A 57,671-nucleotide genomic window follows, 5' to 3' on the forward strand; every position below is an offset into this window, starting at 1 on the left:
CGAAATCAGGGTTGGCCGGCCCGATCCGCCGCGCCATTTCCTTGACTTTGGCAAGTCTCTCGCGCAGCGGGACGCTGCCGCGGTTGCGCTCGATCTCATGGCGCAAGGCGGTTCTGACGGCCTCGGTCTTGCTGCGCGCGTTGGTAATGTGCTGCAGCTCGACGGCCATGGCGTCGACGTCGGGATCGCGAATGAAGAGCGGCATTTTGTATATCCTCATGAGTGATATATGTATATCACACCGGAGATATACTCGCCAGCGAATTCGCGAGCGGCGGTTTTGATAAGGAGGGGAGGGAGGAATGCAGCTCGCGAAAATCCGTCGGGAGGTTCGGTTCTGGTGCTCAGTCCTTGGAATTGCTCGGCGTCTGAAACACGTCGCTCCGGCCATGTCACTGTCAACGCCCACATGCCCAAGGCGTATCGACGCTACGTGCGCCGACGCATGCGCATCCCAACATCCGCGGCGACCGATTGATGTCGATAGACCGCCCACGCGCCCGACGAGGCCAGCGCCAGCTGCATCGATTGCGTCAGGTTCATAACGGCCATAATCCCGGCCCAGCGAACTCTCTCGTTAGGGCAGCTCGGGGAGTGCTAGCTGGATACTCTTGGGAACATCCCGAGCGCATGATCCGGCGGCGAGGATAAACAATCTGAACCACGCGCTGCCTCCACATGATGGCGCCGGCGAACTCAACGAAGCCGTGCTGCCATTCGTGGTGAACTGGATAACACGGCCTATCTTCTCGCTCGAAAATTCGGCGGCCTCGACAATCATTGCCGGGGTTACCTCGACGGATCCCTTCGCCGTCTATCCGCGTCTCATCGGCTGTCGCGCTGATCCGGATTGACAGCCACCCGCAACTAAAAGGGCCGTTTGATGACACCTAGGCCTCCCCAGCAGTATTAGTTCACAAAGCAGGTCGGCACCCCTGCGATCCGCTGGATCCGGTCAGCGTGTGCTTCGGGTTCGGGGTGCAAGATCAGGCGGTGCCATTTGCACGGATGGCGGCGAACCAACCACCACGGCAGGGGCGCCAGATTGCTCACCACGTTGGCTCTCTTCTTCGCGGCTCATACTTTGGTGAGCAGCTTGCATCTCCGGAACGGTGAAAACCGGCACCTCGCCCTTGAAACCCTGGAGCTCAAAGGCGCCCGCCTGGACGACCGGCATCGATGCTCCTTCGGCAAAGCCGGGGCCAAGCACCAGGGGGATGCCCAGCTTCTTGGTCGTCGACTCGAGCCGTGCCGTGCGGTTCACCGGGGAGCCGATCGCGGTGTAATCGAAGCGCCGTTCGGAGCCGAAATTGCCTACCGAGCAAATGCCCGTCTCGATGGCGACGCCGATTGCGATGGAGGGGTGGCCGTCCGCGCTGAAGGCGGCGTCTTCACGCTTCACCCGTTCGATCAGGGCAAGCCCCGCGTCGAGCGCGCGCTCGCGATGGTCCGGCTGATCAAGCGGCGCGTTCCAGAAGGCGAGCACCGCGTCGCCCATGAACTTGTCGATGGTGCCGTCGCGCTTGAGGATCTCATCGGTCGCAATGCCGAGGAAGTGGTTGACCACCTTGGCGATTTCCTGGGTATCGAGCTGTTCGCTCATCGTCGTGAAGCCGCGTATGTCGCTGAGCAGAATTGTGATCTCGCGCTTCTCGCCGGACAGGATTGCCTCGGTGTCCGAGCTTGCGAGGCGCTGCACCACGGAGGGCGACAGATATTGGGAGAACTGTCGTGCCAGGGTGGACCGGCGCTGCTCGCTGCGCCTGTAGAGGACATAGCCTTCGAAGCCGGCTACGAGTATCGTCGCAAGCGCCGGCTGCAGCGGGTCATAGAGTGCACCCTGCAGGCTGTATTCGAGAGCGCCGAACACGAAAGGCGTGACGGCCAGCAGCGCCAGAGCCAGGGCACCAAGCACGACACGCCCGGCGAGCACTCCGGAAAGCCCGATGAAAACGACGGCACCGAGGACAAACCAGAGCCGCTCAAGCGTACGTGCGTGCGTTGGCTCTGCAAGATAGCGCCCGGCAAGCATCTGGCCGATCGCATCGGCGTGGATGTCCGCCCCTGGTCGCGCTGGACGCGTCGGGGTGGGCAGGTACTGCGTCAGTCCCACGGCCGACAGATCGACGATGGCGATGGCGTCCCGCAGCCGCGGATCGCCATGGCCCGAAAGGATAGTGCTGGCAGATATACGCGGCGTATCGATGGCGGTTTCCCAGAGGCGGATGCTTCCCTCCGGCTCGAGCGGCACAATGGCGCCCGACATCCTGAGTGCGTCGAACCCGGCGGCATTCATCCGGGCTATGTAGCCGTCCTGTCCGGCATAAAGGCGCAGGAGCTCGAGTGCGAAGGACGGCCACAGCTGCACGCCTTGAGCGGTGTTGCGAAGCCACAGCAGCGGCACATGGCGCAGTTCGCCGTCGGGATCGGGCAAGGTGCGAATTACGCCGAGGCCTGCGGCGGCGTTCGAGAATTCGGCAAGCGAGCCGGTCAGGCCGGTGAAGCCGGGAAGTGTGTCGGGTACCTGCCCGACGATCGACCAGCCGGCTTTGGGTTCTGCTTCTGAAACCGTCGCCTCATTGCCTAGGCTGACGGCAAGCGCCGTTCGATTTTTCGCCAGCGCCGCTGCCAGCCGCTTGTCTCCGGCGATGCCCGCAGGCGAGGTGTCGGCCTCGGGGAGTACCAGCGCAAGCCCGACCACCGCCGCGCCGGATTCGGTGATGCCATCGACCAGATCGGCCAAGAGGCCACGGTTCCAGGGCCATCGCCCATGTGCCTTGAGGCTGGCGTCGTCTATCGACACGATCACGACAGGACTGCTCGTCGCCTGGCGTGGGGCGAGAAACTGGTAGAAGTCGTACGTCCGCTCACGCAGGCGCGACAACGGCCCGTCAAAAGCCAAATGGCAAGCGAGCAGCAGGAGCACGACCGCAAGGCCGGATATTTTGCGCCTGCCAGCTTGCCGCCAATCAGCCCAGCGCCAACCGACCAAGAGGCTCATGTCGTGCGGCCAGGCCTAATTGCAGTAGTAGCAGCAACCCTCACCCTCACACTCGCCCTTATCCACGCCCCCGCCCACAGGTGGCGTTAGGCTGTCGGGGAACTCTATGGCCACTCCTGGCAATGCGCCGTCCGTGGACTCGCAGACTTTGAGCGAGCCGCCGAGTGCCGACGCACAAATCGCGCTTACGTCCAATCCAGGACCCGGTGCGCCTGGCAGGCCGGTGCCGGCTATCCGGTCGATGCTGTCCAATATCGGGAAGGTGTCGATTCCGCCGTAGCCGGTCAGCAGCTTGCCATCTTCCGATGTGCAGGCGTAGCCCGGGTTTGTGATGACCAGCCGTTTGCCATTGATCGTACAGGTCATGCGGCCGGCGCGCAGTATGCCGACGGTCTGGCCGGCTGCCACCAGCACTTCGATGATGCCGCCTCTCGCCCCGAGCACCATGTGCGGCGTCGCAACCTGCATGACGCCCCCTTTCGAAACCTGGCCGCCATAGAAACGGGCCAGGCCGCTGTTCATCCCGATGTCGATCTTTCCCGATCCGGAGCCCGGATTGTAGACGAATTCATCGATCGTCAGGCTGGTGTTCGGACCAATCTTGGCGCTCGATTCATCCCGGAACACCAGCATTCCAAGACCGGTGGGATTGCTGCGCAGCTGGTCGCCGAGTTCGACGCCGGCACCAACGTTCATTGTCCCGCCGTTGTTGCGGACGATGTTGGTCTGATAGGCCGTCATCGACCCGACCGTCTCAGCGGCGGATGGTGCCGCGAAGGCAAGGCAGGCGATAAAAATGGCGATCTGACGGTACGGGGTCCTCATCGCGGCCTCTTTCAATTGAGCGTCAACGTATAGCTCATGAGCATTTCGAACGATTTTCGGTCGCGGTTGGCGATGTCGAAGTTGGTTTCGCGATAGGCGAGATCGACGCTGATCTTCTGCGCCTCCGTCAGCTGAAAATCGCTTTCGGAGGCAATGCGCCAGAAGTCGCTCTTAATATTTGTGCCGATGCCGACAGACAGATCGGGAGTGTCGCTGTGGCCGGCCGAGAAGGCGATCTGGTGCGACCATGCGAAAAGATCCGGTACGTTCATCAACAGGCCGCCATAGCGGACCTCGCCCGTGTAGCTGCGGCCGATTTCGCCAGATCCGGAAGCGAAGTCATTCGAGCCGACAAAGCGCAGTCCGAGCGCCTGGCCATTGCGGAAGCGGTAGCTGCCGCCTGCCTCATAGAAAACCCTACTATCGGCGAAAATGCCCTGTGAGGCGCTTAGCTCGATATAGCCGCCGCCTGCAAAAAGCGTCGTCTCGACCGTCGGGCGCACAAGAAAGCGCCCACTGACGCCGATGCCGGTTTCATGGATATCGCTGTCGAAGCGATCTGTAACGGTAAACGCGGAAAGCAGCAGGCGCAGCGAATCGATCCCACTGTTGGGCAGTCCCTTGTCCCAGGTGATCGCGGCGTTGCCGTGGATGAAAGTCTTCTCGCTACCCGGAACCGACAGGTCTTCCGTGAAAAAGCGCTGTGTCGCCGTCAACGACCCTGAAAGGACGAGAGCGTCGGCACTTGGCGTGCCGAGGTCCCACCGGACAAAGCCTTCCGCCCGCCCATAGGGCGAGACGAAGCTGTCGTCGTCCTGCGCCCCGTCCGGCTCAAAATCGGTAAAGGCGCTGAACACGCCGCCGGTCAGGGCGAGTTCCCAGGTGACGCCACGCAAGGCGCGATCGATGCGGGCGAGCAGGCGAACGGCTTCCTGCTGCTCACTTGCCGACAGGCCGCCGACTTCGATGCCGTACTGCACCTGCCGCCGGGCCAATTCATAGGAGCCGACGTGATAGTACAACCGGCTGGCCGCCAGCCGGGCGCGCGCATCGCGGGGATATTTGATCAGATACTGCTCGATTGAGGAGATCGCCTGATCGTATTGCCCCGCGTTGACGGCAACCGTGACGAACTGGGCGAGCGTTCCGTTGTCGGCCGGACTGGCGATGCGGGCCGAAAACGCATCGTCATATGCCGTAAAAAGACCTTGTGCGCCGGCCGGCAATACGCCGGTACAAAGCAGCGCCGCGGCGCAGCCGAAGATCGTTCGAAACGAAGATTGCATGCCGAGAACCCACCCCAAACCCGACTAGTGCGAAGGACTTAGCACGACTACAAGAAAAAGGCGACTGAACGGTCACCAGACCATGCGAGTCTCAGCAGCTGTTGCAGCTGCGCAACAAACCATTAGGTTTATTCGTATTTCGGCTGCGCTGGTTGTAAAAAAATCTTCTCAGCGTTGCTGTAGAAATTGAAGTATTCGGCGCCATGGACAACTAACTCAAATCCTCACCAGTCGTGGATTGCACAGCCGACAAGATTAATGTTGTTTGCGCGATTCTGCGCGTATCTGGTCACCAAATGAGCTATCAAGCTCACCCCACGGCTCATCCAAGGTCTTCCGCGGCGTTGCGCAAACGGACGGAGAGCTGCCGGAAGGTGCTTTCCGCAATGGCCTGCGCGATTGCGTGCTGGCCTTCGCAATTTCGTTGAACGCTACGAGGTCAGCTTATCGCCCCCGACCCCCAGGGACGCGTCACCGGACGCGTCTTGCTACAGCACGAGCATGGTGGCCAGCCCCAGCATCAGGCCCATGCCTACGATATCGGTCACGGTGGTGAGGAAGATCGCCGAAGCGACCGCCGGATCGGCGCCGACCCGGCGCAGGCCCAACGGGATCAGCACGCCGGAGATTCCGGACATGAGGCACGATCCGGACATGGCAAGCAGGATCACAAGTGCCAGCATGGGCGCCTGGGCCGCCGACTCCGGTTGCCGCGAGGCGTAGAACCACATCGCCGCAGCCGCCACAAGGCCGACGAGCACGCCGTTGGCGATCCCGAGCGCGCCCTCCCTCATCACCAGGTGCAGCTTCGGTCGTTTGTCCACATCCCCCAGGGCAAGGCCACGCAGCGTCATAGCCAGTGCCTGGCAGCCGGTGTTTCCGCTCTGCCCGGCCAAGACCGGGAGGAACGCTGCCAAGGCGACGATCTTCTCGATCGTGCCTGTGAATGAACTGACCACGAAAGCGGCCATGAAGGCCGTCAGCAGGTTCAGCTGCAGCCACGGATGACGCTTCAAGAAGGCTGAAAACAGCGGCGTAAAAGAACGCTCCTCCTTCTGGACACCCACCATCTGGCCAGACTGGGCAGAAATCTCGATGATTTGCTGCTCGAACAGCCGCCAGCCGCGAACCTGCCCGAGCAGACGGTTGTCCGCGTCCACCACCGGATAGACAGGGTAGTGACGGCGTACCGCCGCCTTGCAGGCGTCGCTCAAAGAGAGACCGACGTTAAGGGCGAACGGCCTGGGCAGCATGATCTGATCGACCATCGCGTCCGGTTCGCTCAGCATCAGATCGCGCAGGACCACCAGGCCAACCAATTTATCGCCTCCGTCCGTGACGTAGAGATAAGTGAGCTCGGTCGGCACCTGGGCGCGTCTGACCGCCTCCACTGCGGCGGCTACCGTCGTCGCGACAGGAACGCTGGCGGGAATCGGGTCCATCAGTTCGATGAGCGAATCGGGGATCACGAAATCCTTGCCATCGGTATCAGGCTTGATAGGCCTCATATGCGCTGGCAAATGCTCCGCCACCTTGCGGGCGTGCCCATCCGGCAATAATTTTAGTGTGTCCCGGATGAACTCGGGAGATTCTCGGGCCAGCAATTCAGCCGCGTCATCAGGTGCTCGAGCACGCAGCGTGCGCACCAACTTCTGAACGTCGTTCTCTTCCTTCATCTGCCGCCGCCCCCATTGCTAGTGTCTTGCCTCTGACAGTATGACACGGATCGGATCGCTCTGTCTGGCGCGCAGTGGCCCAAGCGCCTCGATCCGGAAGTCTTCGCCTCTCGGCGCGCCTAGTGGACCGAGCCCAGACAGATCTGAGCCATTGTGGGGTGCATACAGGCGGGCTGTAACGTCAGAGTGTCGCCGAGAATTTGACGTGTTGCGAACTTCACCGGTCTTTTGGGCTTTGCGAGCACGCCGCACCAATGAAACTTAAACCCGGAAATTCTGCAGAGGCAGGCTCTCCGGCGTTCGAATTGATTGCCTCATCCGGCGCATCTTGCCAGTTTCACCAGATCTGGAGGCGAATGAATTCGCCAAGATGACAAGTGATTTGCGTGAAACCGTAATAGTTTAGCGTTTGAAGTCTGTCAGGAACGAGAGGTGCTGTTGAGAGCTTGCAGGTCCGGGAGCAGGCAGTCTGCTTTGTGAGACTCGAGGTCGTCGCGCTCCGATCCGAGTTAATGTAGGCCGGCCTACGGATTATAGCGGTTAGACCGCTCGATCGCACCTGGGGGGCGAACGAAAACTTGTTTCGAGAGTGGCATCGGTTCGGTAATTACCATCTCACCTGATCAGCTATCCGGACTGGTCTGGCATTCCTGGCCCGCCATCGGGGGATGCCATATGAGCAGCACTATCGCCACAGGTTTTAACTCAGTCTCTGGCCTTGAAGCGGACTTTCGCAGCTTTGCCGATATGGGCGTCGAAGCCGTCGAACTGACCCTGACGACCCTCGATCTCATAGCGGGTGGCCGCGTCGTCCCCGAGAGAGCCGAGAGGTTTATCGAACTGACCAGCCAATTCGATTTCCGCAATATGGTTCACGGCGCTGTCCCATCGAACCTCATGGACCCGGCGGTCTGCCGCTACCAGATTGATGCCGGCAAAGCCTTGGTCGAACTGTCCGATCGGATCGATGCGCGGGTGCTTGTCCAGCATAGCGGGCATTGTCGCGCCGACCAGCTTCTCGATGGTCCCGGTTTCGAGGAACGCAAACGCGAAGCGTTGTTTCGAGCTCGCCGAATTCCGCAAGCCCTATGACGTGCGCATCGCCATCGAGAACCTCTTCGCCATGGACCCGGGTCAGTGCTGGCAGACCCCCGGCCGAGGCAGCGCAGACGGTAAAGGCGGTCGGTCATCCCAATCTGGTGGCTTTCATTGATTTCAGCCACGCCTATATTGAATCGACCCATCGCGGCCTGAACTTCCGCGAGCAGCTGCGGACCATGGCGCCGATGGCAGGGCACCTGCATGTCCATGACTCCTTCGGGTTGCCCGCAGGGCTTCCACAGAACCTACCTCCCGCAGGGTGCAGCTCTGGGTATAGGCGACCTGCACGTGCCTCTCGGCTGGGGCGATATCGAATGGGATGACATCTCCATTGAGCTGGCCTTCTTGCCGGGGATCGCCCTCATTATGGAAATCGGACCCCGCTATTGCAATGAGCAGCCCGGATGCCTGGCCGGGGCAAAAAATCTCATCGCCTTGAACAATGCGCTGAGCGCGGAGCGGCGGAGTAAGGTCGAGAATCCGCGACTGTGGTGGTGCCAATGTCGGCCAGAGCCGCCGAACTCGTTGGCAGCGAGCCGTTCCGCATTGGTAAGATCGACCGTAACGAGTCTTGTCGGTCCTGTTTTCGATGAGGTTGTAACAAGAGTGCGGCTGGCGGCACGATACAGTCGCGGGATGCCCCCGCATTTCGGTTTGCTCGCTGCCGTGAGGTCATTTACTTTCGAGATGGCGTACCAGTCGTACGCCGGGTCCGCCGCTGTTTTCTGGGATGAATTCGATACCGGCAACCTCCAACGCTTGGCGAATCGCTGCCATATTGTTCGGATGCGGAACCCGGGCGCCTCGCTCGAAATCGACCACCGTAGGCCGTGATACCTTGGCCGCGTCCGCCAGCTCGCGCTGACTTATCCCCAGCATCGCGCGAGCGCCCCGACACTGCGCGGCAGAAATTTTACTATAGGTCAAACGTTTGTCTCTTGGGTTGACTTTTCACCGGTAACTTGTCAAATTGTCCCGGTTATACGTGCGGCAAATTCGCGGCCGAACAGGATGTTTGCACCATCCCGCCCGGCCTGACCGCAACCCAAGCTGATTGGAGCTCGGATCATGGCTGATTCCGACAATACCACGACTCTGCCTTACGTCACCCGCAGGCGAGTGCTTGCGGGAACAGTCGTGGCCACCACCGCGTGGACGCTCGAAGGCAACGCGTCCGCAAGCGGCGCCGGAAGCACGAATGTGCGTTCTGATCCTGCACTGGTGCTTTGGCGGGAATGGGAGACAGTCCACAAACAGACCGAGCGGCTTTGCCGCAGGCAGCAGCGCCTGGAGACAATGCTTGTCGAGAGCATCGGCTTTCCCTGTGTGACCGTTCGCCTGGCTGAGGGTGAGCAGGTGACGGTCCATTCGATCGAGATGCTCGATCAAGTGCTCGGCAAAGCGCCAGATAAGGCGACTCTCCGCAATAAGGCCGAAGCTGATTTCGCGGCGCATCAGGCACGCTGGGATGCGGCTGCGGAGAAAACTGGCTACACCGCCGCCTTCAGAGCCGAGCGCGAGGCTGGCGAGAAAATGCAAGATCTGCTGCAAGCGTTTTCAGCGACTCCCGCCACCACTGTCGCCGGTGTGGCAGGCAAGCTCGATGCCGTATTGCGCGAGGGCGAGGCATGGGAGGAATGCTCCGAATTTCCTTGGCCGCAAATCCGTTCAGCGCTTAGCGACTTGGTGCGCATCGCCGAAAGCTTTGGTGCTGACCGGGTGCGGCGCCAAAGGATCGGTCATGACCAAGCTGAAACTCTCCGCCATTCCCTATGACCGTCCGGTCAAGATCACGGTCGAACTGCCCGGCGCCGTTCATCGCGATCTCGTCGCCTATGCTGAATTGCTCGGCCGCGAGACCGGACAGATAGTCGCCGATCCGGCAAGCTCATAGCGCCGATGCTGACCCGGTTCATGGCAACGGACAGAGCCTTTGCTAGAGCCCGACGAACCCTGAAGGCGGGATGACTATTCGGGTCATTGCGGCCGTCAGGACGAATACCGATCGCGCAGGAACGCGATGAAGATCGGCAGGGCAGGATTGGCGTTGTCCGGGCGCCAACGGGCAAAATTGCAGATCTGGATTGGCTTGCCCCCGATCCGCAGCTTACGGCAGACGGCACCTTCAGGAACACCGTTGGCATCTCCGTCGTGGATCAGAGCGACTCCCAGACCGTTTCCGACGAGGCGCAGAAGGATGCCCGCACTGACGTGATGTTCGACGATTGCGGGAAGCTGCACGCCATTTCCAACAGCGTCGGCGAGCAGAAATGCTTCGCCCCTGCGCACAAGCAGCGTCTCCTGGCCTAGCTCCGACCACTCGATCACGGGACAGTTTGCGAGAGAATGATTTGAAGCAGCAACGACGGCCAGAGTATCCTTCCACAACATTAGTTCGAATGGGCCGCCATTGGAGCGCGAGGAGGAGGTCACGGTGACGTCGACCTCGATGCCGCCCAGAGCAGCGCTAGGCTCGGGGTGGGACCCCTCTATCAGGCTAACGGTCACATTTGGATGACATTTACCGAACTCGATGATCGCATCCAGCGCCCGCCCGGCGAGGATGAGTCCGTTGGAGCCGATGGAAAGCCTTTGCTGTTCATTCTTAATGCCGGTCCTGGCCAGCGTCAGAGTATTGTCCAGTTCGAGCAGCACGGAGCGCAGACGATCGAGGAAACGCTCGCCGGCCGGGGTTGGCCCAACGCCGCGGGCATGGCGATGAAATATCGTCGTTCCCATCGCGTATTCGAGATCGCGTATGCGCCGGCTGAGCGCAGTGTGATCGATCCCGGCGCGCCGCGCCGCGCGCAGAAAGCTGCCCTCTTCTGCGACCACAAGCGCATAATTGAGTGTCCTGAGTTGAATGGAGCTCCGCATCTTTGCTCAAGGTCAATGCAGCGACAAATCGCTGACGTTTGAGCGCTTTTGGCCGTGGCGTGCTATCCCCAGATCTCAGTATTGACATTGAGTGAAACGATCTAGGCCTCCCTTTAAGGAGATCACGAGGGTAACGACGATACATTCCACTTTTCGGGCGAACCTTATGGAGAGTACGTCGCGCCAGCCCCAGGAGAAGAGCGCCACCCGGACTGGTTACTTCGCTTGGAAATCCGGTGCTTGAACAAAGATAGAGCGGCGGACCGGCTCGAGCTGAAGGTCCGCCGTTCCGGGTCATTCAGATCACAAGGAACGAAGCTGCTGCAAGCGACAGACCTGGAGAGAGAGTGGCGAACTGTATTTGAGCTGCCCCGCCGATCCCGTCGCTGTCGAAAGAGAGCGCCCCGGTTGAGCTGTTGTAGATGATATGGTCGGAGCTGTCATGCGCAGCCGTGCCGGCAAAGAAAGCATCGGATGAAAGGCTACCCAGCTTAAGCCCGGCAAAAACGGCGTCGTCGAGCTGGATCTTGTCCTGAAGCTTGTTGAAATCGGTGATCCTGTCGATATTGCCCGCTCCAAGAGCGCTGTTGAACACGAAGGCATCATTGCCTCCGTTACCGGTCAAGATGTCGGCACCGCCGCCACCATTGATGATGTTCGCGCCGGCGTTGCCCTGGATAGTCTGGGCAAAGGTATTGCCCGTCAGGTTGATTGCAGACGTACCGGACGGGCTGGTGGTGGCGAGAAGCTCGATCTGTGAACTGGCCGAAAGCGCATGGCTGACAGCAGCGAACACCCTGTCTGTACCGCCGCCGACCGCCTCGTAAACTCTGTCGCCGGCATTGTCCACATAGTAGGTATCGTTGCCGCCATAGCCGACCATCGTATCAGCGCCACCGCCGCCATTAATGACATTGGCGCCGGCGTTGCCCCCGATGCTCTGGGCGAACTCATTGCCGGTGAGGTTGATTGCCGATGTGCCCGACGGGTTGGTAGCAAGAAGCTCAATCTGCGAGCCGGCCGAAAGCGTATGGCTCACAGCAGCGAACACCCTGTCTGTACCGCCGCCCGCCGCCTCATAAACTCTGTCGCTGGCATTATCGACATAGTAGGTGTCGTTGCCGCCATAGCCGACCATCGTATCGGCGCCACCGCCGCCATTAATGACATTGGCGCCGGCGTTACCCCCGATGCTCTGGGCGAACTCATTGCCGGTGAGGTTGATTGCCGATGTGCCCGACGGGTTGGTAGCAAGAAGCTCGATCTGTGAGCCGGCCGAAAGCGTATGGCTTACAGTAGCGAACACCCTGTCTGTACCACCGCCCACCGCCTCGAACACCCTGTCGCCGGCATTGTCGACATAATAGGTGTCGTTGCCGCCATAGCCGACCATCTTGTCGGCGCCGCCGCCGCCGTTGATGACATTGGCGCCGGCATTGCCCTGAATGGTCTGGGCGAACTCGTTGCCTGTAAGATTGATGGCCGTCGTGCCGGACGGATTGCTGGTGGCGAGAAGCTCGATCTCCGACCCGGCCGAAAGCACGTGACTTAGGGAGGCAAGTGCTTTGTCGGTACCGCCACCCGCCGCCTCGATCTCCTTATCGCGGACATCATCGACATAATAGGTGTCATTGCCACCATAGCCGATCATTGTGTGGCCGCCGGCCCCGTGAAACACATCGTCGCCGCTGGTGCCATACAAGGTGTCGCTTGTGTCGACGGGAGGCGGAGTGGTCCCCGTCGTTGCAAGGTTGTGTTCCCGGAAAACGGCCTGCAGTTCCGAAGAGCTCTCCAACGCTGTGTCGCCTCGCTGCGAACCCCAGGCGTATGCGTAGTCGAAGGCGGGTGACGGAACCAGCTTGGCCCAGTGCTCCATCATGATTTCCATCTGGGCGGCGGTGGGCACCACATATTTGCCACCCATATCGGTGTTATACTCGCCACCTCCAAACGCCTGGTAACCCGGAACGATCTGGCTCGTCGGGATGCCCGATGCCTGAGCGGCGGCAACGAATTTATCGATCATGTTGTAGTCGACCGGGCCATCCGTGCGGACCGGATAGACATCTATGCCGTAGTAATCGATACCCGTATTGGCGGGATTGTACGTGCCCCTGAAATCCGGATTCGCCGACGTGCCCAAGCTCATCATCGTGATGTAGGTCTTGGCGCCTGGAAAATGCTCATGGATCCAGTCGGATTCTGCCTTCAGATTTGCGGCAGAGGCGTAGGTGCCCCATTGGCCGGTGGGATCCGGCTCGTCAACCAGGAAGAACCCAAATACGTTCGGATTGCCGAGGAAAGGAGTAACCTTGTCGATAAAGGATTGGGTTACTCCGTTGGCCTCGTCGAGGTAGACCAAGCCTTTCATGCCCTCTGGCAGCTCGTTGACCTGGTCAACATATTGCACGCTAGCCAGATTGAATCCGGCTTTTGCAATGTCCGTGCCGGATCCGCCCGACGTGTAATGGAGAGTCGCCATCCATAATCCCTCATTTTGATTCGATAGCGCCCCGCGGATGCCTGCCTACTAGAAGGTGTATATTAGCGCCAAATCACATACCTGCACGCCCTGATAGAATGGTTGATCGGCGGCAGGATTCCCACGTTGCGGCGAAAAATATACTTACGGATAGTCGACACCGATAAAAGCAAATTTAACTTCAGAGCTGCCCACGTTGTTTTCCGAGAGATGCTTATTGATATTTCTACAACATTCTACTTGTTACTGACAGCGCAAGATAACATGATCGCCGTCGTTTAAAAAAAGAAATTGAATTTTATTAAAATTAGTTTGATGATTGCCGCCAGTTTGCTACTAGAGAGGCATTGGAGGCGCTGACATATCTGAAGAAAAGCACCAAAAAATCCGATGTTTTGGATCATAAAAGTCTCAAACTATAAGATCGAACGCCAAGCGTGGCAGAAAAACTGCTTTTCTCCACAAGATGCATTTGACTGCCGGCCAATTGAGCCGACATTAAACTAAGATGCCAGCCGGATCGCGCTCTCTGCCGGAGACACCAATTTGTTGTGGACAGATACCGCAGATACCAGTCCGCGACCAAGGTGTCTGCAACTGAGATTACGACTCGGGAGATCGTCAGAATTTGCGCGGCCTGAGACATAGGTGACGTTTTGTACCGGACACATGGGTAACACTTTTGGCTTTTGGCCGGAGGTGTTGATGCCGTGGAGAGAGTGTTCGGTGATGGAGGAACGTCTACGTTTCGTTGCCCGCCTTCTCGAGGGAGAAGGCATGAGCGATGTGTGCCGGGATTTCGGGATTTCGCGCAAGACTGGCTACAAAATCTTCAACCGCTATAGGGAGGAAGGGCTGGAGGCGCTTTGCGACCGATCGCGGCGGCCGGTGAGGTACGCCAACCAGTTGCCCGAGCAGATCGAGCGGCTGATCGTCGAGACCAAGCGCGAGAAGCCGCATTGGGGCGCTCGCAAGATCAGGGAGTTGCTGGTCAGGAAGCTCGCCGGTGATGTGCGTATCCCGGCCAAAAGCACCGTGCATGCCGTGCTCGACCGTCACGGCCTTGTGAGCCAGGCCCGCAAGAGGAACCCGGCGAACAAGGCCGTGGGCACGCCGCTGTCGCAAGCCGCCGCCCCTAACGATCTGTGGTGCACCGACTTCAAGGGGGAGTTCAGGCTCGGCAACGGTAGCTACTGTTACCCCCTGACGGTCACCGACCAGACCTCGCGCTATGTGCTCGCCTGCGAAGCGCTCGAATCGACAAAGGAGACGCCGGTCATCGAGCCTTCGTGCGGCTGTTCAGGGAGCGCGGCCTGCCCGCCGCCATCCGCTCCGACAACGGGCTCCCCTTCGCTTCGCCTAACAGCCTCTACAATCTCTCGCGCCTGTCGGTGTTCTGGCTCAGGCTCGGCATCGTCATCGAGCGCATCCAGCCGGGCAACCCGCAACAGAACGGCCGCCACGAGCGCATGCATCTGACCTTAAAGAAAGAGACGACCAGGCCGCCCGGCATGAACATCCTCCAGCAGCAGGCGAGGTTCGACGCTTTCATCAGCGAATTCAACGAGGAAAGGCCACACGAGGCGCTCGCCATGCGCACCCCGGCCGAGCTCTACACGCCGTCCTCAAGAGCCTATGAGGGCCTGCCGGAACTGGAATACCCCTTCCACGACCGCGACATCCTGGTTACCGCTTGCGGCCGCATCTGCATGCACAGGAAGAAGATCAACGTCTCGACCGTGCTCGCCGGTCAGAGGCTGGGAATCAAGGAGGTCGACGACGGCATTTGGCTCGTCAGCTTCATGCATTACGATCTCGGGTATATCGACTTGGAACAGAGGACCTTGCAGACCATCGACAACCCGTTCGGCACGAGGTTGTCACCCATGTCTTAAGTACAATCTGTTACCTATGTCTCCGGGTTGGACAATTGGAGAACTGGCTGGGGCGCCAGGATTCGAACCTGGGAATGTCGGTACCAAAAACCGATGCCTTACCACTTGGCTACGCCCCAACAGCCGGAGCATGCCCGCTGTGCGCGCGGCCTTATAGGACGAGCCGGGAGAAAGCTCAATGCCGACATGCCGACATATCGACTATGCGCGACCGACCCACCGGTTTTTGCAATCGTCAATTTGAACGGACCTATTCACCCCACACCGCCATTTCATTGCCGGCCGAATCGACGAAATGGAACCGCCTGCCGCCGGGGAATGAAAAGATCGGCTTGACGATGGTGCCGCCGGCATTCTCGACGGCGCTCAATGTTTCCTCCAGCCTTTCGGAATAGAGCACGGGCAGCGGCCGGCGCATCTTGGCCATCCGCCTGAAAACCGCCGTCCAGCCCTTCGGCAAAGGCTGAATAGGTCGGCCCGTAATCGGTGAACGACCATGAGAAGGCCGGGCCTTCACGCTGTCCAGCGTTCCGCCCGTCGCTGGCATTTCCAGATAATCGAGCTTTCCGGTCATTCCCATCGCTCTGCCTTTTGTTCTCGATATGTTCTACAACAAAGCTTTCCAAAAAGCAAGTCTTTTCGGCGCCGGTTTCTCTTAATCGATTGTAGAGGCCGGCCGGCTTGGTCGATGCCTTGCCTTTCGCACTGCAGCATCATATCGCTCGATTTGCCAATATTTCCAATCTCCTGCAACCGGGGAGCAAGCATGACCAAATGGGTGTACACCTTTGGCGACGGCGCCGCGGAAGGCCGTGCCGGCGACCGCAATCTGCTCGGCGGCAAGGGCGCCAACCTTGCCGAAATGTGCAGCCTGGGCCTGCCGGTGCCGCCGGGATTCACTATCACCACCGAGGTCTGCAACGCCTATTACGCCAACGGCCACGCGTATCCGGCCTCGCTGGAAGCGGATGTGGCGGTCGCCCTCGATCACATCGGTCGGCTGACCGGGCGCCGTTTCGGCGATCCGTCGAAACTGCTTTTGGTGTCGGTGCGCTCCGGTGCCCGCGCTTCCATGCCCGGCATGATGGACACCGTGCTCAATCTCGGCCTCAACGACGAGACGGTCGAAGCCTTGGCCGCCGATTCAGGCGATCCGCGCTTTGCCTATGACAGCTATCGGCGTTTCATCCAGATGTATTCCGACGTCGTCATGGGCCTCGACCATGAGGTCTTCGAGGAGATCCTCGAAGACCAGAAGGGTGGGCTCGGCCATGAGCTCGACACCGAGCTGACAGCCATCGAATGGCAAGGCGTAATCGCGCTCTACAAGGCCAAGGTCGAGGAGGAGCTCGGCAAGCCGTTTCCGCAGGATCCGAACGAGCAGCTCTGGGGCGCCATCGGTGCGGTGTTTTCCAGCTGGATGAACAACCGCGCGATCACCTATCGGCGCCTGCACGACATTCCCGAAAGCTGGGGCACGGCTGTCAATGTCCAGGCCATGGTCTTCGGCAATATGGGCGACACCTCGGCCACCGGCGTTGCCTTCACCCGCAATCCGTCGACCGGCGAAAAGCAGCTTTATGGCGAGTTCCTGGTCAACGCCCAGGGCGAGGATGTCGTTGCCGGCATCCGTACGCCGCAGAACATCACCGAGGCGGCGCGCATTGCCGCCGGGTCCGACAAGCCGTCGCTGCAGAAGCTGATGCCGGACGCCTTCGAGGCTTTCGTCACCATCTCCGACCGCCTGGAAAAGCATTACCGCGACATGCAGGATCTCGAATTCACCATCGAGCGCGGCAAATTGTGGATGCTGCAGACCAGGTCAGGCAAACGCACCGCCAAGGCGGCACTGAAGATTGCCGTCGACATGGCCAGGGACGGGCTGATTTCGAAGGAGGAGGCCGTCGCCCGCATCGATCCGGCCTCGCTCGACCAGTTGCTGCATCCGACGATCGATCCAAAAGCGGCGCGCGATATCATCGGCGTCGGCCTGCCGGCATCGCCAGGTGCTGCCACCGGCGAGATCGTGTTTTCCTCGAATGACGCCGAGGAGGCCAAGACACAAGGCCGCAAGGCGATCCTGGTGCGCATCGAGACCAGCCCCGAAGACATCCATGGCATGCATGCGGCCGAAGGCATCCTGACGACGCGCGGCGGCATGACCAGCCACGCCGCTGTTGTGGCGCGCGGCATGGGCAAGCCTTGCGTTTCGGGCGCAGGCTCGCTGCGCGTCGACTACAAGGCCGGCACGCTGATGGCGATGGGATCGACGTTCCGCAAGGGCGATATCATCACCATCGACGGCGGCAACGGCCAGGTGCTGAAAGGCGCGGTACCGATGCTGCAGCCGGAACTCTCGGGCGATTTCGCCGCCATCATGGAGTGGGCCGACGGCGCGCGCCGCATGAAGGTGCGCACCAATGCCGAGACGCCGCTGGATGCGCGCATGGCGCGGTCCTTCGGCGCCGAAGGCATCGGCCTTTGCCGCACCGAGCACATGTTCTTCGATGGCGACCGCATCATTGCCATGCGCGAGATGATCCTGGCCGATACGGAAAAGGATCGGCGAACGGCGCTGGCCAAGCTGTTGCCGATGCAGCGCTCGGATTTCCTCGAACTGTTCGAGATCATGGCCGGCCTGCCGGTGACGATCCGGCTGCTCGATCCACCGCTGCACGAATTCCTGCCCAAGACCGAAGAGGAGGTAGCCGAGGTCGCCGCCGCCATGAACGTGTCGGCGGACAAGCTCAGGCGGCGCACCGAAGCGCTGCACGAGTTTAATCCGATGCTCGGCCATCGCGGCTGCCGGCTTGCCGTCTCATATCCCGAAATCGCCGAGATGCAGGCACGAGCCATCTTCGAGGCAGCCGTGGAGGCCGGCAGGAAGGCCGGCGCGCTGGTGGTCCCCGAAATCATGGTACCGCTGGTCGGGCTAGTGAAGGAGCTCGACTTCGTCAAGGCACGCATCGACGCCGTCGCCAAAAGCGTGATGGAAGAGACCGGCGTCAAGGTCGATTACCTGACCGGCACGATGATTGAATTGCCGCGCGCCGCAATCCGCGCCCACGTCATCGCCGAGGCGGCCGAATTTTTCTCCTTCGGCACCAACGATCTGACCCAGACCACCTTCGGCATCTCGCGCGACGATGCCGCCTCATTCCTCGAGACCTACCGGAAAAAAGGCATCATCGAACAGGATCCCTTCGTGTCGCTCGACATAGAGGGTGTCGGCGAGCTGGTGCGGATGGCGGCCGAAAAGGGCAGGGCGACGCGGCCCGACATCAAGCTCGGTATTTGCGGCGAGCATGGCGGCGACCCGGCCTCGATCCATTTCTGCGAAAAGGTCGGCCTCGACTACGTCTCGTGCTCGCCATACCGGGTGCCTATCGCCAGGCTGGCCGCCGCGCAAGCGGCGGTGCAGGCTGCAAAGAACGGCCGCGGATAGGAGTTGGAGTCCACCGGCATCTGACCTTACTGATTTGTAACCGAATTCACGCGAACGTGCGTCTGTCGGCTCCAAATCCCGACATCGTTTCTGCCCAGTTTCCGGCCCCCGAACCCGCCCCGGTGCCAGAAACAGATGTTGCAGAACCCGCCCACGCACGTCCGCTCGATTCTCATCCTCCAGACGAAATTCATCGGCGATCTTGTCCTCGCTTCCGCGCTCGCCAGAAACCTGCGCCTCCAATATCCAAAGGCCGGGATAGTGTTCCTTTGCGAGGCGAACTTTGCCAGTTTCCTGTTGGCTCATGGCATCGCCTCGGACGTGGTGGCGTTCCGACGCGTACGGATGCGTGGCACCCCTGTGCAGCGTGGTCGCGAGCTTTACGCGATGGTGCGCGCTCTGCGCCGGTTCCGGTTTGACCTGACCATCGACCTGGCCGATTCCAAAACCTCACGCATCATCGTCAGGCTCGTCAACGCCAAGACCCGCGTCGGATATGATCCTCCCGAAAAACCGTTGCGCTGGCTGGAACGCCAGCCCGCCAACGTCCTAGCCAAGCCGTTTGGCTTTGGTGGCCAGCATTATCTCTACCGCTATCTTTCGCCGCTTGGGGCGCTTGGCGTGGAGTTGCGTGCGCCGGTCCCTACGATTGAGCCGCTGCCGCTGGAGACCGCCAGGGCATTGGCGCTTCTCGACCGGCATCATCTCCGGCGTAACGCCTTCATAGCCGTTCATGCAGGAGCGAGCTTCCGGGGGCGGCAATGGCAGCCGGAACGTTTTGCGCTGGCGATCGACGAGATCTCGCGGCAGACCGGGTTGGACTTCCCGCTTGTCGGCGGCTCCGATGAACGGGCATCTGCCGAGCGCATCGTCGCCAAGGCCGCTTCGCCGGTCGTCAACGTGGTCGGGGCGCTGTCGCTGGCAACGCTGCTGGCGATCCTCGGCCAGGCATGCCTGTTTCTGGGGAACGAGAGTGGCCCGATGCACATGGCCGCCGCCGCGGGAACGCCGGTTGTTGGCCTGTTCGGCCTGACCGACCCGGCCGTCTGGGGCCCTGTCGGCGTGGCCAGTGTTACGCCGCGGCCCTCCATGCCTTGCGAGTGCATAGCCAGGGACCTGTGCCGCCGACCCGATCCGAGCAAGGCTTGCTGCGTCTGGCGACTTGAGGTCAAAGCGGTGATCGACGCAGTGCTCGCGATCCTTTCACGTAAGGTTAAGGACGTGGAGCACGCATTGTGACCTCGCGCTTGCCAAAGGTCAGGCCGGCGGTCAAATTGCCGCTGCCGACGCTTTTGCAGGGGCATCGTCCCGATTTCCGCCTTGATGGCGGTCTTGGGGTCGCCGCTTCAACTTTGATCCGGCCGACCTGGAAATAATCGATGCGCCCGTTCCAAAAGTATTTTTGCGCCATTGCGATATCGCTGTGGGCTGTTTCTCCTGGCAACGCCCAGTTGCTCGTCGCACCGACGCTGCACATCAAGGCCGAGGCGGGCGGCGGCCGCGTCGCGCTGACGCTCGATGCGTGCGGCGGAAGGACCGACACACGGATTGTCTCGGCGCTGGTGGAAAACAAGATTCCTGCCACCATTTTCGTCACCGGCATCTGGCTGAAGCACAACGCCGCCGCCGTCGAGATCATGCGGGCGCATCCCGAACTGTTTGAATTGGAAAACCATGGCGGCCGCCATGTCCCGGCTGTCGACACGCCGCAAAAGATCTACGGCATTCGCAGTGCCGGCAGCCCGGAGGCCGTGCTGGCCGAGGTCGAATCGGGTGCTGCCGCTCTTGCCGTGACCGGCGAACCGGCGCCGAAATGGTTTCGCGGCGCAACCGCCGAATACAGCCCGTCGGCAATCGCGATGATACGCAAGCTTGGTTTCAAGATCGCCGGGTTCTCAATCAACGGCGATGGCGGCTCATTGCTCGGCGCAAAAGAGACCGCCCGGCGCATTGCCGCGGCGAAGGACGGCGACGTCATCATCGCTCACATCAACCAGCCGACCCATGCGGCCGGCGAAGGCGTGGTGCAGGCACTTCTGGCGCTGAAGGCCAAGGGTCTCACCTTCGTGCGTCTCGACGATGCCGACGGCGTCGGCGATGAAGGCACCACCGACTGATCAGTCGGGCGTGGCCTCGATGGTCACCTTGTTCGGATAGAACGCGCCGTGGTCGCGGATATCGGCCATCTCGTCGAACGGCCGCTCATAGGCCCACATCGCATCCTTGCCTGCATCGCCGGCGGGCAGCACGCTCCAATAGCTGGCATCGCCCTTATAGGGGCAATGGGTCGAGTGTTCGGTCTTGCCAAGCTGTTTGAAGTCGATGTCGCCGAACGGAATGTAGAAAACCGGGGGGTAGGGCGATTCGGTCAGCACTTTGACCTTGTTGGACGAAGCGATGACGATATCGCCGGCGCGCACCGTCACGGTGCCCTTGTAAGGCTCGACGATGATGATCTTGCCGGGATTGCGCTGAAAGCCGGGTGCCGGGTTTGCGATCTGGTCCATGTCGGGTCTCCTTGCCTCAACCCAAGATGTGTCTGCCAAGAGCCTTGCGCAAGATCTGCCTGCCACCAGGCGGGCGTCGCCCGCGGGGAAGTCTCGCCTCTTTCTTCCGCTTCGCCGAAACTCAGGCGGCGGCCTGGAAGGCGTCCATCAGCCCGGCATAGGCGGCGGCAATGCCGGCCACCGGATTGGTGCTTTTCGAGGTGGTCTCGACCTTCAAAGCACCACCGCTGGTCGGCAAAGTGAGCAGCAGGAACTGGCGATTGCCGCCATCGCCGACCGATGCGGCGGCGACGTGCTGGGCTTCGCCCTCGTTCTCGACGCACATCTTGAACAAGAGCGTGCCGCCGACAGCTTCGAGGGCGCCGCCGACGACCTCGACGAATTCATCTTCGGAAACGGCTTTGGCGTCAGGCACCAGATCATCCTGCGCCACATCGGCTGCTACCAAATCGGCCAGGCTTTCGGCAAGCGTATTTTCCAGGGCTTTGTCGTCGAGCTGCGCGTCCATGCGAACCTCTTTCATTCGCCAATCGCGCCCCGCCGTTAATCAACGTTAACGCCGAGCATGGCCGGATTGTGGCGAATTCGGCCTCAATTGGCTCCATGCCCCGCTCCAGCCCGATCCTGGCTGGACAATCCGCCGGTTCGTCCCACAATGGCGAAAAAATAACGGGAGGAACAAGATGCTCGGGCTGATGCAGGAATGGCCGCTGCTTTGCCATAAGCTGATTGACAACGCCGAGCGGCAGCACGGCAGCCGCGAGATCGTGTCGCGTTCGATCGAGGGGCCGATCGTGCGCAGCAACTATGCCGAAATCCATCATCGTGCCCTGAAGGTCGCCGAGCGGCTCGAGCGTGGCGGCTTCGGGCTTGGCGACCGCATCGCGACCCTGGCCTGGAACACCGCGCGCCACATCGAGGCCTGGTACGGCATCATGGGTGTCGGCGCCATCTATCACACGCTCAACCCGCGGCTCTTTCCCGAGCAGATCACCTGGATCATGAACAATGCCGGGGACAAGGCGATCTTCGTTGACCTGACCTTCCTGCCGCTGCTCGAAAAGATCGCCGGCGCGGTCAAGTCGCTGAAGCAGGTTATCGTGCTGACCGACAACGCGCATATGCCGGAGACTGCGCTGCCCAATGTGGTTGCATACGAAGAATGGCTTGCTGAAGCCGACGGCAACTTCGCCTGGAGGACATTCGACGAAAACACCGCCGCCGGTATGTGCTACACCTCGGGCACGACGGGCGATCCGAAAGGCGTCCTCTACAGCCATCGTTCGAACGTGCTGCACGCCATGATCGCCGCGATGCCCGACGCCATGGGCCTGTCGTCGCGCGATACCATATTGCCGGTCGTGCCGATGTTTCACGCCAATGCCTGGGGCCTTGCCCAGAGCGCGCCGATGGTCGGCGCCAAGCTGGTCATGCCGGGTTGCAAAATGGATGGCGCTTCGCTCTACGAACTGCTCGACACCGAGCAGGCGACCTTCAGCGCCGCCGTGCCGACGGTGTGGATGATGCTCCTCCAGTATCTGGAAGAGACCGGCAAGGAACTGCCCTATCTGCAGAAAGTCGTCATCGGCGGCTCGTCCTGTCCACGCGCGCTCACGACGAAGTTTCAGGACAGTTACGATGTCCAAGTCGTCCACGCCTGGGGCATGACCGAGATGTCGCCGCTCGGCACGCTGTGCACCCTGAAGCCGGATTACGCCGGGCTGAAGGGCGAGGCCCGCCTCGGCGTCCAGCAGAAACAAGGCTTTACACCGTTCGGCATCGAAATGAAGGTGACGGACGACGCCGGCAACGAACTGCCATGGGACGGCAAGACCTTCGGCCGGCTCAAGGTCCGCGGGCCGGCCATCGCGCGCGCCTATTATGGCGGCATCGGATCCGAACAGTTCGATCAAGACGGCTGGTTCGATACCGGTGACGTCGCGCATATCGACCCCGGAGGCTATATGCAGATCACCGACCGCGCCAAGGACGTGATCAAGTCGGGCGGCGAATGGATCTCGACCATCGAGCTCGAGAACCTCGCGGTCGGCCATCCCGATGTGGCGGAGGCCGCCGCCATCGGCATTCCGCATTCGAAATGGGGCGAGCGGCCTTTGCTCGTGGTCGTGTGCAAGCCGGGCAGGGAGCCGACCAAGACGGATATTCTCGCTTTCATGGACGGCAAGGTGGCGAAGTGGTGGATGCCGGACGACGTCGCTTTTGTCGGCGAAATCCCACACACCGCTGCTGGCAAGATCCAGAAGATTACCTTGCGCCAGCAGTTCCGGGATTATCACCTGCCGACGGATTGACCGGAGATGCGGCGTCTTTGCGTCTTCAAGCCGCCGCTGAAAGGCACTATGCCTGTGTTCGGGTTGGGGCAGCGCGGAAACCAATGACGGGAATTCCCGAGCGACAAACGTCGAGGGCTGCCGGTTGGTCGCGGCGCGCCGGTGCGTTTTCGGCAGTCCTGCTGCTGACCGCTCTCATCGGCCATCGCTATGACCTCGTCGAGACCCAAGCTTTCCTATGGGTGCTTGGCATTGTCGCCTTGCTGGCCGCGTTTGCGCTTTTGTTTGCCGGGTTTGCCTTCGCGCGATTGTGGAACTTCGGTGATCGTGGCGGCCAAGACCTGACCGCCGGCGCCTTGCTGGCGTTTCTGGTGCTCATGCCTTACGCTGTCGGGGCCTATTGGGCGGCGACCTATCCGCCGCTGCGCGACATCTCGACGGATTTCGACGACCCGCCGGCGCTCGATATTTCTACCCGGACAAAGGATATGAACGAGCTTTTGCCGCCGACACCCGGCGAGCAGCGCCTGCAAATCGAAGCTTATCCGCTTGTTACCGGACGCAGCTACACCTTGCCTTTCGATCGCGTTCTGGAGGCGGTCAAAACGGTGCTCGATCGGCGCGGCTGGCAGCTCACGGCGCCGTTTCCAGACGCAGCAGGGCAAAGCGACGTGACGGTCGATGCGCTGGCCAAGAGCTTGCTGCTTGGTCTTCCCGCCGATGTCGCCATCCGCGTGACCGACGACGGCGATGCGGTCATCGTCGATATGCGCTCGGCCTCGCGTTACGGCCGCTACGACCTCGGCGACAATGCAGCGCGCATCACCGATTTCCTTTCCGAACTCGACCAGGAAGTCGCCGGCCAGGTGGGCGTGGCGCCGGCGGAATGATATCCGAAGTGTGCTACGTTGCCGGCGAATAGATGCCGTCGATAGCCGGCGCGCCATCGGTGTGGACCAGGCCGCGCGCCACCAGGTCTTCCAGGTGGGCAAGCACCGACAGGCCGGCCGCGCCATGCAGGCGCGGGTCGGTGTCTCGATAGATCGCGTCCACCATGTCCTTGATTGTCCGGTCGCCGCTGTTGATCCGCTCCAGAATTGCGCGTTCGCGCATTTTGCGATGCGTTTTCAATCCGCGCATGAAGCTGCGCGGCTCGGTCACCGGCCCACCATGACCGGGCAGCAGCAGCCGGTCGCCACGTTCGATCAGCCGATCGAGCGATGTCATGTAGTCGGCCATCGCGCCATCCGGCGGTGCGACGATCGTGGTTGCCCACGCCATGACGTGATCGGCCGAGAAAAGGATGCCGGTTCCCTCCAGCGCGAAGGCCGCGTGATTGGCGGTATGGCCGGGCGTCAGCACCGTCCGGATCGCCCAGCCGTCGCCGTCGATCACCATATTGTCTGGCAGCGCGATATCAGGAACAAAGTCGGCGTCGGCGCTGGCATCGAGCGGACTGACCTCGCCGGTATGCAACGGCCGCGCCGGGCGATGGCGGCCTTCCGCCAGCACCGCCGCACCGGTATGCTGCTTCAGCCGCGCCGCCAGCGGCGAATGGTCGCGATGCGTGTGGCTGACGAAGATATGGCTGACCGGCCTGGTCCCGATCGCTTCGAGCAGTGTTCGAAGATGTGCCTCGTCATCCGGTCCGGGATCGATCACCGCCAGCGTCTCGCGCCCGACGATATAGCTGTTAGTTCCGTGAAAGGTGAACGGGCTGGAGTTCCTGGCGGTGACGCGTTGAATACCAGGCGCAACGGCTACGCCCTGGCCATAGGCCGGATCGAAGCGTGTATCGAATTTCAGCGCCATGCGAACGTCGCGACCTTTTTTGGGGCGAGGGCAAAACCGATTGCCGCATAGCACGGAAGCCAATATAGGAAAACGCAAGGCCGCGTTCGGCGGCAATCCGGAACGGGGAAGACCATGGCAATTGCAACGACGATGCGTCCGCTTATTTCTCTCGCTCTGCCTGAAAAGGGCGCGGCCCGGCTGGCAGGACAGCTTTTGCTGGCGATCGCCGGAACGTTGCTGCTGATCTTGTCTGCCAAGACCAAGGTCATGCTCGGACCGGTAGACATCTCGATGCAGACGCTCGCCGTCTTCCTGATCGCTGCCTCCTTCGGCATGCGCCTTGGCGTCGCCACGCTGCTTCTCTACATGGCGGAGGGCGCGTTGGGCCTTCCGGTTTTCCAGAGCACGCCCGAAAAGGGCATCGGTATCGCTTACATGCTCGGTTCGACCGGCGGTTATCTAGCCGGCTTCGTCGTCATGGCGGCGATCGTCGGCTGGGCTGCCGACCGTGGCTGGGATCGCCATCCTATCAAGCTCTTCAATGCGATGCTGGTGGCCGAGATCGTCATGATGGGAATGGGCTTTGCCTGGCTGGCGCTGTTGATCGGCCCGGAAAAATCCTGGCAGTTCGGGGTGTTGCCCTTTATCGTCGGTGATCTGATCAAGGTTGCGCTGGCCGCGAGCCTGGTGCCGGCTGTCTGGTCGCTGTTGAAGCGTTCGTGAAGCCGGTCGAGCGGTGATAACCTGTTCTGCGCGACAGTGATTTTTCGCCGTAGTTGGTGTGGCCGTGCAGGATCTTTGTCGCTGGCGGCAGGCTTGTGCGCGACGCCATCCGTCACATTAGCTTCAAGTCGACGGACTAAGTACCAGGACCAACGGGCGATTCGTCACGACCAGCGTAACCAAGCACCTACGCATGGAAATAAATTGCTCGACACAGCATCTCAGCCAGCTGAAAAAGAAAGCGGCTCGATGATTATTTAGGCACAGCTAAATTTCTGGACAATGTGTAGGAAATTCTTAACCCAACCGCCTTGACTCTAGTGGCTTGGTTGCTTGCTGGTATCCACACACTGTCGTAACCGTTGACCTGAGATCATGCCGCCGACCGCCGAAGGAAGACACGTGAGTAGCGCGGAAAAAACAACGAGCAAGGCAACAGCCCTGTCGCCTGAGCCGACCGCCGCGCCGGCAACGCGCTGGTATGCGGCCAGCGTCTTTCCCGGGAAGGAGCATGTCGCAGAGCGGCATCTCCGGATCCAGGGATTCGAGCCCTTTGTGCCTCGCTGCGAGAAAACCGTGCGTCATGCCCGGCGGCTCGAAACACGGTCCGCAGCTTATTTCCCGGGTTATATGTTCATCGCCCTTGACGTCGCGCTGCAACGTTGGCGCTCGATCAACGGAACGTTCGGTGTGCGCTCCCTCGTCATGCAAGGGGACCGGCCTTTGCCTGTCCCCTCCGGTCTGGTAGAGCGCTTCATTGCGTTGACCGGCAGGCACGGCCTGCTCGACTTCAGTGGCGGCCTCGCAGCCGGTGCTTCGGTTCGGATCCTTTCCGGCCCGTTCGCGGAAATGATCGGTCGCCTTGACCGGCTCGATCCAGCCGGAAGGGCTCGGGTTCTGGTTGCGATCATGAATGGCGAGATACCTGTCGACCTTGATACCAGGGATCTCGTCGCCATCGCATAGTCGTAAGCATCGAGGTGCGGCGAGGCGATGCAAATTGTTGTAGGATCGGCTCTCGGGTTTTCACCCGGGAGTGCGGTAGCCGTTCTTCGGTGGGACTAGGCGCTGTCTGACGAGATCGTCTCGTCGGCGCTAATGAGAGTACGCGCTATGCGGATAACAATGATTGGTGCCGGCTATGTAGGGCTCGTCTCGGGCGCCTGCTTCGCCGACTTTGGCCATCAGGTCTGCTGCGTCGACCGGGATGCGGAAAAGCTTGCCATGCTCAAACTCGGCAAGATACCGATCTATGAGCCAGGGCTCGACGACCTCGTCACCACGAATACCGCGCAAGGTCGCTTGCGTTTCGACGACAATCTGGCCGATGCCGTTTCTCAATCGGATGTCGTCTTCATAGCCGTCGGCACGCCGTCACGGCGTGGCGATGGGCACGCCGATCTGTCCTTCGTTTACGATGCGGCCGCCGAAGTTGGCCGCGCGCTCAAAGGATTTACGGTCGTGGTGACGAAATCGACCGTCCCTGTCGGTACCGGCGATGAGGTGGAACGGATCATCCGCGAGCAAAATTCCGCCGCCGATTTTGCGGTGGTCTCCAATCCGGAGTTTCTTCGCGAAGGATCGGCAATCGAGGACTTCAAGCGGCCCGACCGCATCATTGTCGGGACCGATGCCGAAAGGGCCAAAGCCGTCATGGGCGAGATCTACCGTCCACTCTCGTTGAATGTCGCGCCGATATTCTATACGAGCCGGCGTACGGCTGAGCTTACCAAATATGCTGGCAACGCATTTCTGGCCATGAAGATCACCTTCATCAACGAAATTGCCGATCTCTGCGAGCGGTTGGGGGCCGATGTGCAGGACGTCGCGCGCGGCATCGGCATGGACAACCGCATCGGTGCAAAGTTTCTTCATGCTGGACCGGGCTATGGCGGCTCCTGTTTCCCGAAAGATACGCTGGCACTGGTCAAGACCGCGCAGGACGCGGCAAGCCCGGTGCGGCTGATTGAAACGACGGTCTCGATAAACGACCAGCGCAAGCGGGCGATGGCGCGCAAGGTGGTTGAGGCCTGCGGCGGCTCTGTGCGCGGCAAGACTGTCGGTATCCTTGGCCTTACGTTCAAGCCGAACACCGACGATATGCGCGACGCCCCCTCATTGACCATCATTCAGGCACTCCAGGATGCAGGCGCTTCGATCAAGGCCTATGATCCGGTCGGCATGGAGCAGGCGCGCAAGATGATAGAGGGCATTGAATTCGGGGAAAGCGCCTACGCGGTGGCCGACGGCGCGCATGCGATCGTCATCGTCACCGAGTGGAACGCGTTTCGGTCACTGGACCTGAAGCGGCTCCGTGCGCTCATGGCGACGCCGATAATGGTCGACCTGCGAAACGTCTACCGCAGCGAGGACGTCGTGAAGCAAGGGATAGCCTATTCCAGCGTTGGCCGAGAGCGGCATGTTGTCAGGTGAACGTCCGGCGACCTGGATTTCGATTTGCCCGAGTTCTGCGGAGAACTATGGAAGCAGCCAGACGCATTTGGAAAAAACTTAAATCCAGTAGCCCGCAAGAGAGCGTTTTAACTTGAACATAGTCATGATGAATCGGCCGAGACAGCGGCACCTTGTGCACAGGGTCAGGTTTCAACTCCTGGGCGGTTTGGCGTTCGCAATCCTGCTCCCCGCGCTGATCCGGATTCTGGTTGACCCGTCTCTTGCGTATTATACAAACCTGCAGATTACGATCTTTGCAGGCATCGTCGCGCATACAATAGGCTATTTCGCCTTTCGGCGAATCGGTAATTTCCCAGGCATTGCGGCTTCGGGTTACATATTTCCAACATTTGCATTGTCTTATGGGTTTGTTTATTTGGCGATTTTCCTGTTTCGAATTGAATATAGTGGTTTCCAGGCGGCCAGCAGCTTGACGTTGTCAATTCTCTGGTACTTTGTCTTGACCATCGTAAGCCGGCGCCTTGATCCTTACAGTCTTGCTGTGGTTCCAGGCGGCGCCGTTGGTCGTCTAGACGAGATAGGCGGGGTGAACTGGCATTGGCTTGTCTCCCCTGACATGATCATTGATCGCGTCAACGGCGTCGTTGCCGATCTGCGCGCCGATCTGTCCGACGATTGGGAGCGCTACATTGCCGACCGGGCGCTTGCGGGAGTTCCGGTCTACCATGTCAAGCAAATCACCGAATCGCTGACTGGTCGCGTCGAAATCGAGCATTTATCCGAAAACACGCTGGGCTCAATTAATCCCAACCAGGCCTATATCAAAATCAAACAGGCGATCGACTGGGTCTGTGCGCTGTTGGCGCTGATCGTGCTGGCGCCTTTCCTGTTGTTGATCGCGCTGATGATCAGGCTGGAATCTCCCGGACCCGCCATATTTCGCCAGGAGCGCCTGGGCTTCGGCGGAAAGTCATTTACGGTCTACAAGTTCCGGACGATGACCGTCAGTGAACCTGAGGCGGCAAACGTTCGCAGCCTCGCCGTCACCAAGCCGGGTGACAGCAGGGTTACCCGGCTCGGTCGCTTCCTTCGCAGAAGCAGAATTGACGAACTGCCGCAGTTGATAAATATCGTTCGTTCGGAAATGAGCTGGATCGGGCCTCGCCCTGAGGCGACAGTGTTGTCATCCCATTATTCGGTAGCGTTGCCATTCTACCGCTACCGAAATATCGTCCGTCCCGGAATTTCCGGGTGGGCTCAAGTGAATCAAGGATATGTGTCGGAAGACGACGACGAGACCGAGAAGCTGCACTATGATTTCTACTACATCAAGAATTTCTCGCCGTGGCTTGATTTCGTCATCGTGTTGAGAACGTTGAAGACTCTGCTAAGTGGGTTCGGATCTCGATAGAGACCGTGCTGAATTTTGCCTCCATCAAAATTTATCTGTCGAACACAGGGCCAGGACAATGCTTGGCCATCATGTGTTTAAAGCTGCCGAAGGGTATGAAATGAGCCGAAAAACCGCGCTAATTACGGGCATCACCGGCCAGGACGGTGCTTATCTCGCCGACCTCCTGCTCGCCAAGGGATATGCAGTCCACGGCATCAAGCGGCGTTCGTCGTCTTTCAATACGGGCCGTATCGATCATCTCTATCAGGACCCGCACGAAACCGGCGTCAATTTTTCGTTGCACTATGGCGACATGACCGATGCGACGAACCTGATCCGCATAATCCAGGAAGTGCAGCCGGACGAGATCTACAATCTCGCGGCGCAATCGCATGTCCAGGTGAGCTTCGAAACCGCGGAATATACGGCGAATGCCGACGCGATCGGCACATTGCGGCTTCTGGAAGCCATCCGGCTGCTTGGCCTGACAAAAAAGACGCGTTTCTATCAGGCATCGACTTCCGAGCTCTATGGCAAGGTGCAGGAGGTTCCACAGAAGGAAACGACGCCTTTTTACCCTCGCTCCCCCTATGCGGCCGCCAAGATCTATGGCTACTGGATCACGGTGAACTACCGCGAAGCCTATGGCATTCACGCTTCCAACGGAATTCTGTTCAACCACGAAAGCCCGATGCGCGGCGAGACGTTCGTCACCCGCAAGATCACGCGCGCGGCTGCCGCGATAAGCCTCGGCCTTCAGGACAAGCTTTATCTCGGCAACCTGTCTGCCGAGCGCGATTGGGGACATGCGCGCGACTATGTCGAAGGCATGTGGAGGATCCTTCAGCAGGAAACCCCGGACGACTATGTGCTGGCCACAGGGATCAAGAACTCCGTTCGGAAATTTGTCGAACTCGCCTTCGCCGAAGTAGGGGTCCGCATTCAGTGGAACGGTACCGGGGTTGACGAAAAGGGTGTCGACACGAAAACCGGCAGAATATTGGTCGAGGTCGATCCGCGCTATTTCCGGCCGACCGAGGTCGACCTGCTGCTCGGTGACCCTTCGAAGGCCGAACGGATCCTTGGCTGGAAGGCGACAACGTCGCTAGATGAGATGGTGGGCGAGATGGTTCAATCCGACCTCAAGGTGGTGGCGCGCGAATTCGAGCATCGCCGGCTTGACGAAGAGCACAACCGCAAGGCGGCCCGGTAGCCGCGACGAGCCCTGCGAACATGAAGATTTCCGTTCTAACGGTCTGCTGGAATTCGGCGGCAACGATTCGTCATACGCTCGACAGTTTCTTTGCCCAGGATCACCAGGACAAGGAATTGATCGTCGTCGACGGTGCATCGACCGACGAAACGCTCGCGATTGTCCGCTCCTATGCTGGGCAAGGATTGCAGGTCATCAGCGAGCCCGACCGCGGTATGTATGACGCGTTGAACAAAGGGCTGACACTTTGCACGGGTGAGGCGATCGGAGCCCTTAACGCGGACGACGCATTTCACGACGCTTCCGTGCTCGGCAAGATCAGCGAGGCGCTTGCTGAAAGCGATATTGTCCACGGCCACCTCGACTTTGTTGAAAACCATGAAAGCAAGCGAGTGGTCCGCCGCTGGCGAGCAGAGCCGAGACCCAGTGACGGGTTCCGCTCCGGCTGGATGCCTGCCCACCCGACCTTCTATGTCCGCCGCGCCGTTGCCGAAAAGAACGGGCCGTTCGATCTGACGCTCAAAGTCTCCTCGGACTACGACTGGATGCTGAGGGCCGTCGAGCTCCATGGCTTCAGGATCGGGACAATCGATCAGGTCCTCGTCGACATGATGGTCGGAGGCGCCAGCACAAGGAGCTTCCGTTCGCATATCGGGCACAACCTGGAAGCGTTGCGTGCCAGGCGCCGTTGGCTCGGATCCGGCCCCGTCGACTATGCGCTCATTGCCAAACCGGCGCGGAAAATCCGGCAGTTCGTTTTCGCGCGGCGAGGTTAGGCGAGGATGAGTGCTGTCTTCCTGGGCGAGGAAGCTAGTCACGTGGCTTCTCGTCACTTGCAGCGGGGCGGTCCGGCCTAGTGCAATCAGTCGCTTCCTCTAAACCTGGCAAGGCCGAATGTTTCGAAGCATCTTGACGGTCCTGTCGGGGTCGGTAATTGCGCAGATCATTGCAGTTGCTGTTCTGCCCGCGCTGACACGACTCTACGATGCGGAAGCATTCGGTCGCTATCAGATCTATGTTTCCATACTGAACGTAGCGGTCATCTTTGTCGCCTTCCGTTACGAATTGGCGATCCTAAGCGCGAGACCGGGGCCAATTTTGGAGAACCTGCTGAAATTAACATTTCGGCTCTGCATGTTGACCAGCATCATTGCATTTTTCGTCTCCGGCACCGTCGACTTGTGGATGCCAGGCGTCGCATCATCTTTGAAGGGCGTTCTCTTCTTCTTGCCGGCCGCGATGGCAATCGCGGGAATCTATCAGATGCTCAGCTATTTGCCGATCCGCGAACGTGACTACCGCCTCAGTGCACGTTCGAAGATCTCTCAATCGGTGGGTTTCTCGGTCGGTGCCCTTGGATGTGCCGTTCTGTCTTTCGTAGGAGTTGGCCTGGTTCTGGCCGACACGTTCGGAAGAGTCGTCGGAAGTATTTCTATCCTCCTTGGTAGCGGCAAGCTCTGGCGAACGTTGATCTCTCCTGCCTCCTTTCCTGTAATGAAAATTACGGCAATTCGCTTCCAAAAGTTCGGGTTTCTCACGTTCCCGGGAGCCCTTCTATCTGCGCTCAGCGCAGCTATTGTGCCGTTTGCCTTTTTCGCCCTATTCGACCTCACAGTTGCTGGACAGTACGCACTTGTAGAGCGGTTCATTTTGATGCCCGTCGGGATCATCGCGATGGCGATCTCGCAAGTCTTTACAGGGGAATTCTCTACGCTCTATCGCTCTGACAAAAGGAGCTTGAATCGCGCATTTCGACGTTCGCTCCTCTACTTGCTCGCCGTCGGCCTTTTGCCAACGATTTTGGGAATGCTGCTCTCGGCGAAGGTGGTTCCCCTCATCTTTGGAACAGACTGGGCACTAGCCGGAAAACTGTGTGCCATCGGATTTCCGATCGCATATATGCGTTTTGTGGCAATCGCGGTGACCATGACTCTTGTCGTTGTCGATCGCCAATCGCTTCAGTTCACCTGGGAACTGAGCAGGTTTGTCTTTACGCTGTGTGTCTTCGGCTGGGTCTGGTGGGTGGAACCGGGCAGTCCAGCAACCGTCATGGTCTGGTATGGTCTGGCAACTGCCGTCAGCTATGCTCTTCACTTGGCATTTTGCGACCGGGCGACGAGAGCGGTAAGTCTGCAGGCAGAGATGAGCGAACGGGTAATGGCATGAATCTAAGGATAGCAATGTAGATGCTGTCTCCCAATCAAACAGTTGGCACGAAGGGTGGTGCGGTGGTTCTCAAGAGGTTTATCGGTTGGAACAGGTGCGCCGCCGCCTGGCTCGAACGCCGCTTGCCCAGGGTTTTCGGCGCCCCGTCCTACAAAGCGGAGCTCGAGCGCCGTATCGCCGACGACATTGCACGGCTCAGGCCTTCGGCAATCCTGGAGGTCGGCGGGATCGACCGGCCACTTCTGCAGCGCGGTCACGGCTTTAGCTATATTGGCCTGGATATCGAGGAGCGGCCTGACTGCTATACCGTCTACGATCGATTTATCGTCCAGTCGATCGAGCAGCCAGTCAATGTCGAGGCAGATATGCTTATTTCCATCACGTTGATGGAGCACGTGCCGGACAACAGAGCAGCATCGAGCTCGATGTTTTCCGCATTGCGGCCAGGCGGTGCGATGCACCACTACATGCCCTCGAAATGGCATCCTTATTCGATCGCGCTGCGGCTCGTCGGGCCAGTTATGCAAAAATGGCTGATTCCTTACCTCCGGCCGTCGGCGGTGGGCGTTACTGGGTATCCGGCCTTTTTCGACCATTGCTCGCCCTCGGATATGGCAAAGGTGTTTCGCCAGCAAGGATTCGAGAAGATTGATGTCATGCCATTCTACCGTGCCAGCGATTACTTCGCTTTCTTTCTGCCTGCCTATGTTTCCGTCGCTCTATTCGAGAACCTTTGTGCGGCCTTGGACTGGCGCGTCTTCTGTTCAGGTTTCGTCATCAGCGCCATAAGACCCGCAGACTAGCTGCCAGCAAGAACGAGGCCATGCGACTTTTTCAAAATTCCGGGATCAATCCTACCTATCAACCTCGGTTGGCCGATCTCGTCGGCAGCGCCAGCGGATTCGAGCAGCAGAAGGACGTATTTTTGAACGATCGCTACGGCGCCGCGCACATTCTTTTGCCGGTGCTTGACCGTCATCCGGAGGCGTTCTTTACAAATGGCGATGACGAATCGCTGCAGCGGGCGTGGGCACGCGAAAACGGGCTTGGCGAAGACACGCCATTGGAAGACATCCTTCTTGCCCAGATCGAGCATCATAAGACAGATGTCTTCTACAATCTGGACCCATTTCGTTACGGCGCCGCTTTTGTGCGCCGCTTGCCTGGGCACGTGAAACGAAAGATTGCCTGGCGCGCCGCACCAGGCAAGATCGACTTTTCTGGTTATGACCTCGTGCTTTGCAACTTTCCGTCCATGCGACAGATCTGGGAAGAGCAGGGCGCCAGGACGGCGGACTTCTTTCCGGCTCACGACTCGGAGCTCGATAGAGTGGCTGCGAATCGGAACAGAGACATCGATGTCCTGTTCTTCGGCGGCTATAGTCGCCACCACCAGCGTCGGCGGGAGATCCTGGAGACGGTCGCGCGTCTTGCCGGCCGCCGCCACATTGTCTTTCATTTGCATTTGTCACGCTATACGCCGCTCGCAGAGACGCCGCTTGGCTGGTTCGGTCCGCTGAGCGCGGTGCGCCGCCCGCCTGCGATCCGCAAAGTCAGCGCGCCTCCCGTATTCGGTCGCGCCATGTATGCAGAGCTTGGAAGGGCCAAGGTCGTGATCAATGCCTCGATCGACATGGCAGGCCCGGATCGTGGCAACATGCGCTGTTTCGAAACGATGGGCGCTGGAGCTCTGCTGGTTTCCGACTCCGGTAACTACCCCGGGCCGATGCGCGATGGCGAAACCATGATTGTCTATGAGCAGCCGCAAGACGTCTCGAAAAGAATCGAACAGCGGCTGGACGATGGGAGCTGGGACAGGATCGGCTGGGCCGGCAACCGCGCGATTCGTGAAGAATACAGCAAGCAGCGCCAATTCGAGCGGTTTGTCGAACTGGCCTAGCCGCCCATTGACTTCACGGCCAATAGCGACGTTGTGTTTTGATGGCTGGGAATCCTCTGTGTGCCAACGAATTTTTGGTATGCTTGCTCTGAACACCTGCAGGAATTTCTTGTCATAGCTGGCCCTTGAGGCTCCTTCGTGGGAGGCGAGCCTTTGTCAGACGATTGGTTTTTTTGGAGATACGCACATGTATGGAAAAATTGCCGACGAGGTCGAACGGCGCCTGGCAACCTTCGGGTTTCGTATCGCCACCTGGGACGATGCGCGATCGTGCGGCAAGCTCTACGCGGGGCGGCTGACACGCAATCTCCCTCAGTTCGATACGCATATCGGACTGACGCCCTACAGCCCGTCACCTCGCAACATCAACCACGATGTGACGCAGCCGATGCCGCTAAGAGAATGCATCGATATTTATCAATCCGAGGATGTCTTTGAACACGTAGCGTACGAGAAACTGCCGCAGATTTTTGCGTACATCCATACCGTGCTGAAGCCGGGCGGATTGTTCCGGATGAGCGTGCCCGATTATCGTTTCGATGTTTACCGGGATCGGTCCGTCAAGGATGGCGATCGGTTCGTATTCGACCCTGTCGGTGGCGGCAGATATGAAAATGGCGTCGTCACCGGCGGCGGGCATTTGTGGTTCCCGACATACGAAAGCGTCACTGCACTCGCAGCCGCAAGTCCATTCTCGAAATGGGAGGTGCTTGAAGGTTACGATCCGGACGGCAACGCGATCATCAAGCCCGTCGACGAATCATATGGACGGGTGCTGCGCACTTCATATAGAGACCCCCGTGTCGCGAGCCGCCCACGTCCATTGTCCATGATCATGGACTTGTGGAAGTAGCTCGACCGCTACGGCGCGGAAGCCGGCTCGCAAATTCCATTTGGGCATTCGGTTGCCCGAGAACCGCGGCGTGTCACCGGATCAAGCTTAACGGCAACTTTAGCCAACATGTATGATGAGCCGGTGCCAACCGTTGTCTCAACTGGACAAGGCATGGTATCGCTGTTGCCGTTTAACTAGTGAACCTCCAGCCCCATGTACATCAGCAAACACGTTCCGATCTACAAGGACTTATGGGCCTGGAGTTTCGCCCTGGCGGTTGCCGGTTATCCACTAATAGGAGTTTTCTCGTCTGCTACGGGGCGGGAGGACGCAAAATTATCGATCGCCTTCCGCATCTTGGTAATTGCTCTAAGCGGCATCGCATTTTTTTGGTCGGACCGGCACAAGGCATGGCGATTCGGAGATGTGTGGCTATTTGCCTTCGCCGCGCTCTACCTAACAAAACTCGGCATCGATGCCGATTACAACATCGATGGAGCGTCGGACGCGCTCGTATTTGCCCTGATCACTTCGGTTGTGCCAGCTGCTCTTCTGGCGTTATCGACAAATACGTGGTCGGAGATCAACGTGGCGTGGGCACTTTTCACCGTCGGCGCATTGAGTGTGGCGGGTATCGTTTGGCTCCAATACAGTGGTTCAAATGCAGTGCTGGTCGATACGACAGATCGTGTTTATTTCGAAAGATTGAATCCCATATCCGTAGGTCATGCCGGCCTGACGACACTTATAGCGTCATACACCCTGCTTAGGTTTGATCAAAGCAAGATCATAAAGATTGTTATCCTGAGTGTAGTGTCTGCCTCGGCAGTCGCTATCTATCTAGCGGCGGCCCGCGGGCCGCTTGTCGCTTTGGGGTGTTGTATCGTTTTATTTCCCTTACTCCGTCCGAATTTCACGACCATGCTCGTGTGCTTGTTGTTTGTTGCCGGAGCGGTATTGGCGTTGGCCATCACTGACATAACGCCGCTGCTCGACAAATTCCATCTGACGGTGATCGGGAAAGACAATTCGACCACCGAACGGCTCGGATCGATTTCGCTCTCGTGGGGACTGTTTCAGCAAAGCCCTTTGTTTGGCTGGGGCACGCAATTGCCTTTGTTCGTATACCCCCACAATATGTTCATGGAGATCCTTCAATCGGCTGGTCTTCTCGGTATGGCAATATTTATCCCGGTTTTCGTTAAACTGGGAATGGCGATAAAATTCCTAGCCGACAAACGCCTGGTGCTTTTGCCGCTTCTGGCCACGCAAGCCATCGTCGGCGCGCAGTTCTCCGGATCCCTTTGGGGGTCAGCATTCCTCTGGATCGTCGTCACGGTCTTGATTTTCCGGGTCAATGCCATGAGGTCATTTGACCAATGGTCGCAGCGGCGCATGGCGTGGCGTACCCCTGCTCGATTTGCTGTGGCCGGCGAGGGTTGGGCAGCGAATAATGTTGCCGCTCGGAAGTGAGATGCGCGTTCGCCGTATTTTCGGCACTATTGCGCTTCGTCAATCTCGCTCAAGAATTTCAAGGTAGCCTGCCACCACTCGGCTTTTTCATCCCATTTTACTGGCCCGTCGCTTAGACCGCCACGCATCGTACCCCAGATGACGATCCCGTCTGCCAATCTTCTGCAAGTGTCTAGTTGAGCATACCAGAAGTCGCCGGGCAGGAAAGCTAGGGTCTTTTGAAACTGCGGCCATAAGAAGCAGTAAACCGGTTTTCCTTGCGCGACCCGTCGGGCTTCACCGATGTTGGCTTGCGCATAGGCTATCCAGGCATCCTGATCCCCATAAAACGTGTAGAGGGATGGAAACAGCGCGTCGACGTAGGGGACAAGAGCGGAGGCGATCCTGGTGTTTTGCTGCTTCCAGTCCTCCTGAGCCGCGGCACCATCATGGCCGATCGCTCTCCAATGATCCCTGATCGGCATGACGCCGTAGAAGCCGAGCTTGACGTTCGGGTCTGCCCTTCTGAAAAGGCTCAAAGTTTGTTGATATTTAGCAATTGAAGATGCTTGGTCGGGGCCTTCCAACGGCCAGTTTTCGATGTCGATCACCAGGAAATGGTTGCTCCTTGGCAGTTCTAGAGCTTGCCGCACCTGGTTGGCATTCGGCACGTCCAATCCCAGGACGTGTGGATCCGCAATCGTGAGATGGTCCAGGCCGAACGAGCGGAAATCTTTTGGCCCGTTCTCAAACAGCAAAGTCTCGAAAACCTTGAACGGTTGGCGAGCCTGCGGCAATGCGGGCCACGTGCCGGCCAAAAGGCACATCACACAGGAAACAGTCTTGAAAAACGAGACGTTGCGCATCCGGCCTCGCCAATTCGCGAACGTTTGCGCTGGTGAAAATCGCATGGATTGAATTCCTCATGACCTGAACTTGACGAGTCAAGAAACGGTAGCGTAGCTGGAAAATTCGAACAACGTCCTGGTGAAGAGAGGGATGCATTGTCGCAGGGTGACAGGGGCAGGCCGTGCTTCTTAGCAGCCGGAAATTATCCGCGGTGGAACAGTGGACGAGCGAAGCACGCAAGCCTATGACCGAGGCGCTGCTGCACGCGCCAATCTGGGCCTCGCGGCGGCCGTTGTGGACGCATCTGACAAATCTGACGAGGAGATCGAGATCGCTGTGACCAAGAACGTGCCGCCTTACGCAGTTGCCGAACATCCGGCGCGGATCATTCAACACATGGTTTCTCTCCATGCCTGAAATGGCCATGACCTGGGAAGATGCCGTTCGCTGGTGCATGAACGAGCCATCGATGAAGGATCTCGCCCGTGCCGCTTATTTCGATGATCCGGTCGCCGCGGCGCAGCGTTACCACGAAAGTGCGGAGTTTCAGGCGGTTCGCGGCATGATCCCGCGCAAGGCGGGGCGTGCTCTTGATCTCGGCGCCGGCAACGGCATCCTCTCCTATGCCCTGGCGCGCGAGGGTTGGTCGGTTACTGCTGTCGAGCCTGATCCCAGCGCGCTGGTCGGTGCTGCTGCAATCCGGACGCTTGCCGAAAAGACAGGCACGAACATCGATGTGCTCGAAGCGTTCGGCGAGGCTATCCCGCTGAGCGCCGCCGGCTATGATCTGGTCGTTGCCAGGCAAGTGCTTCATCATGCCCATGACCTGCCGGCATTCTGCCGCGAAGTTGCGCGGCTCTCCCGCGATGGCGCGACGTTCCTGTCGTTGCGCGACCATGTGATTTCCGGACCGAAACAGCTGGAACCGTTTCTGCGCGCTCATCCGCTGCATCATCTCTATGGCGGGGAGAATGCCTTCACGCTAACAGACTACCGCGCTGCGCTGCAGGGGGCAGGGCTGACGATCGATCGCGAAATGAGCTCTTTCCAATCCGTCGTGAATTATGACCCGATGACAGCATCCGAAATTCGCGAGAGGCTCGCGGGAGTCTTCGGCCCGCTGTCGGGGCTCGTCCGCACGGCCCTGTCGCCTCTGCCCTTCGGTGCCGTTGCCGCGGTAGCAGCACTGCTCGACCGCCGGCCCGGCCGCCTGGTTTCTTTCCTTTGCCATAAGCAAGGGAAGGGCTGAGTTGGTGACGCAGCTGAACGAGGCGAAGCCTGTCTGGGTGACTGGAGCCGGTGGCTTCATTGGCCTGCACCTGTCGCGATTTCTTGCCCAGCAAGGCCACCTTGTCCTCGGCTTCGGCCGAAGCGAAGCGCCTGGCTTCGCCATCGCGTCTGGCGGCGCTTTTTTTTCCGGCGGGGTGACCGCGGAAACGATGGGCGCTGCTCTGGCCGCATATGGTCGCCCGGCGGCCGTATATCATCTGGCAGGCGGCTCGACGGTAGGCCGGTCGATTGCCGAGCCGCTGAAGGACTTTGAACAAAGCGTCGGTTCCACGGCTTGCATCCTCGATTTCTTGCGTCGTCATGCACCGGATACCTCCGTCGTTCTGGCATCGTCCGCGGCCGTCTATGGCGGTAGCCATTTCGGCCCGATCGGTGTCGATGCAGCGCTCGATCCCTATTCCCCTTACGGCTATCACAAGCGCATGGTGGAGGAGTTGGGCCGGTCATATTGCACGGCATATGGGCAACCGGTCTCGGTGGCACGGCTTTTCTCCGTCTACGGCGAGGGGCTGCGCAAGCAACTTCTCTGGGACCTCTGCGGCAGGCTCGCGGCCGGCGAAACCGACATTGTGCTTGGTGGCACCGGAGCGGAAATGCGAGATTGGCACCATGTCTCGGATGTCGTGAGATTGATCCATCGCGTCTTGCCCGCCAATGCAGCAAGCTTCGCCGTCTATAATGGGGGTGCCGGCGCCGCCGCGTCCGTCAGCACGATTGCCGGGATGGTCCTGGAAGCCTGGGGCGGGAAGCATCGCCTCGCGTTTTCGGGAGCATCCCGGCCGGGCGACCCTGTCAATCTGATCTCGGATCCCTCCGGCGTCCCGGAAGGACTTCGGTTGCAGATGCCGCTCGGCAAGGGCATTGCGGGATATGTCGATTGGTATCGCGCCGAGGTTCTCGGCGAGCCGGTCGGCGATTTGCGACGCTTCGCGCCTTGATCACCGTCGGCTTCACGCTCATTGGCCGCGGGACGTGGTCCGGCGGCGAGTCCTATCTGCGCAATATGCTGAGCGTCATCGCCTCGGAGTTGGGCGGCAAGGTTCAGGCGAAGCTGTTTTTGACGCCCGAGCAGCACGCGAGCGTCGGCGCATCCTTTGATCACATGTTGGCCGCGCCGGCTATCGTCGACGACCGGGTCACGGGCGCCGGGCTCGGCAAGCGAGGGCTGATCGCACTCGCTGGCGGAAGCGATCGGGCTTTTGCCGATCTTATGGTCGCACACGCTGTCGATCTCGTATTTGAAGTCGCTCAGTGGTTAGGCAACCGATTTCCATTGCCGGTCATTTCGTGGATTCCGGATTTTCAGCACCGTCGCCTGCCGCATCTGTTTCCACGCCGCGCCTGGTGGCGCAGAGATCTCGGTTTCCGTCTGCAGACGTCCGGCAATCGCACCATAATGCTCTCGAGCGAGGATGCGCTCGCCGACTGCGAAACATTCTATCCGGCCTCGCGCGGCAAGACCGCCGTCGTGCGCTTCGCCATCGATCTCGATCCAGGCACCATCATGGCGCGCACCGAAGCCGCGCGCTGGGCGCACGATCTGCCCGAGCGCTTCTTTTTCCTGCCCAACCAGTTTTGGATCCACAAGAACCACAAAGTGGTCGTCGAGGCGTTGCAGCATATAGCCCGGCTCGGAGCGTTGGACGCCTTGCCGCCAATAATTATGACGGGGCGCACCACGGATCCACGCGATCCGACCTTGTTCAAGCATCTGATGGACCTTGCGCAAGCACATCGGCTCGAAGGCCATTTTCGACACCTCGGATTGATCCCCTATGACGACGTCGTCGCCCTGATAGGTGCAACGGACTGTTTGATAAACCCGTCCCATTTCGAGGGGTGGTCGACCACCGTTGAAGAGGCGAAATCGCTGGGCGCTCCCATGTTGCTGTCCGATATCCGGCTGCATCGCGAGCAGGCTCCGGACGCGCTCTTCTTCCCGCCTGACGATGCGGAAGCCCTGGCGCAGCGTCTGCTCGAAATCGGGCAGCGCCCACGCTTTGTCCGCGACAGCATCGCCGTGCTGCAAGGCCGGCAACAGCTCCGCCGACGAGGTTACGCGGCAGCACTCCTTGCCTTATTTGAAAAGACCAAAACCGCCGCGCGTTGATCGTTCAATCGGGAGTGGGAATTGTCGATCGGGAAGGTAGCCGCACTTACATTCATAGCGCTGGCGTTTGCGGGCGGCTTTCTTTTCATCGTCATCAACAAGGGAACAAATATTCGCGCACCGGCGCCGAAGCCGGTGGATGTCCCCACATCGTTCGATGGCAAGCTTGACGTCCAATCAATCGACGATCTGCGGGTCGCCGGCCGCAAGATCGTGCTGTGCGGCGTCGCATTTGCCAAGCCCCAGTCAATGCGCGTCATGGTCACCGAGGCCATGCGCCGGGACTATCAAGGACTCGCATTGACATGCAAACCCGTAGGCTTGGGGACACCGTGCGACGGCAATGTCGCGCCAAAATTTCGTGACGCCGTCGTAGTGCAGTGTCTCACCTTGGGCGGAACAGATCTTGCTGCGAAGCTCGTCGAGGCACGCATTCTGTGCGGGCAGCCCGCGCAGGCGGGCTCGACCTATAAACCTTGCGCGCCGGGCTCGTAGCTCCTGCGGACCCGTGGCGTAGCCGTCGAAACGAAGGTGACGCCAGCGCCCCAAGGAACGCCGGATTGGCTCGCTGGCAAACGCGCTCTATTGCGGCCGACAGTAAAGATGATACATTTCGATATTCTAATGGTGTGTTCAATCAACCACACCGAAACCAAAAATTATCTCGCATATGCGAAATGGGTTGGAATTGGCGCAGAAAGCTGTTACGCGCTCTTGAGTACCTAGCGGTTGGGTGGGCCTCAGGTAACGTGGGACAGAAGGATTGATGCGGATGAACCTAGTTTTGAAAAGTGCGTTGGCCGGAGTTGTTGTGTTGGCCGGCTTCGCCCCGGTGTCGTCTTTCGCGCAGGATGGGTCGTGCACCTGTGCAACCGCCTATAACGGCGTAAATCCGATTGGATCGCTCGGCAGCGTCAATGGCGACGTGATGATCTCGCAGGTGGCTGGCTATGGCCCGGCGCAAGCGGGCGGCGCGCTTGATTTCGGCAGCCGTGTCGTGGTTGGCTCCAAGGGCTCGGCTTCGGTTCAGGTTGGTGGCTGCAATGTGAGCGTCCCGGCGAATTCGACGCTCGATATCTCGCGTGTCGAGAATAAGATCTGCCTCAATGTCTTGGGTTCTGAGAAGACCGCCCAGACGGGCAATACCAACAGCACCAACTACACGCCGGCCCTTATTTTTGGCGGCATGGCTCTTGGGGCTGGTGTTCTGGCTGCAACGGCGGACAAAGATCACGGCCACGCCGTTAGCGACTAAGTTGACCGCGTAGTAAATAAGGCAACGGCAGCAGAGGCGTATGGCGCTTCTGCTGTGTGTCTGTTGTTGGCGGTGGAGCGCACTTGGCGTGTATGCTGGTGCCGCGTCGGTGGGGTCGCCTAAGCCAAGGCGGCATGCGGATGTCTGAGGCTGGCGAACATGCCGGGATGAGGGGCGAAGTGCCGGTCTATCCAGGCAAGATGGTCGAATCGCAATCTGTTGCTGCTGCGTGTTGGTGCAAGTTTCGGATACGGCAAACGCGACGATCAAGGTCAATCCTGCGGAAGGGCGGCATGTGTGTAGCGCTCGAAACATCAGGCGCAGCTTTTGCCGCCGGTGCGGCGCTGATCATCGGCCTGCATGATGACGACGACTCTGTCCGCCAGTAGCCGGGACCTAGTATCCATCGTATCGCATGAACTTGACAAATGCGTCATTCGCTGTCTTGCGGATGACGCATTTATACTTTTTGGGGATGACGTCGCCACGTTGCTTCGCTGCAGTCACAAACGCCCATGATCGATCTACATTCCCATATCTTGCCCGGCCTCGACGACGGCTCGCCCAGTCTTGCCGAATCACTGGAAATGGCTCGACTGGCGGTGGCCGACGGAACGACCCATATGGCGTGCACGCCACACGTGACGCCCGGCGTCTACGAAAACGGAACATCGAACATCGTTCGGGCGGTTCAAGAGTTGCACCAGGCATTGCGCGGCGCCGCAATACCACTTGCTCTCTACGTCGGTGCAGACGTTCACATAGCGCCGGATCTTCCGGACCAATTGGCGGCGGGCAGCGTGCCAACCTTAAATAGGTCGCGCTATTTTCTGTTCGAACCGCCGCATCATGTTCTACCTCCACGAATGGAGGATCTTGCTCTACGCCTGATAAATGCCGGCTTTATCCCGATTCTTACTCATCCGGAGCGTTTGACCTGGATCAAAACGAATTACGACGTTATCGAGAGGTTGAATGCGGTCGGCTGCCTCATCCAGCTTACCGCGGACTCGATTGTTGGTGCTTTTGGACGCACGGCGCTTTATTATTCGGAAAAGCTGATTGACGAGGGCAGGGTGGATATCATCGCATCGGATACTCATAGCGCAACGCGCCGCCGTCCTGGGCTTTCCAAGGCGGTTGCTGCTGCTGCCAAGCGATGTGGGGAAGACGAGGCCCGCAACATGGTGTTGAAACGTCCAGGCGAAATATTGGCGAACCGGCCCATTGAGCCGATCGGAAAAGCACGTCCGAAAAACCCAACCGCCGGTAACGCCGGCCGTTTTGGAGGATTGGGCCGCCTATTCAAGGGCGGGACCGCGTGATGGGCATTTTTCATTTGGTAAAAAGCCACATAGGCATGGCACTCGTCTTACTAGCTTCGCTTGCAGCGTCGGCATGCACGAGCACCTCGTCGACGACACCTACTTCCTCGAGTGCGGTGGATGCGCTGCAATTGACGTCGTCATCGACGCCACTTTCAGGCGGCGGCGCGCTGAAAGTGGTGAAGGACCTGCCTCCGCCGCAAAACACCCAGAACGGCAACGAGCAGCCTTTGTCTCCGAACGATGTACTCGAAGTGAATGTATTCCAGGTCGACAATTTGAGCCGAACAGTTCAAGTCGACTCCAGCGGCCAGATATCGCTTCCGCTTATCGGAACCATTACCGCGGCAGGCAAAACCGTTCGTCAGTTGGAGCAAGAGATCGAGACGGCCTACGGCGCCAACTACCTGCAGTCACCCGATGTGACGATCTTCGTAAAGGAGTCAATTGGGCAGCGCATAACCGTCGATGGCGAAGTCAACAGGGCCGGTATCTTTCCGGTAACGAGTAATTCCTCGCTTCTGGACGCGATCGCTCTGGCAGGAAATTTCAGCCCGGTTGGGGACGCAAGCAAGGTCTTCGTCTATCGCAATATCGGCCAGAATACCTTGGTCGCAAATTACAACGTGGAGGAAATTCGTGCCGGCAAGGCCCGTAACCCGCGGATCTACGGTGGGGACAAGGTCGTCGTCTTTGCCTCAAAATCGAAGATTGCCGTGAACAATCTCAAGGACGCGCTAGGCATAGCCTCCAGTGCCGCGCGAATTGCCGTCATCCCTGGGATATAGTTCGTAGCCGGTCAGTCGAATAGGATCACTTCTCACCATGCTCGATCGCAACAGGCAGCATCAAATTGCAGGTCCAGGACATGGCCAAGCCTTGTCCGCCGACCTCTATTATGACGGCGGGCAAAACTACAGTCCCTACGGTCGCGATTATTCGGAGCAGGAACAGGGCTTCAATCCGCTCAAGCTGCTCTTCTACGTCGTCCAGTATCGGTGGCTGTTCGTCATTATGGCGGCAGCCGGGCTTGTCGCCGGTGTCATCATCACGATGATGCAGACGCCGAAATACCAGGCAACGACGCAATTGGAAGTGCTGGTCCCTTCGGCCAAGGTCTTCCAGGACATCGAGGTAGTTTCTGAAAATGCCGACGTGCGGGCTTTCCTGACCGCACGTGAAAAACTCAAAAGCCGCGCATTGGCGCAGCGTGTTGTGTTTCAACTGGGTCTCAGCGAAAAGCCGGATTTCCTTTTTCCCACACCAGCCTTTTCCCTAAGCAATATTTTCTATCGCGCGTTCGGTATCTCCAAATCGCCTTCCTTTGAGGAGAAGACCCCAGAGGAGCGCGAGGAAATTGCTATCAAGCGTGTTTTGGACGACCTCACGGTCAACCTGGTCACCAACACGAGCCTGCTATCGATCACCTTCGTCGATCAGAAGCCGAAATATGCAAGCGATATCGCCAACCAGGTCGCGCAAAGCTTTATTGACCAACGCCTCGACCAGACCAGCGAAACATCCGACCTTGCACGACAGTTCATCCAGGAACAGGTTCTGCAGGTGAAGCAGAAGCTCCAGAAATCGGAAGAGGATCTGGTCGCTTACGCGAAGGATGCCGGCATCACGATAACCGGCGACGACAAGTCGCTGATAGGATCGAACATCGAGGCGCTGAATACCGCCCTTGCGACAGCGATCCAGGACCGTCTCGACGCAGGACGTGTTGTGGACCAGATAGATAAAGGTCGCGGTTCGAGCTTGGCCCCAGTTTTGGAAAGCGAAGGTCTGCAGAAGCTCAATGAAAAACTGGCGGATTTGACCAGCCAGTACCAGCAGAAGCTGGGCATTCTCAAGCCCGGTTTTCCCGAAATGCAGCAGCTTCAGTCCCAGATCAAGGAGTTACAGCGGCTCTATAACAACGGCGTGCTTGCTATAACGGATTCACTGCGGCTGAAATATCAGGAGGCGCAGAACAAGGAGGCCGATCTCAAGTCCAAACTTGCTGAGATGGAAAAGCAGCAGGTCATCTTCAACGACAAGAACATCAAATACACAATTCTCAAGCGCGAGGTCGATTCGAACCGGTCGCAATATGACAACCTTATCGCCAAACTGAACGAAGTTGGTGTCAGCTCCGAGCTCAAGACGCAAAGTGCCGCAATCGTCGATTTCGCGTCATTGCCGGATCGGCCATATTCCCCGCGCTTGAGCATCAATCTTGCAATCGCGCTGGCCCTTTTCATGGCTCTGAGCGCGTCTGTCATTTATGTTATCGAACTGCTGAACAACACCTTCACCAATCCCGAACAGGTCGAAAAAGAATTGGGACTGGCGATGCTCGGCATCTTGCCGCTCGTCGAGGACCGGGAACTCATGGCCAGTATTGCCGATCAGAAGTCCGGCTTGTCGGAAGCCTATCGTTCGCTTCGAACATCGCTACAGTTTTCCGGTGCGGAAGGCGCCCCACGATCGCTGGTCGTCACGAGTTCGGAGCCTTCGGAAGGCAAGTCGACCACATCGTTTAAACTCGGACAAGATTTTGCAGCACTCGGCGCAAGGGTTCTCATTGTCGACGGCGATCTCCGTAAACCAAATCTTCATCGCCTGTTTGGTCTCGACAATACGATCGGGCTAAGCAATCTGCTGACAAATACCGTGCGCAAGGAGGATCTGGCGAGCATCTTCAGGGCGACGAAATATCCCAACGTGACCGTTCTAACTTCGGGAACAATCCCTCCAAATCCCGCGGATCTGCTCTCGTCGCCGAAGATGGCTCTGATAGTAACCAATCTCGGCAAGCGCTTCGATCTTGTCATTATCGATGCGCCGCCGATTGTCGGCCTTTCTGATGCTCCTATTCTCAGCCGACTCGCTGAGGGCACATTGATGGTCATCTCTACAAATCAGGTGACGCGCAAGTCGGCCAAGACCGCGTTGAAGCGCCTGCGAGCTGCTGGCGCGAACGTGGTCGGAGCCGCGATGTCAAAGTTTGCGGTGAACAAGTTCGACTACAATTATGCCTACAAATATATGAACTATCAGTATTATAACTACGGGACGGACACGAATACTCCCAAGATTGAGGGCAAAGTCGATGATGGAGCAAGCCAGCCCGCTTATGCAAAGTCTCCGACATTCAGTCGTTTGGTTCGTCGCATCCGTTCTAGTGTTGGTGGCTTCCTCGATCGGGCTAAGTCGATTTCTTGAAACAGAAACACCGGCTGTTTCTCTTGTGCTGGACCCGCTCAACACCGACGCATTGACAGCTGAAATCAGCAGTGACCTGAACGATACGAATAATGCTACCGATCTTGATGCCTTGCTTGCCAAGGCCAAGCGCGCGCTCACCTTCGATTTGGCCGATGCACGTCTCTATAGCCTGATTGGTGAGATCAAATACCGGCAAGGCGAAAAAGACGAGGCCTACCAGCTCTTCGATCAAGCCCGAAAATTGTCCAAGACAGAGATCCATGCGCTACAGAGGTCAATTGGCCGCAACATCGAAGCAGGTGATTTGCCCAAGGCCGTTGGCGAGATCGACATTTTGCTGCGCCGCTGGCCGGACCAATTTCCGGCGATCGCCGAGGGCATGCCGCCAATTCTCTCGAATCCCGATGGCTATCAAGCCGTGCTGACGGCCATCAGGGCGCAGGCGCCCTGGAGAGCCAGTCTGATCTACGCTCTTATCAAAACTCCTGAGCAGATCAATTTCGCAAATCGGCTGCTGCTCGATTTGACCGGATCAAGCGCACCACCGAATTCGAGTGAACTCACAGCCGCGATCAGCGGCTATATTCGTCAGAAGCAATATGAACCAGCCTATCGGCTGTTTCTTTTCACCCTGTCTGAGCAAGAGCGAAAATTAGGCGGATACATTTTTAACAGCACGTTCGAGCCGGTCCCCAGCGGCAAGCCCTTCGATTGGCAGGTTCCCGGTCAATCGGGCTTGGAAGTGACATTTGCAGCATCCCAGGATGCTGTGGAGGGCGAGGGTGGGGCAACGGTCCGGTTCTTGAATACCCCGGTCAAGAACACTGCCCTTCAGCAATATGTTCAATTGCCTCCAGGCTCGTATAAGATTTCCCTCGTTGCCTCTGCGCGAAACCTGAAGCTTCCAAAGGAATTGTTCTGGTCGATCAAATGCTTAGGGCCGGCTGGCGAAATAGCGAGGTTCAACATCCCCGAGGGTACATATAACCGACAAAAGCTGAGCCAGGACTTCTCGGTTGTACCGACTGGCTGCCCCATGCAACTATTGACGCTGCAGACCGCCGCCATTGCCGAGAGCTGGCGATTTCGATATGTCGGCACCTTGATAATGCACAAATTGAGCGTTGAGAGACTTCCATCTTGAACGACCGGCCGTCGGAATGGGATAAATATCTCCTCGGCACGGTCTTGTTTGTATCGCTGCTGATCGGTGGTGGTACTGCGAGCGGCCTTTACACAGACACTCTGATCGAGGTCGCGGCGATAGTTTCGGCCGCGGCCGTCTTTTCGCAAACCCCCGGCCAGACAATCGCCCGGCCTGTTCTGTGGCTGCTGGTCTTCGCTATGGCGTTGATCGTTTTGCAAATCGTCCCATTGCCGTCAGCCATATTCAAAGGATTGCGGCCGGAACTGTTGCTCGGAGATCCCTGGGTTGGAGAAAGCCGATTTCGTTTCATCAGCGTAGGGGTCGGCCGGACGGTCGAATGCCTGCTTTATCTTCTGGCCGCCGCAGCGTTTTTTTTGGCCGTATTGCGTTTGCGTGCCGAGCAGGTCAGCGCGCTCCTTCCGTTTTTCTTCATGGGTGTTATCTGCAATGGTTTGGCGGGAGCGATTCAATATTCGCTCTCCGACGACGTCGCTATTGTCGGGCTGTTGCCTTTTACGATCAATGCCGGCCTTTTTGCCAACGTAAATCATTTTTCGGCGTTGCTTTTTGTGTCTATTCCCTTCGTCGTCTATTATGGTCTGTTCCGCGGGCATCTCTTGTCCGGATCCTTCGGCTTGATCGCGCTTTTGCTGCTTCTTTTGGCCGCCGGTTCTCGCGCCGGTGTTCTGATCGGGTTGGCGATCACTGTATTGTCTGTAGTCTTTCTCTCAGCTCGTTCGAGGGCGAGTGGGTTCGGCGTTCTCCTGATCTTTATCGCACTTTCGATCTACACGATAAGCGCCTGGACCAAATTGGATGCACAGGCGCTTGATCCGGCGTTCGGGCGAGGAGAATTTGCGCGAACCACAATCGAGGGCATCAAAGACAATTGGGCGATAGGTATTGGATTCGGGAATTTCCAGAAGGCCTATCAAATATACGAAAGAGCAGGCATGATTTTCAGGGAGTATGTGAATCATGCTCACAATGAATACCTTGAAATTACCTTCGAGGGGGGAATTCCTGCTATCCTGCTTATGGTAGGCTATTTCGTATTGCTTTTGATTGCATTGGTTAGAATTCGCCGTGACCCACTGCAGAAAGCGGCATTCCTCTCGGTATCTTTTCTTCTCATTCACTCGCTGGTTGACTACCCATTGCGAACCGGGGCGCTGGCGATGACCTTTGCCTATATGAACGCCATCATCTTTCACAGAGGATTTGCAGAACGCTTGAGCCGCAAGAGCGAGATGATCGAGATCGATCACAATGGTGACAAGCTACTTGTTCCCATCGAACGTTCGTCCTAGCGACCTCGTCGCCACGGCTGGTGTCGCCAGAACGTGGCGGACCGCTGTGAGGCGAGCCGGCTCCTGGCTCTCGGGTTCCGAGGCTCAGGCAACATTTTCCTGCCCCTGCCAAGTGCAATCGCTCGCTGAGCAGAAATTTCCCAGTTTACCCATCTGCATGGAAAATTCATTCCCGAACCATTCTGCCGCAAGCCTGTCTTGCATTGTTCTGGACCGGAACGATCTGCTAGAACGCCCGCACGAGAATAGATTGTCCGGAAGTGCAGTTTGAATCGGGCGGCTGAAGGTCGCCTCCGATGCAGGCCCTTCCGTGGATCGGTACGAAAGAACGCTCGCAGTCCATGAACATCGCGCTTACGCACCTTCAGCGGCTTGAGGCCGAATCCATCCATATTTTTCGCGAGGTGGCCGCGGCTTTCGCCAAGCCGGTGATGCTCTATTCGGTCGGTAAGGATTCGTCCGTGCTCATGCACCTGGCGATGAAAGCATTCTATCCGGCCAAGCCGCCCTTTCCGTTTCTCCATGTCGACACGACCTGGAAATTCCGCGAGATGATCGCCTTTCGCGACCAGATGCAGCAAAAGCTCGGCTTCGACCTCCTGGTCCATGTCAACGAAGACGGCGTGCGCGACAACATCAACCCGTTCGACCACGGCTCCAACACCCACACCCATGTAATGAAGACGGTTGCCCTGCGGCAGGCGCTCGACAAATACGGGTTTGACGCTGCCTTCGGCGGCGCGCGGCGCGACGAGGAGAAGTCGCGCGCCAAGGAGCGCATCTTCTCGTTCCGCAACGCCCAGCACGTCTGGGATCCGAAGAACCAGCGGCCGGAGATGTGGAAGATCTTCAACACCCGCATCGCTGCCGGTGAATCGATCAGGGTGTTCCCGTTGTCGAACTGGACCGAGCTCGACATCTGGCAGTACATTCTCCAGGAAGACATCCCGATCGTGCCGCTGTATTTGGCCAAGGAGCGGCCGGTCGTCGAGCGCGACGGCATGCTCATCCTGAGGGACGATGAGCGCATGCAACTGCGGCCCGGCGAGACGGTGGAGAACCGGATGGTGCGGTTCCGCACGCTCGGCTGCTATCCGTTGACCGGCGCTATCGACTCGGAAGCCGACACTCTGGAGGCGATAGTCGGCGAAATGCTCACGGCGCGCACTTCCGAGCGGCAAGGTCGCCTGATCGACCGCGACGAAGCCGGCTCGATGGAAAAGAAGAAGCGCGAGGGGTATTTCTGAGCATGCGCCATATCATGGCCAAGAGCCTCGCCCCGACCGACGATGTCCGCGACTATCTGGCGGCGCAGGAACGAAAGTCGCTGCTGCGCTTCCTGACCTGCGGCTCGGTCGACGACGGCAAGTCGACGCTGATCGGGCGCCTGCTTTCCGACACCAAGCAGATTTTCGAGGACCAGCTGGCCACGCTCGAGCGCGATTCGCGCAAGCACGGCACCACCGGCGACGACGTCGACTTCGCGCTGCTGGTCGACGGCCTCGAGGCCGAGCGCGAGCAAGGCATCACCATCGACGTCGCCTATCGGTTCTTCGCCACGCCAAAGCGCAAGTTCATCGTCGCCGACACGCCCGGCCACGAACAGTACACGCGTAACATGGCGACGGGTGCATCGACGGCGGATCTCGCCATCGTACTGATCGATGCCCGCCAGGGCGTGCTGCGTCAGACCAGGCGGCATTCGATCATTGCCTCGCTGCTTGGCATCCGCCACATTGTGCTCGCCGTCAACAAGATCGATCTTGTCGGCTTCGAGGAGGCGGTTTTTGAACGGATCGTCGCGGATTACGGGCAGTTCTCACGTGAGCTCGGCTTCCAGACGATCGTGCCCATCCCTATGTCGGCCCGCTATGGCGACAACGTTACCGGCCGTTCCGACAGGACGGACTGGTATTCCGGCCCGACGCTGATCGAACATCTCGAAACGGTCTCGGTCGACGAGGCCGCGGTCGAATTGCCGTTCCGGTTTCCGGTCCAATATGTGAACCGTCCCAATCTCGATTTTCGCGGCTTCGCCGGCACCGTAGCCTCCGGGTCGGTTGCGCCGGGCGACGAGATAGTCGTCGCCAAATCCGGCAAATCCTCGCACGTCAGGCGCATCGTTTCGCATGGCGGCGATCTTCAGCAGGCTATTGCCGGCCAGGCCATCACTCTTGTCCTCGAGGACGAGGTGGAAGTCTCGCGCGGCAATATGCTGGTATCGCCGGCGGCGCGGCCGCAGGTCGCCGACCAGTTCGCCGCCAACATCGTCTGGTTCGACGAACATGCGCTGCTGCCCGGCCGCTCCTACATCCTGCGCACCGAGACCGACCAGACCAGCGCCACCGTCACCGACCTGAAATACCGCGTCAACGTCAACGACTTTGCCCATGAGGCGGCCAAGTCGCTTGAGATGAACGAAGTCGGCATCTGCAACATCTCGACGCGGTCGCCGATCGCCTTCGATCCGTTTGCCGAAAACCGCACCACCGGCGCCTTCATCCTGATCGACCGCATCACCAATGCCACGGTCGGTGCCGGCATGATCCTGCATTCGCTGCGTCGCGCCGAAAACATCCACTGGCAGTCGCTCGATGTCGGCAAGCGCGCCCGCGCCGATATGAAGAACCAGCGGCCGGCCGTGTTCTGGTTCACCGGGCTTTCGGGCTCGGGCAAGTCGACCATCGCCAATCTGTTCGAAAAGAAGCTGTTCGCCACCGGCCGTCATACGTACATTCTGGATGGCGACAACGTCCGTCACGGCCTCAACCGCGATCTCGGCTTCACCGACGCCGATCGTGTCGAGAACATTCGGCGCGTCGCCGAAGTCGCGCGCCTGATGGCCGACGCCGGGCTGATCGTCATCGTGTCGTTCATTTCGCCGTTCGGCGCCGAGCGGCGCATGGCGCGCGAATTGATGGCCGACGGCGAATTCGTCGAGGTGTTTGTCGATACCCCCTTCGAGGAATGCGCCAGGCGCGATCCGAAGGGTCTTTATGCGCGGGCGTTGAACGGCGAGATCAAGAATTTCACCGGCGTTGATTCACCCTACGAGGTGCCGGAAAAGCCCGAAATCCATCTCAAGACCCTCGGCAGATCGGCCGAGGAGATGGTGGACGCCCTGGAACACTGGCTGAACGAGCGGGACATTGCCGAAGACCAATATGATAGCGGCGGCGGTATCTGACGACGAAGCGATGCTCGCCGTCTTCGAGCACCTTGCCTTGGCGGCAGGGCGCGAGGTGATGCGTGTCTTTCGTGTCGGCTGTGCGGTCGACAGCAAGTCGGACAGTTCGCCAGTGACGGAGGCGGATCGCGAGAGCGAAAAGATCATCCTTGCCGGGCTACGCGCCGCATTTCCAGACATTCCATGCGTGGCAGAGGAGGAAGCCTCTGCCGGCATGATGGCGCCGGATCTCGGCGACGCCTTTTTCCTGATCGATCCGCTCGACGGCACCAAGGAGTTCGTCAACCGGCGGACCGATTTCACTGTCAATATCGCGCTGGTCCGTCACGGCGTGCCGGAGATCGGCGTCGTCTTCGCGCCTTGCACAGGCCGCTTCTTTTCCGGCCGGCCGGGCAAAGCGGAAGCGATCGCGATCAATGACGACTATCAGATCGTCGATCGCCAGCCGATTTCGGCAAGGGCCGGTATGGTGCCGCTGACCGTCGTTGCCAGCCGCTCCCACAACACGCCGGAAACCGACGCCTATATCCGCGCGCTTGGCGCTGCCGAGATCGTCTCGGTCGGCTCGTCGCTGAAATTCTGCCTTGTCGCCGGCGCCGAGGCGGACGTCTATCCGCGCTTCGGCCGCACCATGGAGTGGGATACGGCCGCGGGTGACGCGGTGCTACGCGCCGCCGGCGGCATGACGCGCACGCTGGATGGTGAGCCGCTCGCCTACGGCAAGCGCAACCAGAGTGACGACGACGATTTCGCCAACCCGCATTTTATCGCAAGCGGCAAGGCTGCTGGATTTGGCTAGACGGTGATTGCGCAGTTCCAGACCCGTACGAAAGTGCGGGTGTTGCAAGTGACTTATGCAAGCGACCTCAGATACTGCTCTAGATCTGTAAACACGGCGGTACGATGCCCATCCAGCCGACAGTTGGGTCGGCGTGGCCGATTCGCTTCGTGTCCGGTCGATGCTGCGGGGCCTTCACACGGTGTATCCAAATTGCTGTATACCGATACACTTGAACGGCTATACGAGCGAGTGATGGCGTTCCACATCAAAAATCCCGAGACCGACGCACTGGCCCGCCGGGTCGCCGCACTTAAGAGGACTGGTCTGACAGAGGCCGTCCATGCCGCGCTCAAGCATGAGCTTGAGCGCGAACAGGCTAGACCGTCCCTGGTAGAGATCGGCGTCAGGTTCTGCCGTGATCTGCGAGCCCGGGGCAAGCCTGATCACGGCAGGCCCGCCGACAAGGCGTTTCGCGACAGCCTGTACGAGAATGACTGATGTTCATCGACGCCTCGGCCCTGACGGCGCTGATGACCAACGAGGATGATGCGCGCGAACTCCTGGCCGGGACCCGGCGCGGCTGAACGGTGTTGAACCGGACTTTACTTGGCTGGCCACGGTCCAGATTGGATCACGTTCAAGAACCTAAAATGCGGCGGGCTTGCTTCGGATGGTTAAGGCCAGGAGCGCCTCCGAAAGTCGTTTCTTCGCCCGCTCCACCCCGTTCTCGTCGATTGCCTCAACATCGAGGAACAAGTCGAGACCAGTCGCATGCTCGCTGATGACCTGAGGGCGCTGGGCGAGTTCACCCAGGAGGCCCTCGACTTCGTAGGGGACAACCTCCCGGCTGATCCCCTTCATGGCAATCGGGGCTAACGGACGCGCCCGGACAAGGTCGCGCACGAGCGCGTAAGTCTCATAGCTGAGGCAGATGCCGCCGGGCTCGGCAATCGACTGCAGCCGGGCCGCCAAGTTCGCTTCGGCTCCAATGATCGTGTAGTCCATCCGATCATCGGAACCGAAGTTCCCAACATTGCAATAGCCCGTGTTGATGCCCATGCGAGCTCGGAAGGGCCGTTCAACTCCGCGGTCATGCCACACCCTGTTCAACTGCTCCAGCCGACGCTGCATGTCGACAGCCATGCGCAAGCAGGCTCTCGCGTCTTCCTCGACGCCTTGTGTCTCGGGGTCTCCGAAGAACACAAGAAGCGCGTCGCCGATGAACTTGTCGACGGTGCCGCCGTGTTTGAGCGCGATCGTCGACATCTCGGTGAAGTACTCGTTGAGGAGAAGCGTCAGGTCCTCGGGCTGGAGCCGTTCCACGATCGCGGTGAAATCCTTGACGTCGGAGAAAAAGATCGTGAGCTTCTTGCGCTCGGTCGCGATGGTGACGTCCTTCTGGCCGCTGAAGATGCTTTTGTAGATTTGAGGCGAAAGGTATTTGGCGATCTTCAATGAAATCGCGGCCAGGAAGTCGTTTGCCTCCGAAAGCTCCTTGTTGATGCCCTGGATCAACGCGGACTGCCGACGCTGCAGGAGAATGAACGTCAGGCCCGCCGCCGCCGCGAAACCGAAATATAGGAGCAGATACTTGAAGGTCAGCACGTTCGCAGCAATAGGCTGATTGACTGATATCTCCTGGATCCCTCGGACATCCCCTACCTTCCAGTCCGTCTTGGGGCTGTCCGGGTGTGAGTTATGGCAGGTCACGCACACTTGTCCCATTATGACAGGGGCCGCGGCGCGGACCTGCCGGTCAAACAGTGAGCCCGAGACTTCGATGATCGGGTCCTTCGGATTGGCGCGCAAAGCCAAGATTGCATTCCGCTCGAAAACATCGAGCTGGTGGGGCGCGCGACCTTTGAAAGGCAGATCCGAGACGAACCGATATTTGACCGACCCGTCATGAGCGCTGATGCGCTTGCCGAGTTCGATCGAGAGGGTTGCTGGAATAGGGATCGCACCTGGCACGTCCCGATAGTTGTGCGTCGCAGTCATGGCGCCGTTAGCTTGCAGCACGCGTCCCACGACGTCGCTGCCGTAAAATCCGCGCATTTCGTCGATGATGCGGCTGATTTCGCTGGCTTGCCTGCGCAGCATCCGTTCCGACAGGTCTCGGAGGTCGAGCCAGGCTGCGACCGGCAGACCGATAAGGCCGATGACCACTGCCGCCACCAGGAGCGGTCCCATGGTGCGCTGCTGACGCGCAATCTGTTCACCCAGTCCAGCCATTGTGCAAGCGCCCGGCCGCCTTAGTATGTGAACTATAGCTCATTCCCGGCACGGTACCAGAGTCAGTCTTGGCTCGATGAAAACACGTCAGCCCTGCAATGTCGGAACGACCTTGAGCGGTTGTTGCGAAGCCCCGACCCTCACAGCGGATTTCGCAATCTGGCGCTAGACGGGCAGTGAATCAGTGAAGGGATGTCGCAAAGTCGGTTGTGGCCCGGAATGCGCTCCGCGATAACCGCTCAGGGCCCAAAAATTCACCTCTGGCAAGGTTGAGACTTCTCCGGCCGGAGAGCGGGTCGGAGAAGAAAGTGTCCCGCAAAACGTATCCGCGCGTCGGTCGCACTATGGAATGGGACACCGCGGCGGGGTGACGCGCGCTGCCGGCAGCATGACGCGCACCTGAATGGTGCGCCGCTCGCCTGCGGTAAGCGCAACCAGAGCGACGACGAGGATTTCGCCAATTCGCATTTCATTGCCAGCGGCAAGGGCTGCCACGGCCGCTTAGGCACCATGATGAACTCGGATCCCATCCCGGCTCGTCCCCCCAAATGACGCCGTCGCGCATGCGACGCCTAGGTGAAGCATTTATTTTCAGGCGAACCGTTGCGCGAGGAATAACCCTACGGTGTGGATCGTGGCAGCGGCGCTTTCGCGTGTTAAACTGCTTGCATGGAGATCAACACCGACAAGATCGACGATCCGTTATGGGCCTGCTTTAGCTGACGCTGCATGAAGAGAGGGGCCTGGAAGGGGTTGGATTGAAATGCTCTGGATCGCTTGAACGAGAAGGGGCTGATCGCGAATCCGGCAAACAAGGCGAAGTCAGTGGTTCTGACAGATGAAGGACTGCGGCGTGCTGAGGAGCTATTCCGAACCCTGTTCACTCGCCCGGCGCCCTGAGCCAGAGCGCTGGACGGGCGCCTGCAAGCTGATAGCGCACATGGCTGAATTTCGACACCGGCGGCGCGCTGACCGCAGGCGGGACGGCCAGTGCTCTCGCCGTGACGGCCAAATTGGTATTCGTCACCTACACCAACGGGCGCATCCAGTCTGTTAAGGCAGTGGCAAAGAACACCGCAGCCGCGGCCCTCAATATCAACGGCATTGTCGCGAGGTCCATCCGCAAGATGCTTTCTGCCGGCGAATCGGCGTTGCCCGGGCCGAGTTGCAGGCAGGCAGCGGGTCTGCGCCCGCTGCTGGCACATGGGATGTTGAAGAGGCAGATCACCACAAGCAATGTGTCATCATGGCTGCGGATTTCCGAAGGCAGGTTTCTCAAGCACCAGCACATGACTGCCAAGAGGTGATGTGTGAGTGCTCTTAACCTTGAACCCCTCGTCAGAAAGCGTTTCGATAAATTCGCCATCCGTTCCAGGCGGAACGCGAGCAACGACGTTTGAGGTGCGCCTCACAATATTGGAAAGCACCCTTCGCGCCTTGCCTGGGCCGATGTTGCGCTGCATGTGCTGATAGACGGCCAGCAGCAGGACGATATCGTATTTCGGTAGAAGGATATTGCCGAGGCGCCGGCTGCCAAGATTCAGGCGATCGAACCGGGCATGTACCGGGGAGCCGCTCAACAACATCTTTGCAGTCTCAATATGCGGCTTGGCAATGTCGATCCCATGGATCGAACTGGGTTTCAGCTTGGATATCTCATAGGCGACAACACTCATATTGCAGCCAACATCGAGA

48 protein-coding genes, 1 tRNA gene and 6 pseudogenes (1 of these 55 running past the window's edge) are annotated in these 57,671 nt (G+C 59.2%); 38 read left to right on the plus strand and 17 right to left on the minus strand.

Annotated features, from left to right (window positions below; genetic code table 11):
• Positions 1 to 205, minus strand: a 205-nt coding sequence (locus NKK47_RS24225) for a type II toxin-antitoxin system VapB family antitoxin (protein WP_352578506.1), incomplete at its 3' end; no start/stop codon positions are given.
• A gap of 406 nt (positions 206 to 611) precedes the next feature.
• Here NKK47_RS24225 and NKK47_RS24230 point away from each other — a divergent pair.
• The gene (locus NKK47_RS24230; protein ID WP_352578507.1) at positions 612 to 854 is read left to right on the plus strand and encodes a hypothetical protein; all 243 of its coding nucleotides are present in this window, start codon (positions 612 to 614) and stop codon (positions 852 to 854) included.
• Positions 855 to 955: 101 nt separating this feature from the next.
• Here the strand turns inward: NKK47_RS24230 and NKK47_RS24235 are convergent, their stop codons facing one another.
• The 4 genes from NKK47_RS24235 to NKK47_RS24250 all read right to left on the minus strand — a co-directional run bounded on the left by NKK47_RS24235 (position 956) and on the right by NKK47_RS24250 (position 6,788).
• Entirely contained in the window at positions 956 to 3,001 is a 2,046-nt protein-coding gene (locus NKK47_RS24235) for a CHASE2 domain-containing protein (protein WP_352578508.1), read from the minus strand.
• Positions 3,002 to 3,016: 15 nt separating this feature from the next.
• Positions 3,017 to 3,826, minus strand: coding sequence for a FecR family protein (locus tag NKK47_RS24240; protein ID WP_352578509.1), 810 nt, complete (start codon positions 3,824 to 3,826; stop codon positions 3,017 to 3,019).
• Positions 3,827 to 3,837: 11 nt separating this feature from the next.
• Positions 3,838 to 5,112 carry a tetratricopeptide repeat protein gene (locus tag NKK47_RS24245; protein ID WP_352578510.1) on the minus strand — a complete coding sequence of 425 codons (1,275 nt, stop codon included), beginning with the start codon at positions 5,110 to 5,112 and terminating at the stop codon, positions 3,838 to 3,840.
• Between the two features lie 488 nt (positions 5,113 to 5,600).
• On the minus strand, positions 5,601 to 6,788 hold the full coding sequence (locus NKK47_RS24250) for a magnesium transporter (RefSeq protein ID WP_352578511.1): 1,188 nt from the start codon (positions 6,786 to 6,788) through the stop codon (positions 5,601 to 5,603).
• A 675-nt stretch (positions 6,789 to 7,463) separates the two neighbouring features.
• On the opposite strand from NKK47_RS24250, the pseudogene NKK47_RS24255 reads away from it, so the two are divergent.
• Positions 7,464 to 8,345: pseudogene (locus NKK47_RS24255) on the plus strand (TIM barrel protein); the annotation flags it as partial.
• A 216-nt stretch (positions 8,346 to 8,561) separates the two neighbouring features.
• Here the strand turns inward: NKK47_RS24255 and NKK47_RS24260 are convergent.
• Positions 8,562 to 8,768: a helix-turn-helix domain-containing protein gene (locus NKK47_RS24260; protein WP_352578559.1), complete on the minus strand. Its 207-nt coding sequence runs from the start codon at positions 8,766 to 8,768 to the stop codon at positions 8,562 to 8,564.
• A 189-nt stretch (positions 8,769 to 8,957) separates the two neighbouring features.
• Here NKK47_RS24260 and NKK47_RS24265 point away from each other — a divergent pair, with 189 nt between their 5' ends.
• Both NKK47_RS24265 and NKK47_RS24270 read left to right on the plus strand, forming a co-directional pair.
• Positions 8,958 to 9,665: a hypothetical protein gene (locus NKK47_RS24265; protein ID WP_352578512.1), complete on the plus strand. Its 708-nt coding sequence runs from the start codon at positions 8,958 to 8,960 to the stop codon at positions 9,663 to 9,665.
• Positions 9,631 to 9,857, plus strand: a pseudogene (locus NKK47_RS24270) (DUF2274 domain-containing protein). Before NKK47_RS24265 ends, NKK47_RS24270 begins: the two are co-directional and overlap by 35 nt.
• A 21-nt stretch (positions 9,858 to 9,878) precedes the next feature.
• On the opposite strand, the gene NKK47_RS24275 reads toward NKK47_RS24270, so the two are convergent.
• Together NKK47_RS24275 and NKK47_RS24280 are read right to left on the minus strand one after the other, a co-directional pair.
• Positions 9,879 to 10,766 carry a LysR family transcriptional regulator gene (locus NKK47_RS24275; RefSeq protein WP_352578513.1) on the minus strand — a complete coding sequence of 296 codons (888 nt, stop codon included), beginning with the start codon at positions 10,764 to 10,766 and terminating at the stop codon, positions 9,879 to 9,881.
• A 298-nt stretch (positions 10,767 to 11,064) separates the two neighbouring features.
• Entirely contained in the window at positions 11,065 to 13,248 is a 2,184-nt protein-coding gene (locus NKK47_RS24280; RefSeq protein ID WP_352578514.1) for a calcium-binding protein, read from the minus strand.
• A gap of 705 nt (positions 13,249 to 13,953) precedes the next feature.
• Between NKK47_RS24280 and NKK47_RS24285 the strand changes: the two are divergent.
• Positions 13,954 to 15,143 (plus strand): annotated as a pseudogene (locus NKK47_RS24285) (helix-turn-helix domain-containing protein).
• Between the two features lie 44 nt (positions 15,144 to 15,187).
• Here the strand turns inward: NKK47_RS24285 and NKK47_RS24290 are convergent.
• Both NKK47_RS24290 and NKK47_RS24295 read right to left on the minus strand, forming a co-directional pair.
• Positions 15,188 to 15,262, minus strand: a tRNA-Gln gene (locus NKK47_RS24290).
• A gap of 131 nt (positions 15,263 to 15,393) precedes the next feature.
• Positions 15,394 to 15,723, minus strand: a pseudogene (locus NKK47_RS24295) (VOC family protein).
• A gap of 186 nt (positions 15,724 to 15,909) precedes the next feature.
• Between NKK47_RS24295 and ppdK the strand changes: the two are divergent.
• The 3 genes from ppdK to NKK47_RS24310 all read left to right on the plus strand — a co-directional run bounded on the left by ppdK (position 15,910) and on the right by NKK47_RS24310 (position 20,705).
• A complete protein-coding gene (gene ppdK, locus NKK47_RS24300) occupies positions 15,910 to 18,588 on the plus strand; it encodes a pyruvate, phosphate dikinase (protein ID WP_352578515.1) in 2,679 nt (892 codons plus the stop codon).
• A gap of 135 nt (positions 18,589 to 18,723) precedes the next feature.
• Positions 18,724 to 19,827 (plus strand): glycosyltransferase family 9 protein, encoded by a 1,104-nt coding sequence (locus NKK47_RS24305; RefSeq protein ID WP_352578516.1) that lies wholly within the window; start codon positions 18,724 to 18,726, stop codon positions 19,825 to 19,827.
• A 140-nt stretch (positions 19,828 to 19,967) separates the two neighbouring features.
• Positions 19,968 to 20,705 carry a polysaccharide deacetylase family protein gene (locus tag NKK47_RS24310; protein WP_352578517.1) on the plus strand — a complete coding sequence of 246 codons (738 nt, stop codon included), beginning with the start codon at positions 19,968 to 19,970 and terminating at the stop codon, positions 20,703 to 20,705.
• On the opposite strand, the gene NKK47_RS24315 is transcribed toward NKK47_RS24310, so the two are convergent.
• Complete coding sequence (locus NKK47_RS24315) at positions 20,706 to 21,095, minus strand: DUF427 domain-containing protein (protein ID WP_352578518.1); 390 nt, start codon at positions 21,093 to 21,095, stop codon at positions 20,706 to 20,708.
• 121 nt (positions 21,096 to 21,216) lie between these two features.
• Complete coding sequence (locus NKK47_RS24320; RefSeq protein WP_352451722.1) at positions 21,217 to 21,603, minus strand: hypothetical protein; 387 nt, start codon at positions 21,601 to 21,603, stop codon at positions 21,217 to 21,219.
• A 175-nt stretch (positions 21,604 to 21,778) separates the two neighbouring features.
• Here NKK47_RS24320 and NKK47_RS24325 point away from each other — a divergent pair, with 175 nt between their 5' ends.
• Complete coding sequence (locus NKK47_RS24325; RefSeq protein ID WP_352578519.1) at positions 21,779 to 23,407, plus strand: fatty-acid--CoA ligase; 1,629 nt, start codon at positions 21,779 to 21,781, stop codon at positions 23,405 to 23,407.
• Positions 23,408 to 23,490: 83 nt separating this feature from the next.
• Positions 23,491 to 24,276 carry a DUF1499 domain-containing protein gene (locus tag NKK47_RS24330; protein ID WP_352578520.1) on the plus strand — a complete coding sequence of 262 codons (786 nt, stop codon included), beginning with the start codon at positions 23,491 to 23,493 and terminating at the stop codon, positions 24,274 to 24,276.
• Between the two features lie 13 nt (positions 24,277 to 24,289).
• Here the strand turns inward: NKK47_RS24330 and NKK47_RS24335 are convergent, their stop codons facing one another.
• Positions 24,290 to 25,198, minus strand: coding sequence for an MBL fold metallo-hydrolase (locus NKK47_RS24335; RefSeq protein ID WP_352578521.1), 909 nt, complete (start codon positions 25,196 to 25,198; stop codon positions 24,290 to 24,292).
• Between the two features lie 114 nt (positions 25,199 to 25,312).
• On the opposite strand from NKK47_RS24335, the gene NKK47_RS24340 reads away from it, so the two are divergent.
• The 11 genes from NKK47_RS24340 (at position 25,313) to NKK47_RS24390 (ending at position 37,298) form a co-directional block, all read left to right on the plus strand.
• Entirely contained in the window at positions 25,313 to 25,903 is a 591-nt protein-coding gene (locus NKK47_RS24340) for a biotin transporter BioY (protein WP_352578522.1), read from the plus strand.
• 375 nt (positions 25,904 to 26,278) lie between these two features.
• Complete coding sequence (nusG, locus tag NKK47_RS24345; RefSeq protein WP_352456046.1) at positions 26,279 to 26,869, plus strand: transcription termination/antitermination protein NusG; 591 nt, start codon at positions 26,279 to 26,281, stop codon at positions 26,867 to 26,869.
• A 147-nt stretch (positions 26,870 to 27,016) separates the two neighbouring features.
• Positions 27,017 to 28,336, plus strand: coding sequence for a UDP-glucose dehydrogenase family protein (locus NKK47_RS24350; RefSeq protein WP_352578524.1), 1,320 nt, complete (start codon positions 27,017 to 27,019; stop codon positions 28,334 to 28,336).
• 124 nt (positions 28,337 to 28,460) lie between these two features.
• The gene (locus NKK47_RS24355) at positions 28,461 to 29,729 is read left to right on the plus strand and encodes a sugar transferase (RefSeq protein WP_352578525.1); all 1,269 of its coding nucleotides are present in this window, start codon (positions 28,461 to 28,463) and stop codon (positions 29,727 to 29,729) included.
• A 100-nt stretch (positions 29,730 to 29,829) separates the two neighbouring features.
• On the plus strand, positions 29,830 to 30,924 hold the full coding sequence (gmd, locus tag NKK47_RS24360; protein ID WP_352578526.1) for a GDP-mannose 4,6-dehydratase: 1,095 nt from the start codon (positions 29,830 to 29,832) through the stop codon (positions 30,922 to 30,924).
• 20 nt (positions 30,925 to 30,944) lie between these two features.
• Positions 30,945 to 31,700, plus strand: a complete 756-nt coding sequence (locus tag NKK47_RS24365) for a glycosyltransferase family 2 protein (protein ID WP_352578527.1) — start codon at positions 30,945 to 30,947, stop codon at positions 31,698 to 31,700.
• A 133-nt stretch (positions 31,701 to 31,833) separates the two neighbouring features.
• Complete coding sequence (locus NKK47_RS24370; protein ID WP_352578528.1) at positions 31,834 to 33,090, plus strand: lipopolysaccharide biosynthesis protein; 1,257 nt, start codon at positions 31,834 to 31,836, stop codon at positions 33,088 to 33,090.
• Positions 33,091 to 33,110: 20 nt separating this feature from the next.
• Positions 33,111 to 33,893: a methyltransferase domain-containing protein gene (locus NKK47_RS24375; RefSeq protein ID WP_352578529.1), complete on the plus strand. Its 783-nt coding sequence runs from the start codon at positions 33,111 to 33,113 to the stop codon at positions 33,891 to 33,893.
• A 20-nt stretch (positions 33,894 to 33,913) separates the two neighbouring features.
• Positions 33,914 to 34,990, plus strand: a complete 1,077-nt coding sequence (locus NKK47_RS24380; RefSeq protein WP_352578530.1) for a glycosyltransferase family protein — start codon at positions 33,914 to 33,916, stop codon at positions 34,988 to 34,990.
• Positions 34,991 to 35,177: 187 nt separating this feature from the next.
• A complete protein-coding gene (locus tag NKK47_RS24385) occupies positions 35,178 to 35,843 on the plus strand; it encodes a methyltransferase domain-containing protein (RefSeq protein ID WP_352578531.1) in 666 nt (221 codons plus the stop codon).
• A 195-nt stretch (positions 35,844 to 36,038) separates the two neighbouring features.
• The gene (locus tag NKK47_RS24390) at positions 36,039 to 37,298 is read left to right on the plus strand and encodes an O-antigen ligase family protein (protein ID WP_352578532.1); all 1,260 of its coding nucleotides are present in this window, start codon (positions 36,039 to 36,041) and stop codon (positions 37,296 to 37,298) included.
• A gap of 26 nt (positions 37,299 to 37,324) precedes the next feature.
• Here the strand turns inward: NKK47_RS24390 and NKK47_RS24395 are convergent, their stop codons facing one another.
• A complete protein-coding gene (locus tag NKK47_RS24395; RefSeq protein ID WP_352578533.1) occupies positions 37,325 to 38,143 on the minus strand; it encodes a hypothetical protein in 819 nt (272 codons plus the stop codon).
• Positions 38,144 to 38,345: 202 nt separating this feature from the next.
• Here NKK47_RS24395 and NKK47_RS24400 point away from each other — a divergent pair, with 202 nt between their 5' ends.
• From NKK47_RS24400 to NKK47_RS24470, 15 genes are all read left to right on the plus strand, one after another.
• The gene (locus tag NKK47_RS24400; protein ID WP_352578535.1) at positions 38,346 to 38,543 is read left to right on the plus strand and encodes a hypothetical protein; all 198 of its coding nucleotides are present in this window, start codon (positions 38,346 to 38,348) and stop codon (positions 38,541 to 38,543) included.
• A 7-nt stretch (positions 38,544 to 38,550) separates the two neighbouring features.
• Positions 38,551 to 39,375 (plus strand): class I SAM-dependent methyltransferase, encoded by an 825-nt coding sequence (locus tag NKK47_RS24405; protein ID WP_352578536.1) that lies wholly within the window; start codon positions 38,551 to 38,553, stop codon positions 39,373 to 39,375.
• A 4-nt stretch (positions 39,376 to 39,379) separates the two neighbouring features.
• Positions 39,380 to 40,354 (plus strand): NAD-dependent epimerase/dehydratase family protein, encoded by a 975-nt coding sequence (locus NKK47_RS24410; protein ID WP_352578537.1) that lies wholly within the window; start codon positions 39,380 to 39,382, stop codon positions 40,352 to 40,354.
• Positions 40,351 to 41,526 carry a glycosyltransferase family 4 protein gene (locus tag NKK47_RS24415; protein WP_352578538.1) on the plus strand — a complete coding sequence of 392 codons (1,176 nt, stop codon included), beginning with the start codon at positions 40,351 to 40,353 and terminating at the stop codon, positions 41,524 to 41,526. Before NKK47_RS24410 ends, NKK47_RS24415 begins: the two co-directional genes overlap by 4 nt.
• A 21-nt stretch (positions 41,527 to 41,547) precedes the next feature.
• On the plus strand, positions 41,548 to 42,021 hold the full coding sequence (locus NKK47_RS24420) for a hypothetical protein (protein WP_352578539.1): 474 nt from the start codon (positions 41,548 to 41,550) through the stop codon (positions 42,019 to 42,021).
• A gap of 277 nt (positions 42,022 to 42,298) precedes the next feature.
• A complete protein-coding gene (locus tag NKK47_RS24425; RefSeq protein WP_352578540.1) occupies positions 42,299 to 42,781 on the plus strand; it encodes a hypothetical protein in 483 nt (160 codons plus the stop codon).
• A 515-nt stretch (positions 42,782 to 43,296) separates the two neighbouring features.
• Positions 43,297 to 44,106, plus strand: a complete 810-nt coding sequence (locus NKK47_RS24430) for a tyrosine-protein phosphatase (RefSeq protein ID WP_352578541.1) — start codon at positions 43,297 to 43,299, stop codon at positions 44,104 to 44,106.
• Entirely contained in the window at positions 44,106 to 44,894 is a 789-nt protein-coding gene (locus NKK47_RS24435; protein ID WP_352578542.1) for a polysaccharide biosynthesis/export family protein, read from the plus strand. Before NKK47_RS24430 ends, NKK47_RS24435 begins: the two co-directional genes overlap by 1 nt.
• Positions 44,895 to 44,931: 37 nt before the next feature.
• The gene (locus NKK47_RS24440; protein ID WP_352578543.1) at positions 44,932 to 47,316 is read left to right on the plus strand and encodes a GumC family protein; all 2,385 of its coding nucleotides are present in this window, start codon (positions 44,932 to 44,934) and stop codon (positions 47,314 to 47,316) included.
• Positions 47,282 to 48,463: a tetratricopeptide repeat protein gene (locus NKK47_RS24445; protein ID WP_352578544.1), complete on the plus strand. Its 1,182-nt coding sequence runs from the start codon at positions 47,282 to 47,284 to the stop codon at positions 48,461 to 48,463. Before NKK47_RS24440 ends, NKK47_RS24445 begins: the two co-directional genes overlap by 35 nt.
• A complete protein-coding gene (locus tag NKK47_RS24450; protein ID WP_352578545.1) occupies positions 48,460 to 49,776 on the plus strand; it encodes an O-antigen ligase family protein in 1,317 nt (438 codons plus the stop codon). Before NKK47_RS24445 ends, NKK47_RS24450 begins: the two co-directional genes overlap by 4 nt.
• A gap of 341 nt (positions 49,777 to 50,117) precedes the next feature.
• Complete coding sequence (gene cysD / locus NKK47_RS24455; protein ID WP_352464033.1) at positions 50,118 to 51,023, plus strand: sulfate adenylyltransferase subunit CysD; 906 nt, start codon at positions 50,118 to 50,120, stop codon at positions 51,021 to 51,023.
• 2 nt (positions 51,024 to 51,025) lie between these two features.
• Positions 51,026 to 52,963 (plus strand): sulfate adenylyltransferase subunit CysN, encoded by a 1,938-nt coding sequence (cysN, locus tag NKK47_RS24460; protein ID WP_352578546.1) that lies wholly within the window; start codon positions 51,026 to 51,028, stop codon positions 52,961 to 52,963.
• Positions 52,964 to 52,973: 10 nt separating this feature from the next.
• Positions 52,974 to 53,762: a 3'(2'),5'-bisphosphate nucleotidase CysQ gene (gene cysQ / locus NKK47_RS24465; protein ID WP_352578560.1), complete on the plus strand. Its 789-nt coding sequence runs from the start codon at positions 52,974 to 52,976 to the stop codon at positions 53,760 to 53,762.
• A gap of 234 nt (positions 53,763 to 53,996) precedes the next feature.
• Positions 53,997 to 54,242 carry a type II toxin-antitoxin system VapB family antitoxin gene (locus NKK47_RS24470; RefSeq protein ID WP_254820584.1) on the plus strand — a complete coding sequence of 82 codons (246 nt, stop codon included), beginning with the start codon at positions 53,997 to 53,999 and terminating at the stop codon, positions 54,240 to 54,242.
• Positions 54,243 to 54,389: 147 nt separating this feature from the next.
• On the opposite strand, the gene NKK47_RS24475 is transcribed toward NKK47_RS24470, so the two are convergent.
• Positions 54,390 to 55,976: an adenylate/guanylate cyclase domain-containing protein gene (locus tag NKK47_RS24475; RefSeq protein WP_352578547.1), complete on the minus strand. Its 1,587-nt coding sequence runs from the start codon at positions 55,974 to 55,976 to the stop codon at positions 54,390 to 54,392.
• Between the two features lie 323 nt (positions 55,977 to 56,299).
• Here NKK47_RS24475 and NKK47_RS35235 point away from each other — a divergent pair.
• A pseudogene (locus tag NKK47_RS35235) lies at positions 56,300 to 56,528 on the plus strand (hypothetical protein); the annotation flags it as partial.
• A 117-nt stretch (positions 56,529 to 56,645) separates the two neighbouring features.
• Positions 56,646 to 56,876: pseudogene (locus NKK47_RS24485) on the plus strand (DUF6429 family protein).
• On the opposite strand, the gene NKK47_RS24490 reads toward NKK47_RS24485, so the two are convergent.
• Both NKK47_RS24490 and NKK47_RS24495 read right to left on the minus strand, forming a co-directional pair.
• Positions 56,857 to 57,003 carry a hypothetical protein gene (locus NKK47_RS24490; RefSeq protein ID WP_352578562.1) on the minus strand — a complete coding sequence of 49 codons (147 nt, stop codon included), beginning with the start codon at positions 57,001 to 57,003 and terminating at the stop codon, positions 56,857 to 56,859. The pseudogene NKK47_RS24485 and the gene NKK47_RS24490 sit on opposite strands and share 20 nt — an antisense overlap.
• Before the next feature lie 217 nt (positions 57,004 to 57,220).
• Positions 57,221 to 57,671 carry the 3' portion of a class I SAM-dependent methyltransferase gene (locus NKK47_RS24495; protein WP_352578550.1) on the minus strand. It continues 98 nt past the right edge of the window, so 451 of the gene's 549 nt are visible here — the last part of the coding sequence; its start codon lies off the right edge, out of view; it ends in the stop codon at positions 57,221 to 57,223.

It is taken from the genome of Mesorhizobium sp. M0019 (genome assembly GCF_040323975.1).
Lineage (GTDB): Bacteria > Pseudomonadota > Alphaproteobacteria > Rhizobiales > Rhizobiaceae > Mesorhizobium.

Coding starts and splice junctions, on each gene's coding strand:
- NKK47_RS24235 (WP_352578508.1), bottom strand. CDS start 3,001: ATGAGCCTCTTGGTCGGTTGGCGCTGGGCTGATTGGCGGCAAGCTGGC.
- NKK47_RS24240 (WP_352578509.1), bottom strand. CDS start 3,826: ATGAGGACCCCGTACCGTCAGATCGCCATTTTTATCGCCTGCCTTGCC.
- NKK47_RS24245 (WP_352578510.1), bottom strand. CDS start 5,112: ATGCAATCTTCGTTTCGAACGATCTTCGGCTGCGCCGCGGCGCTGCTT.
- NKK47_RS24250 (WP_352578511.1), bottom strand. CDS start 6,788: ATGAAGGAAGAGAACGACGTTCAGAAGTTGGTGCGCACGCTGCGTGCT.
- NKK47_RS24260 (WP_352578559.1), bottom strand. CDS start 8,768: ATGCTGGGGATAAGTCAGCGCGAGCTGGCGGACGCGGCCAAGGTATCA.
- NKK47_RS24265 (WP_352578512.1), top strand. CDS start 8,958: ATGGCTGATTCCGACAATACCACGACTCTGCCTTACGTCACCCGCAGG.
- NKK47_RS24275 (WP_352578513.1), bottom strand. CDS start 10,766: ATGCGGAGCTCCATTCAACTCAGGACACTCAATTATGCGCTTGTGGTC.
- NKK47_RS24280 (WP_352578514.1), bottom strand. CDS start 13,248: ATGGCGACTCTCCATTACACGTCGGGCGGATCCGGCACGGACATTGCA.
- ppdK (WP_352578515.1), top strand. CDS start 15,910: ATGACCAAATGGGTGTACACCTTTGGCGACGGCGCCGCGGAAGGCCGT.
- NKK47_RS24305 (WP_352578516.1), top strand. CDS start 18,724: ATGTTGCAGAACCCGCCCACGCACGTCCGCTCGATTCTCATCCTCCAG.
- NKK47_RS24310 (WP_352578517.1), top strand. CDS start 19,968: ATGCGCCCGTTCCAAAAGTATTTTTGCGCCATTGCGATATCGCTGTGG.
- NKK47_RS24315 (WP_352578518.1), bottom strand. CDS start 21,095: ATGGACCAGATCGCAAACCCGGCACCCGGCTTTCAGCGCAATCCCGGC.
- NKK47_RS24320 (WP_352451722.1), bottom strand. CDS start 21,603: ATGGACGCGCAGCTCGACGACAAAGCCCTGGAAAATACGCTTGCCGAA.
- NKK47_RS24325 (WP_352578519.1), top strand. CDS start 21,779: ATGCTCGGGCTGATGCAGGAATGGCCGCTGCTTTGCCATAAGCTGATT.
- NKK47_RS24330 (WP_352578520.1), top strand. CDS start 23,491: ATGACGGGAATTCCCGAGCGACAAACGTCGAGGGCTGCCGGTTGGTCG.
- NKK47_RS24335 (WP_352578521.1), bottom strand. CDS start 25,198: ATGGCGCTGAAATTCGATACACGCTTCGATCCGGCCTATGGCCAGGGC.
- NKK47_RS24340 (WP_352578522.1), top strand. CDS start 25,313: ATGGCAATTGCAACGACGATGCGTCCGCTTATTTCTCTCGCTCTGCCT.
- nusG (WP_352456046.1), top strand. CDS start 26,279: ATGCCGCCGACCGCCGAAGGAAGACACGTGAGTAGCGCGGAAAAAACA.
- NKK47_RS24350 (WP_352578524.1), top strand. CDS start 27,017: ATGCGGATAACAATGATTGGTGCCGGCTATGTAGGGCTCGTCTCGGGC.
- NKK47_RS24355 (WP_352578525.1), top strand. CDS start 28,461: ATGATGAATCGGCCGAGACAGCGGCACCTTGTGCACAGGGTCAGGTTT.
- gmd (WP_352578526.1), top strand. CDS start 29,830: ATGAGCCGAAAAACCGCGCTAATTACGGGCATCACCGGCCAGGACGGT.
- NKK47_RS24365 (WP_352578527.1), top strand. CDS start 30,945: ATGAAGATTTCCGTTCTAACGGTCTGCTGGAATTCGGCGGCAACGATT.
- NKK47_RS24375 (WP_352578529.1), top strand. CDS start 33,111: ATGCTGTCTCCCAATCAAACAGTTGGCACGAAGGGTGGTGCGGTGGTT.
- NKK47_RS24380 (WP_352578530.1), top strand. CDS start 33,914: ATGCGACTTTTTCAAAATTCCGGGATCAATCCTACCTATCAACCTCGG.
- NKK47_RS24385 (WP_352578531.1), top strand. CDS start 35,178: ATGTATGGAAAAATTGCCGACGAGGTCGAACGGCGCCTGGCAACCTTC.
- NKK47_RS24390 (WP_352578532.1), top strand. CDS start 36,039: ATGTACATCAGCAAACACGTTCCGATCTACAAGGACTTATGGGCCTGG.
- NKK47_RS24395 (WP_352578533.1), bottom strand. CDS start 38,143: ATGCGCAACGTCTCGTTTTTCAAGACTGTTTCCTGTGTGATGTGCCTT.
- NKK47_RS24405 (WP_352578536.1), top strand. CDS start 38,551: ATGACCTGGGAAGATGCCGTTCGCTGGTGCATGAACGAGCCATCGATG.
- NKK47_RS24425 (WP_352578540.1), top strand. CDS start 42,299: ATGAACCTAGTTTTGAAAAGTGCGTTGGCCGGAGTTGTTGTGTTGGCC.
- NKK47_RS24430 (WP_352578541.1), top strand. CDS start 43,297: ATGATCGATCTACATTCCCATATCTTGCCCGGCCTCGACGACGGCTCG.
- NKK47_RS24435 (WP_352578542.1), top strand. CDS start 44,106: ATGGGCATTTTTCATTTGGTAAAAAGCCACATAGGCATGGCACTCGTC.
- NKK47_RS24440 (WP_352578543.1), top strand. CDS start 44,932: ATGCTCGATCGCAACAGGCAGCATCAAATTGCAGGTCCAGGACATGGC.
- cysD (WP_352464033.1), top strand. CDS start 50,118: ATGAACATCGCGCTTACGCACCTTCAGCGGCTTGAGGCCGAATCCATC.
- cysN (WP_352578546.1), top strand. CDS start 51,026: ATGCGCCATATCATGGCCAAGAGCCTCGCCCCGACCGACGATGTCCGC.
- cysQ (WP_352578560.1), top strand. CDS start 52,974: ATGCTCGCCGTCTTCGAGCACCTTGCCTTGGCGGCAGGGCGCGAGGTG.
- NKK47_RS24470 (WP_254820584.1), top strand. CDS start 53,997: ATGGCGTTCCACATCAAAAATCCCGAGACCGACGCACTGGCCCGCCGG.
- NKK47_RS24475 (WP_352578547.1), bottom strand. CDS start 55,976: ATGGCTGGACTGGGTGAACAGATTGCGCGTCAGCAGCGCACCATGGGA.